The following is a 50,953-nucleotide window of genomic DNA, read 5'->3' on the forward strand; positions in this document are numbered from 1 at the left end:
AGATTTCAAATAGGACAAACTCTCTATCGCAGTTTATATGTTGTAAAGGTATATCAATTCAATCAAAGCCAAGCTACACAGAGCTTGGCTTTTTTCATTTCAAGCCTGAACTGAAATCAAAACAATGAATACATATTTGAAAACAAAGTAGAGGCGAACTAAGTATATCTTTGTCGTACAGGACTCACGAAGGCCAGGACATTGAAGTCTGGATTTTTGTGCTTTAGGGGGAAAAGGAATCGAAATGTCTAAAATGTTGCTTCTATGATTTTCCCCTCGGGCGTGCGAGGAAGATATTGCGTTCATACAAACAAAACTATTTATTTGGCTCGGCTAAATTTCAGACCGAGTGAATGTTTAAATAATTTACCAACACGCCAGCGACTTGGATCTTTTGGATAATCTTTAAAGATGCCAATATCCTTCAATGGACCATGATCATTTTCAATGCGACTCGTATTGATTCCATTTTTGTTTAAGCGTTCCTGAGCCTGCAGTTCAACTCCGCTTGTGGAGAATAGACTTTTAAATAAATTCAAAATTCAGTGGAATTCTCCGCCTTTAAAGAATCAAACAAGGACAAGCCTGAACTAAATTCTCGAGCTCGATTTGGTCCGGTCAAAAAAGTTAGGTGAAGTTTTTTCGGTATTTTGGGACTCATGGACTCCACTATAGGCGAAATTAAGAATCATGAAGGTCATTCGTTCAATCGAGATAGAGTGGGACTATTCTTTTGCTGAAAAGACATTTCAAAAATTCTACATTCGAACCGGTTTTTAACCGTCCTATAAAGGGAGGCTTGATTCTTTTGAATCGAAAAACAAGGTAAAGCATGAATCCTAAATTCTTCAAATACTTGTATTTCACGATCGGTGTTTGAAGTTGTTTCTTTAAAAAGCGTGGCTCATTCATTTTAGCAAATCGCCGAGTTTTGCATAAAAAAAATCTGAATCTCCATTCAATTCCTAAAAACTAAGGAAGAGCGTTCCGCTTTTATAAAGAAGTGAATTCAAAGAAGATGAATTAGAAAATCACATGACGGATTTAATAAGGTAGTTTTTTAGAAAATTATAATTGATTGTTTTTAGAACTCCAGTTTATCCAAGGCATTTACCTTGTAAGTCGTTCTTTTTTTATCATGTTTCTTTCTTACAAAGAAGAATTCACTTTTTCTGTTTTTCTCTCGAGAATGGTCAATTTTGATCGAGCACTCAAATTAAACGGAGATTTTCTATCGCTGATCTAAATACCATTTCGGCAAATCTCAAATTATTGATCTGATGCTATTCCAAAGTGCTCAATCGAAGGTAATTCGAGCTGGCAAATCTAGGAAAAGATATAAAGAATCATTCGCTAAGAAAATTTAAATGAGCAAACTGACACCGAAGGTTGGTTTCATCCGAGATCGCTATCGATCTTGGAAAATTATGGCGAACTCATTTCTACTTTAATAGATTTTCAATTTCCTCAGTTCATTGCGTTTTTTGTTTCAAAGTATAATTTGATGTCTTTGCATAGGAACGAATTTTGGTAGAATTGAACTTTTGGCCGAAGTTACGACCATTCTTTTTTTCAAAGCGAAATTCATCTTAGAAAAAAAAGTGCAAATTTTAACAGGAAACATCCTATACCTAAACTCGAAAGAACTGTTTTCAGTATGGGGAAATAAAAAAATCTAACTCCGTAAGTCACATTCGACCACTTTCCAACAATCGAGGAAGCAAAGAAACAGGGAAGAATTCCAAATCAAAGCGAGTTTCCACATCGGATCTTTTGATTCCAAAACGACATCTTAAATCTTTGCAAAGGAAAATTTTGAAGTTTGGTTCTCTAAAGAAATTTCTTCATTTTCTACTCCTAACGAATCGTTCAAAGTTTCGATCGCTCTGTATCATTCCAAAGAATGAAAAAACAATTTATCAAAGTATAAATCAGGACTTAGTGCGATTTTCGTTTCGACCTGATTCTGCCGATTGGGCGGAATTACGAGTTCTCGCAAGATATTATGGCCTTTCGATCTGCAATTTGTTCGTCATTCTCCTAGAGATTGGAGAGGAGGGATCGTCTTCAAGCGGGTCCCCTCCTTTTCTCCCCTACAAAGCCAAAAGTTTGGACAGTAAAAGAAATGAGATGACCTTGATTCAAAGGATTCTACCTGGAAGAAGGTATATTTCCTTTTCCCTTTTTCTTAGAGGGAATTTATCGAGAAAGTTTGCTTCTGATTCTTAATCCTCCTAAGACCGGGTGTTCGCAAATTTTGGCTGGTCTTCCGTCCCAAAAAAATCATAGAAGAATGGCCCTTAAAAAAATTGAAAAAGCACAATTTTTTTTCTGAAAATCGCTCTTCGTCGAAACTTCTCGGAACCGGAATCGGTATGAGGACAAAAAAAGAAAAGCAACCAGTCAGACATCTAAGGCTTCTAAAGCCGCACCGTTTAAGTAAAAATCTTTCCATCGAGAAAGATTTTACCGTTTCAAAATCCGGAGGCGATACGAAGAAAATCGGATCTCCTTCTGATTTAAATGTTCCGGAAGAATTGATTCCTTACCTGGAAAAAAGAATTCAAAAAGCGGGTTCGCTCCGGATTCTTCTGAACCAATGTCTTCGGAGAAAAACTTTCTTGGGATTGATTCAGTTTCATTTTCCAAGGAAGAAAATCGGGTATCAAAAGCAGAAACTCCAATTGGTGAGATTCTCCTTTCGACCCTTTGAGGAAGATTGGATAGAACTCAAAAGACTCTCTTTTTTTCATGGAATTTCTATGTGCCGGATGTTCGTAAAACTTTTGGAAATGGAATTTGTTCCCCCGAATTCCAACCGCCTTCGGCTTCCTGAATTCGCTGAGGAAAAAATTCCATCTCCCACAGTTCCCCTCATTTCCACTGATCAGCACATCCAAGCCGAAGACTTGAGCATTCTTCAAGAAGGAGAATTCATTCAAATAGCGAGTTGAGTTTTCGGGAAGGATAGAATAGTACGAAGTAAAGGCTGTCTTGAGTAGGCGGTGAAATCCCTCAGATACAGCATTTGATACCCCATGCTTGGACCATCGATCTTTAGCCCATTTGTAGCGAATGTCTTTTGAGCGAGCAGAATGGTTTACGGATCGATGGTTAGAGTAGATTCCCCAAAGCCAAGGATACCCTTCATCCGTCATGAGTGGCGTATGTAAAGGGAGGTGATCCTTGATGATTGGTCCTAAGGTGTTTGCCTTTTGATTTGGAACAGAATGAAAGAAGACAGAGACCTAAAAAACTTTCATAAAAGAGGAACTTCCTTGACCCTTCTTCAGATCTAAATTTGAGAATATAGTAAATATTTTCTTGAAACTGAAGATTCCGGTCTTAGAGTGTTCGAATCTTAGTCATTAAGAAAATTTTGGAGTGTAGGATGTTCCGAGAAATGAAAAGAATTTTTGCTTTAACTCTTATTTTTAGTTCGTTGTTTTTTTCTTCTTCTTTGTTTGCGGCGGGGACTTATTCGGAAGGTTGGGCGGTTGTAAAACTCATTCAATTTGAAAGTCGTGGTGTTGTATTCGATTCTCATGAAGGCCTTCTTGAATTTACCACTTTTGACAAAGCGGAAAAATGTGAAGCTTCGAAAGACGAATGTTTTGCACCGCTTAAAGAAAAGGTTGAATTTAGCGTTCGTCCGGAAAATGGCGAAGTTGTAAATTTTTTGAACAACAACTTGAATCAAGAAATTCTGGTTCATTATAGAATTCACCGATTTGAACCAATTGCACTTTCAACTGATTTTGAGGTGATTGGAGCGATGAAACAATTGCCATCCTTTCCGAAAGACGCGGTCGATAAGATCATAGTAGAAAAGTCCGGTGCGAAACGGAATTTCTCCGTTGCGGGAAGAATTCTAAAATTAGAATACCAAGGAACCATGATTGGAACCTATGAAGGTCTTTACTTAGATGAGGTCCGAGGGAAAGTTCATCCTTTTTCCATTACAAATGAAACAGTCGCAACCTTTGCTTGGGATACGATGAAGTTCGGGACGAAATACTTTCTCGGAGTCTCTGTCGCGTTTGCTACCGGTTGGAGAAAATCAGATTTTGATATTTTCGAGATCAATTACAAAGCTCCTGCTGGTGGTGCTTATCCTGAATTGAAGAAGTGATTTTGAAATAGAGATATTTTTCTTAAAAGAGGACGGAACTCCGCCTTCTTTTAAGAAAAAACGCTTCTGGAACGAAGGTAGAATGTAAGAATTATCCCTTCTCTTTCTCTATGTATTTTTCGAGATCGATCAGGTCCGTAAGCCAATCGGAAACATTTCCTGCCCTGTCCTTGATTCTTGCTTGGAGGAGGAGTCGCCTCTTGTATTTCCCGAAAACTTTCGGAATTTTTACAAGGATCATCTTTCGATCGGATTCAAATTCATAAGGATACGTTTCTCCATCCAATAAGATTTCCGCCCCACCTCCGTAGCCCGAACCAATGTCCGATACGGAATACATTCTTTCTATGATAGAATTTGGACGGATCTCCGTTTCAAATCTATGACGGGAGATCAAAAAGGGATGTTCAATCTTCGGTTTTGAACGGTCTTCCAGAACAGCGACGATTCCTATTTTGTTTAAAATGGCGTTCATTCCGTCAACCGAGGGCGTAGTTTTCAGAACTCCCCATCGTTTTGTCCCTTCTTCAAAAAGGTAAAGATTTTCTCCTTTTCCTAATCTTCGTCCTTTCCAGAGAAATTTCGCTTCTCCGGACCAACTTATACCGGTGGATTCGATTTCAATCAAATCACTCTTAAGAATCAATCCTTCCGGTAAGATGAAATCGGCCGGTCTTCCGACCTTTTCAAAGAGAATATTACCTTTCCCGAAAGTGTTTCCTTTCGGAGTAAGAAGAGAAAATCTTCTCTCGGGTGAAAAAAATTCGTTGGAAGTGGTTTTTTCAATTCTTCCTTTCGATCCCGTATTGAGAATTCGGAGTTTCAAAGAAGAGATATTGCCCTCTTTGTCCCCCGCAATGATTTCGAGAGGAATTTCTTCTCCCTCTCGAAAAAGTTTCAGGTCGATACTCGGTTTGAGCGTCGGAAAAAGATTGTAAACATAGACGGGTGGGTTGAGAGAAGAACGATTGGAATCGTAAATGGATTGGTGGTCTCTCGCCTCCGCATAACTCATTTTTTCAAATTTTCTTTCGTATAGAATCTGAAGTCCGGAAAGAAGTCTCGCGAAATAGACGTTATTTTTGTTCCTCGAATTCATCCTATCAAAGGCGCCTAACTTAATTCGAACTTCTCCTCCGACTTTGAGCGGTTCCGGATCGTTTGTCTCGTAAACCCCATTCTCTTTTTTTATCAGAGGAATTCGAAACTTCTCTCCGTCGGACGAATCAACGTACAAAACCAACATTTCGGGCGGAGTTCCGTCCCTATCCGTCATTCTTAAATAAGCGAGCGGATTGAAGATGTCCCCATTCCCATGGAGTTCAAAGTGTAGATGTGGAACACCGGTTCCGGATTCTCCAATCCTTGCGACTGCTTGACCTTGTTTTATCGAAAATCTCTGATCGGAAAATTTGACCGAAAAAATTCCGTCGCTCAGAAGATGAAGCGCCTGTCTGAGATTCTCCAATTCTTTCTTTGCACCTTCTAAATTGAATAGGTGGGCGAACTTTGCCCGCAACCCGGAAGGAGAACGGACCATCAGATTTAGGCCGTATCCGGTCGGTGATTCTGAAATCGATTCTACAAATCCGTCAAAGGGCGCGATGGCCGGAAGACCGTTCACATGAAAGGTTTTAAAGTCCGCTCCCATGTGCAAGTGGTGCACTCTGTATTCGGCAAAGGAACCGGAGATCGGAGTCTGAAACTCCATCGGAAACCGAAGTTTTCCCTGAAGTTCGGGAAATAAGAGAAGTTCTGGACGGTCCTCCGCGCTCAGCGCGCTCAGCGCACTCAGAGCAAGGAATAGGATTCCACAGAAGAAACCTTTAAAAAGAAAGAATCGATTCATCCTCCCAAGAAAATGGAATTGAATTCGGAATTTGTAAAGCCGAAAAGCACATCCGAAAAATCTCTTGCCCGGAGGTACGACCAAGAAAGATCCTTCTAACTATGTTCTTTGGCCGTCTGGCATTTTCGATCCTAACGATCCTCTTCCTTTTTTCCTGCACGTATTTTACGAGAGAACCGAGAAACCCTCCTAAGATCGACGGGGTTCCGATTCCCGACGATCAGAGAAGACTCTACGTTCAAAATTTCCGAAACAATTCTTATGGAATGGGAATACAAACTCTCCTTACCGAATTGGTTCGTTCGGAGATCGATTCGAGAGGAAGATTTATCCAAACGAGAGAGAAGTCACTCGCGGCCTATCGCCTCTACGGAGAAATCGTTCACTATCAGCTTGTTGGAAATCTCTTGGATCAAGGAGGGCAAGCGATCTCCCGAGAAATGTCCGTCATCGTCCGACTCGAACTCCAGAAAGCCGGGGGACAAAAAATTCCCTTGGAAAGAGAGGAGATTCAGGTTAGAATTATGTTTTCAGATCAAGTTGGATTTCGCGAGAGCGAGAGCCAAGCCCAGTCCCGTCTCCTAAAAATCATGGCAGTCCGAATCTCCGAAGAGATGGAAAGAGCCTGGTATTTTTCTATTGCCGGAAAGATTGATCCCTGATAATCTTGACCCGCCCCTTGAGTAATCTCTTATGAACCGAGAAAAACAAGAAGCCATCTTAAACAAAACAGAACCCGCCGTCCGCATGGAAATGCAGACGTTTTCAGAATACCTTCAGAAAGAAGGACTCAAGATCACCAGTCAGAGAATGTTAGTTGCGGAGAGAATTTTTTCTCTTCACAATCACTTCACTGCGGAAGGCCTCTTGGAAGAATTCAAGGACCAAAGAGATCAAATCTCTAAGGCAACGATTTATAGAATTCTTTCGATCATGGTCTCCGCAGGTCTTCTCCAAGAACATAACTTCGGAAAAGATTACAAATACTACGAACATATCATCGGACACAAACACCACGATCATATCATCTGCACAGTCTGCGGAAAAATTGTAGAATTTGTAGACGAAAGAATCGAACAGCTTCAAGAGCAAGCGGCGAAAGACAATGGATTCCGAATCACAGGTCACAGTTTAAACATCTACGGAACCTGTAGCGAACACACTTCCGGTAGATGATATTTAGAACTACTTCAGAAGATCCAAACACTCGAGCACGAACAGGAATCCTCGATCTCAACGGAGTGAAACTGAACACTCCCGTCTTTATGCCGGTCGGTACTCGAGGAGTTGTCAAAACCCTCGATACGGAAGATCTGGAAGAACTTGAGTATTCTCTAATATTAGGCAACACATATCACCTCTATCTTCGTCCGGGAACTTACGTCTTGGATCAGTTCGGCGGATTGAAGAAGTTCATGACTTGGAAAGGAGCTCTTCTCACGGACAGTGGAGGATATCAGGTCTTTAGTCTCAATTCTCTCTTTAAATATGAAACGGACGGCGTTCGCTTCCAATCTCATATCGACGGAAGTCGTCATTACTTTACACCGGGATCGGTGATCGACGTGCAGAGAAGTATCGGCTCTGATATCATGATGGTCTTGGATGATTGTGCACCTTTTGATTCGAGCCCGGAACGTCTGAGACAATCTCTGGAACGAACTCATCGTTGGGCAGAAATGTCCGTCGAACACTGGGAAAAGAAGAAGAATTCTCAGCATCTCTTCGGAATTTTTCAAGGAGGAATCGATCTGGATTCACGTCTTGAAAGTTTGAAAGCAATCGCATCATTGCCGTTTGACGGAATCGCGATCGGCGGACTCTCCGTCGGAGAACCAAGAAAGGATTTTATACGAATCTTGGACGGAATTTCTTCTCACACAGATCGAAGTCGGCCTCTTTACTTGATGGGAGTGGGAACTGTTCCCGATATTTTGGATGGAGTGAAGAATGGAGTCGACATGTTTGACTGCGTCCTTCCGACCAGAAACGCGAGAAACGGACAAGTCTTCACATCTTTAGGAAAGGTGAATCTCAGAAATGAGAAATGGAAGAACTCCGACGCGCCGATGGACCCGAATTGTCAGTGTAAGGTTTGCAAAAGATACAGCATTGGTTACATCAGACATCTTCATCACGTCGGAGAGATCACTGCATTTTCTCTTTCAACGTTTCATAATTTGTTTTTTATGAAAAACTTTCTCTCTGAGATTCAAAAATCCATTCAGGCTGGAGAATTTTTAGAAACGTATGCCAGATGGAAAAATTTGTACGAAAAGCCTGAATTTTCCGGTTGACTATTTAAAGAATCGCCTTTCCTTTAGTAGAGCTGGCCGGAAAGAGACAGAAAGGAGTTGCTGATTATTTATGGAAATAACCAGAAGAGAAAGCGGGAACATTGTGATTCTGGACATAAACGGAGAGATCGATCTCTACAATGCCCCAGAGATAAAAGATGTAATCGCTAAACTCATCGAGGAACAAAAATATTATACCATTATCAATTTGGAAAAAGTTTCCTATATTGACTCCTCTGGTATTGGTGCACTGATTTCCAGCCTTTCCAACCTGAAAAAGTATCAGGGCGGATTAAAAATTATCAATGTCTCCGGATCGGTAAGAAAGGTGTTCGAGCTCACAAAGCTAACTTCTTTCTTTGAGATTTTTGATAACGAAGCTGAGGCAGTGTCTGCCTTCAAGTAAGATCGGATTCTTAATTTATCCTACCTTTTCTGAACCTGGTGCCGCAATGAAATCAATCCAAAGAAAAATATCCTCCGCTTTTATAATTTTACTTACGGGCGTCCTAATTGCCTGTGGTGCTGAACTTCCGATTCAGGAGTTAAGTGACGCAAAGAATTCGATTACGAGAGCAAAATCTGCCGGTGCGGAAAAATACGCACCTGCGGAATTAGAAGAAGCTCGTAAGAGTCTATTGAACGCGCACCAGAAAGCTTCCGAAGAAGATTTGGCGGAAACAAAAAAGTCTGCCGAATATGCGAGAGCGAAAGCGTTAGACGCTTCCGAAAAATCCTTTCCTTCCGCTGTTGACGAAGCAAGAAAGGAATCTACTTCCTCGATCGATTCTGCGGACGAAGCGTATGCGGCTCAGTTGGCATCGGAACCTTATAATTCTGCGGTTCAGCTTCGTAAAGAAGGAGACACGCTTCGGGAAACTGCGGATAGAACCTTAGAATCGTATCCAAGAGAATCCGGAGATGATGCAAAGTTAAGAACTCGTCTGGCCGCCTTTGATCAGTATGAAGCATCACGTCAAAAATATGCCGATTCCAAAAAAGCCGCGGATGAATCGAAGGTGTTGGCTCTTTCTCAGAAACAACAACTCATCGATTCTCTTGCCGATATCGAAAAAAATCTAAACGACGCGGACAAGTATGCGGAAGGGAAAGATCCTGAAGTTTCGGAAACAAGAAATCGTCTCGATTCCGCTAAGACAAAGATTGAAGACGGAAAAATCAAAGACGGCTATGCCGATATTGATGAAATCCGTAAGAAGTCCGGAGAACTCGTAGCAAAAAATATCAAAGCGTATGCAGAAAAGCAAAAGGAACTCGCGAAACAAAGTATCGCATCCGCCACGACTAAATTAGCATCTTTTGATAAAACAAAAATCAACGCTTCCAGAGATTTCCAAGTATCTTACCAAAGAGCGGAAGAGAATCTAAAGGCCGCAGAAGAATCCAGAGTTTCCGCTGAAGATCTTTATTCATCTGAAAAATACGAAGATTCCATTGCAAGGTCCGAAGAAGCCATTCGTCTTTCCAGAATTGTGGTCGATCAGTCCGCCGAACTCGCTGAGAGAATGGAAAGAAAGACATCCAGTGATAAAGTTGCTAACCGCGATACGAAAACCGGAAAAGATGGAAAAACCGACAAAACGGAAACCACGGATGGAAAGAATTCTTCTCAAAAATGGGGAGAAGATGGTCTTCCGGAAGGTTGGAAACGTTATGTGGTTCGTAAAAAAGTTCCGGCGGATTGTCTCTGGAGAATCGCAAAGGACAAGAGACACTACGGAACTTCGAAACTTTGGAAGAGAATCTACGAGGCGAATCGTGGAAAGATCAGAAATCCAAATCTGATTTTCCCAAAACAAGTATTACTCATTCCTCCAGCAAAAGGACCGACGAAGTTTGATAAAACTAAGGCCCCTAGCAAGAAAAAACCGGCCGCGGCAGAAGAAGTAGAGGCTATTGAACAAAATCAAAAGCCGGCAACTACGGAAGAAGCAGAGCCTGAAACCGGCGGTGAAGATGCAGAGAGCAAAAAGAAGAATGAAGTGAAGGAACCGGAAACATCCGGGGACGAAGCTGGTTCGGAAGCGGCTCCTGAAGAAGAAAACGCCGAAGAGGAAAATCCGGAAAATCTACAGTAAGAATTTCGGTCTTCTGTTGGTGAAGGCTTGGTCTGCGACCAAGCCTTTTTTGTATCCGGAGTTCCGTCCACTTTTTCACGGCAATGTCCGCCTCGCGAAGGAAAGCCGTCCTTATTTTACAATTTCGAAAATTATGCCGATCAATATCGGAAGTCCGGCCAGGACGGCGGCTCCTACGTTGGTCCCACCTTGCTTTTTACATTCTTCCAATTTTTCCATCTCATTCAATTTCGAATCTTCTTCTATTTTTTGAGTTTTCTTCGAAATAAAATCCAAGTAAGTAAAATTCCCCATCAGACCAAAGACCAGACTTCCACCTCCAAAAGCGGAATTTGGAATTTCTTTTTCAAAGAAGTATGTCGCAACAATCGAAGCGCCTATAATCAGCGCGAAGTAAATGATCGAGATCAGATACATCTTCCGATAAGAATACCATATCGGACCTAAGAGGATGGCCGCCCAATTCCACGAATAGATTTTCATAGAAGATGAACTTTTTTTCATCTTTCCCCATTTCTTAAAATAGTATTCGGCTTGGTTTCCAATAAATTCGCGATTTTGATCTTTCTCAAAACTATTCAAAAGGCTCTCTAATCTTTCTTTTCCTTTACCTTTCACAAAAATCTCCTCTTTCCTTTTTTCGAATGATCGGCGTTATTCTTGCAACCGAGTTTTTCTTTTTTTTAAAATTCCTAAATTTCGCTCTTTTGTTTCGCGTTAGATCCACTCAAAGAGTGTTTCTAGGAGGAATCTCTTTCTCGAACGGAAGCCGGTTCTTAGAAGGATTCCTCGGAGAATTTTACGATCGACCTTTAAGAATTTTCCGGAAAATTGTTCTCCACGATCCCGCCTTTTTGTTTTCGGAATTCCTAGAGAGAATTTCCATTCTCCCTTTTGAAGAAAATTTTTGACATTCTCAGGCGAATTCTTAAAATTTTCGCTTCTTTGATTTCCGGAGACGGAGCGGTTCACCGAAGAACGGTTTCTTATTTTGTCATTCTCCTTGAAATTCACTTGATTGTGGCTTCTAAATTGGAAAACATTCTTTTATATTGAAATGAAGCGCGCTTATATTCATCCTATTTCCTCCGTTACCTATCAAGATTATGAAACCTTGGTTTCCCTCGCTTGGCAAGAAGACTGTCCCGATGAGGATATTACTTCCGTGTCCCTTTTTTCCCCGGAAAAAAGAGCGCGAGCGAGTCTCAACGCGAGAGAACCCGGAATTCTTTGCGGATCCGGTGTATTAGAAGTATTGAATGTTCTTTCCGGCGATTCAATCCGGTATGAATTCTTTAAAAAAGATTCGGAAGCGTTCGCAAAGGGTGATACGCTGTTAAAAATCGAGGGAAGTTTGATCGGAATTCTTCGCATCGAAAGGATTCTTTTGAATTTTCTCCAATATCTTTCCGGAATTTCTACGCGCACCGGAGAAGTTGTCTCCAAATACGGGAAAAACGGTCTTATGATTTTGGATACGCGCAAGACACTTCCGGGTTATAGAAAACTCGCTAAATACGCGGTCTTCTGTGGAGGCGGGAGCAATCACAGGCTCAATCTTTCGGAGATGGCAATGATCAAAGACAATCATCTCGCGATGTATTCTTCGGCGCATGAACCGGTAAATACGATTAAGACCAAATTTCCGGGAAGACTCGTAGAAGTGGAAATCGATTCTCTCTCGCAACTCGAAGATGCAATCACTTCGGGCGCGGACGTGATTCTACTGGATAACTTTTCCTTGGAAGATTCGAAGGCCGCATACACGGTTCTTAAACAAAAGGCTCCGAATCTTCAGATCGAATTCTCCGGAGGGATCACTCCCGAAAAGTTGGAAGCGCTTTCGGAATTTTCCGGCGCCGGTGTGAGCATGGGATATCTCACTCATACGACTCGTTTTCTAGATCTCGGTCTGGATATAGAACACGATTAAGAATGGGATTTGTGAAAGCACCGGCATCCAAAGAAATGCTCTTAGAAGGCGTCCGAGAAACTCTCGGCGACAACGCCTACGAATCCGTCTTAAAGGCGTATGACGTTTCAGAGAGGGCACACCAAGGACAATTTCGTCTTTCGGGTGAACCCTATATCGTTCATCCTCTCCAAGTCGGTTATCTTCTTTTTGAACTCGGTTTAGACGAGAAAGTGATCTGTGCAGGTCTTCTTCACGACGTGATCGAAGACACCGAATATTCGAGAGACGATATGATTCGAGATTTCGGAGAAGATATCACCGATCTCGTGGAAGGTGTCACGAAAATTTCGAAGATCAAAAGTCAGTCGAAAGAAACCGAGGCGGCGGAGAACATCCGTAAGATCATCGTCGCTACGATCAAAGACATCCGAGTCATTCTTATCAAGCTCGCTGACAAAACTCATAATATGAGAACCCTTTCGTTTCAACCGGCGGAAAAACAAAGAAGAATCGCACAAGAAACACTTTCCCTCTATGCCCCGATCGCGGGGAGACTCGGAATTTATAAAATCAAATCGGAACTCGAAGACCTCGCGTTCCAGATTCTCAATCCCGAAGAATATCAGGAAGTTAAGAAGAATATCAATTCCAAAAAATCCGAACGGGAAGGATTTATTGAAACTCTGAAAATCATTCTTCTTCAGAGACTTTCCGAAATTCAGATCGACGCGGACGTGGACGGAAGAGCGAAACATTTTTATTCCATCTATCGTAAGATGAAACTCAAAGAAAAAACCTTTCACGAGATCTTCGATCTCCGAGCGATTCGAATCATCGCAAACGAAGTGAAGGATTGTTACGGTGTATTAGGAATCGTGCATACTCTTTGGAACCCGGTTCCGGGTCGTTTTAAGGATTATATCGCAACTCCTAAGACGAACATGTATCAATCCCTTCACACGACTGTAATCGGGCCGGACGGAAAACCTCTCGAGGTTCAGATTCGAACCAGAGAGATGAACGATATCGCGGAATACGGGATCGCCGCACACTGGATGTACAAGGAAGGAAAACCTTCCGCGACCGGAAAAAGCGTCAAAGTGAAATGGCTGGAACTTTTGAGTTCTTGGCAGGATTCCGCTCTTGATCCAAAAGAATTCGTAGAAGAATTAAAATACGATCTTCACGAGGACGAAGTCTTCGTCTTTACTCCGAAAGGCGAGATTCTTCAGCTCCCGAAAGGTGCGACAATTTTAGACTTTGCGTTTCGGATTCATACCGATGTCGGTTTAAAAGCGAAGGGGGGAAGAATCAACGGAAGAATGCTTCCGCTTCGCACGGAGATTCGTTCCGGAGATCAGATCGAAATCATCACGGACAAAAGAACAAAACCTTCTCCGATTTGGCTTCGGATCGTAAGAACTCCTTCCGCGAGACAAAAACTCAGAGCATACTTTCGAAGACTCAGAGAAGAAACCAAAAAGGATCTTCAACAAGAGGCGGAGTTCGCCGCCGAGATTACGCTCAACGCGGACGTCCTCGAAGAACTGAAGAAAAAACCTTCTTCCAGGCCTACGAAACAAGTCGACTTGGCCGCGGGGAAGGTCGTAGTCGCGGGTCTTCGTGGAATCCCTGTTCGTTTATCGGGTTGTTGTTCTCCTCTTCCGGGTGACGAGATCATTGGCTTCGTTACGAGAGGTCGAGGGGTGAGCATTCATAAAAAAGGATGCACCACCGCAAAACAACAGGAACAAGAAGAATCCATGCGTGTCATCACGGTCGAATGGGATTACGGTCAGAGCGAATCCATTCCCGTTTTGATCGAGGTCAAGTCGAAGGATCGTCAAGGTATCTTTATGGAGATCGTAAAATCCATTTCCAATACACAGACGAACATTCGAGAATCCAAAGCCTCGACGGATCAGAGAGGAAATCTCGTTGCCAGCTTCGAAGTGGAAGTGGAACATTTGGATCAGCTCAAGGAAATTCTGAGCAATCTAAAACAAATCCCGGACGTTTATCAAGCTCATCGAATTAAAAATTAACACGAGGTGATTTTTTTGAAAAAGATTTATCAACTTTTTATTTATTGTTTTCTTCTATCTGTTTCCGCAGGTGTTTTCATTCAATGCGGAGAAAAAGAAGAAGCGGATACTTCCGCGGTCGTAGAAGAAGTTCCTTGGAAGGGAAGCCCGGATTCGATTCCGGTGGCGCTTCGAGTTCACAATCCGATCGTTTCTCTGGAAGCAAAAAAGGGCGGGACCTTCCGGATCTACAGTCATCAGTATCCGAAATCCTTGAACTACTATTTGGATCAATTCTCTACGACGGCTCACATTTTCGGTCTGATGTTCGAACCTCTTTTAGATTATCATCCGATCACGCTCGAACCGATTCCCCATCTTGCCTCTTCTTGGAAAATTTCCGCCGATAAGAAGAAGTTCACATTTACAATCGACGCGAACGCAACTTGGTCGGACGGAAAACCGGTTACGGCGCACGATGTTCTTTTTACGTATGAAACTCTGATGGACAAGAACAACAACACGGCGGTTTTTAGAATCGATCTTTCCCGATTTGAAAAACCTGTCGTTTTGAACGACCGAGAAATCGAATTCACTCAGAAAGAAATTCACTGGTCCAATTTTAACACGATTGCGAATTCTCTCTACATTCTTCCGGCGCATCACTTTCAAGGCAGAAACTTCGATAAGGAGAATTTCGACTTTCCCGTGGTTTCGGGCCCGTATTCGATGTTGTCCGCAAAAAAAGGTCGTTACGTAAAGATGAGAAGAAGGGGAGACTACTGGATGCGAGCCTATCCTTTTTACAAAGGATCGGATAACTTCGATACGATTCTATTTAAGGTCTACAACGAAGAGCCGATTGCGTTTCGAGCATTCAAAAAAGGTGATATAGATATCTATCCTACTTATACGGCTTCGTTTTGGGTCAAGGACGCGGTGGGAGAAAAGTTCGACGAAAACTATATCGTTAAGCAGAAAATTTACAATTCTAAACCGATCGGTTTTCAAGGATTGGTCTTTAATACACGAAGAGAAATTTTTTCGGATGTGAGAGTGAGAAAAGCGTTCGCGCACCTTGTGGATCGAAAACTTCTCATTGAAAAACTTGCCTACAACGAATATGAGGAGACGAACGCATTCTATCAAGACCTTTGGGCGAACGGTTCTCCCAATCCTCCGATCGATTTCGACGTAAAGAAGGCGAGAGAACTTCTCGCACAAGCCGGTTGGAAAACGAACTCCAAAGGAATTCTGGAAAAGGACGGAAAAGAATTTAAGTTCAGCATTTTGGAAAGAGATAAGAAGTCCGAAAAGTATCTGACTTTGATTCAAGAAAGAGCAAAGGAAGTCGGGATCGTGATCAGTCTCGAATCTACGGATCTCGCGGAATGGAGTTCTCGTATGGATAAGTATGATTTCGATATGACCTGGGCCGCTTGGGGCGGAGGAATCTTTAAAGATCCGGAAGCGATGTGGTATTCCAAATACGCCGATGAGAAAGGGCAACCGAATCTTGCAGGTTTTAAGAATCCGGAGGTAGATAAACTCATCGAACAACAAAGAGCGGAATTCTCCGTTCCTAAAAGAAACGAGATCCTAAAAAAAATAGACAAGATTCTTACATCACAAGTTCCTTATGTTCTTCTCTGGAACACGAGCGCGACAAGAATCATGTATTGGAATAAATTCAAGTCTCCGAAAAATCCTCTTGGAAAATACGGAAGCGAGAAAGAAGCCTCTTCTCTCTGGTGGTTGGATTCGGAACGTTCTTCCCAACTTGAGGAAGCTATTTTGAAAAAAACGAAGCTCGCGTCGATTCCTGAAAAAGTGTATTTTCAGTAAGTTTTCAACGTTATGGCGCAGAGAAATCGTTTCGGAGAGTTAGGCGGAGTTATACGCGATTTCTTGAGTTCGCCTAAGATTCCGAACTTTATCGAGCTCTTAGAAAAAGGGCTTGATAAAGAACTCTTCTACGATCCGGAAAAGGCAAAGCCTGAAATTCCGATCGAAGACCTTCCGGTCGATTTTCGTCTGAGGGAATCCGGCTTTGTAAGAAAGACATACGAAAGGTTATTTCCCGTTTCCCATCTGTTTCGCATAACGCACCGTTACGAAAGGGAATATCTGGACAACTTCATGCCGCTTTCGTCCGAAAAATATATCGGACGAGGTTCTTATAAATTCGTCTACGCGCTTCCTTGGAATCAAGTCGTTAAGATCGGAAAATCCAAACTTCCGTCGGATCCGATCTTCGGCTCCTTATACAAACACGTGAATAAGAATCTGGATCGTTATCTGAAACCGGAAGAAATTCATTTGATGGAGTTTTTGAAATCCGGAACGTGGGGCCGATCTGCGAAAGAAGACATTCAATTTAAGTTTTCCAGGCTTGGTTTGGAACGTCTTCATTATTGGAAATTGAAATCCTTGATTCCGGATTTGGTTCTTCCTACTCGTTACTTTATGGGTCTTCGTGCAAGGAGAACTCCGTTCGGAATTCCGATTCTTACTCTAACGCCATGCGACAATCAGAACCTTCTACCCGGAAAACATTTGAAGGAATTCATTCGTTTGAATGAGAAGATCCGACAGAACCCTCTTCAGGACGCTTTTTTTCCGAAGTGGAAATTGAATTTTGACACTCATAAGTTCGGTGTGATCAGTCGTTCGAAGCTCAAAAAAATCGCTCTGGATTTTCATAGAGTGATCGAAGTGACAAAACACCTCGCAGAAGAGGAAAAGTTGATCTTTGATATTCATTCGGAAAATATCATCATCACCTTCCCGGATTTTTCGTTGAAGATCTTCGATTACCACGTTTTTGACGAGCACCTCTATGAACCGAGTAAGGAGAATCCTTCTCCGGAGATCGATCATATCAATACGATTCGTGAATTCGTTCGCTCTTTCGAACTAGGGTGAGAGTGGACGGAAGACCATCCCTATTTTCGAAACGGTCTTTGAAAAAGGGGGATTTCACGGTTCTTCGATTTCGAATTCTTAAATAGAAACTTCCTCCGCAGAGTTTTCTTTGTTTTTTAAGAGGAGATTTCCTTTGATTCTTCGTTGAACCAAGGTTTTTCCGAGCAAAAGTGGACGGAACTCCGCTCACTTCTCTCTTCCACTGAGATTCAAATCTCTTTTTGTCGGTCCAATTTTTCTTTTTACAGAAAGGCCTTCTATAGAAGAGTGGATTTGAATCCATTCTTCTAAAAGGACCTTCCAGCAATGATCGATCGATATTCCAATCCTGCGATTTCCAAAATTTGGGAATTAGAAAACAAATTCGAAATCTGGAAAGAAATAGAAATTCTCGCCTGCGAGATTCGAATGAAACGTGGGGAAGTTCCTGCGGAAGATTTTCAAGAAATCAAAACAAAAGCAAAGTTCAAGGTGGATGAAATTCTCGAAATCGAAAGTAAGGTCCATCACGACGTCATCGCATTTTTAACCAATATGAATTCCTACATCGGACCTGCCGGCCGACATGTTCACTACGGTCTGACTTCCTCCGACATCGGGGACACGGCTCTTTGTGTTCAGATGGTACAAGCGATGGATCTTATCCTCAAAAAGACGGATGAGTTGATCGCGGCAGTAAAAGAAAAGGCGATTCAGTATAAGGATCTGCCTTGTATCGGGCGTTCCCACGGAATCCACGCGGAACCGATGACCCTCGGACTCAAGTTCGCATTATTTTTTGAAGAATTAAACCGAAATCGCAAAAGAATGGCGGACGCGCGCGAGGAGATCGCGGTTGGAAAACTTTCGGGAGCGGTTGGAACCTATTCCAATATCGATCCCGAAATCGAAGCGTATGTATGTGAAAAGATGGGACTCCGAGTGGATCCGATCGCAACACAAGTTGTCTCGAGGGATCGTCATGCATTCTATTTATCCGTCTTAGGAGTAACCGCTTCCTCTTTGGATCGAATGGCAACGGAGATTCGTCTTCTTCAGAAGACCGAAGGAAGAGAAGTGGAAGAACCGTTTTCAGCAGGACAAAAAGGATCTTCCGCGATGCCTCACAAAAGAAACCCGGTGATCTGTGAAAGAATCTCCGGTCTTTCCAGAGTCATTCGTGCAAACGTAAACGTAGGACTTCAGGACGTCGCGCTCTGGCACGAAAGAGATATCTCGCATTCTTCCGCGGAACGGGTCGTCTTACCTGACTCAACGATCGGATTGGAATACATCCTGGACAAGATGCTTTTTGTAATCAAAAATCTTCACGTCTATCCTGATGCTCTCGAAAGAACATTAGGCGTCACACGAGGCTTGATCTTTTCCCAAAAAGTTCTTCTTGCTCTCATCGAAAAGGGAAAGATCGTCCGAGAAGACGCTTATCTCATCGTTCAGGAACACGCGATGGCCGTCTGGGGAAATCAATCCGAAACCCTGAAAGGAAGACTGGAAAAAGATTCCAGAGTCAATCAAGTTCTCACTCAGAAAGATCTGGACGAGATTTTTAAAATCGAGCCATATCTCGAAAAAGTCGGACTGATCTACGAACGTCTGGGTCTGGGGTAGTGCGAAACGTTGCTGTCTTCGGATTGGGTTACGCGGGAAAGAGGATTTCGGAAAAACTCCAAACGTTTCCCGAACTTTCTTTCCGAAGTTTTTCCTCAAAAACGCGAATCGCGGGAACGGAGAATTATGATTTTACCGAACCCGATTCTCTAGCTTCCTTTTCAAAAAGGATTTCACCGAATGAAATCGATCTCTCGATCGTAACATTTCCGATTCAAAAACTGAACGATCCTTCTCTCTTTTTGGATGTTCTTTTTCTCTCCACTAAGAATTCGATTCTTCTTGGAACCACCAGCATTTATAGGAGAGATCCTGACATTGTAGAATCGACTCCGCTTGTGGCTGATCACGAACGATTCGCCATAGAAGAAGAATGGTTGCAAAGAGGAGGAAAAATTCTACGACTTTGCGGGATCTACGGACCGGGAAGAAATCCAGCGGATTGGGCGAGAAAGGGACTGGTAAAAAAGAATTCAAGACAACTCAATTTGATTCACGGCGACGATATCGCGCAGGCAGTCGTTCGATTAACGCAATACATACGGGAAAAAAGTTTTGAATCGATTCCGAATATTCTCAATCTTTCCGACAATCAATGGCATACTTGGAAAGAAATATTTTCCTTTCTCGAAGAACATGGTAAAATTCCGAAATCCGAAATCGTAGAATCGGAACGGGAAGATACTTTTGTCGACAGCGGACTCATCCGAAATTTGCTTCCTGATTTACAAACAAAAGACTTTTGGACAGAGTTGGAAAATCTGGAAGGAATCAGTGATCTCTGAAATAACGAATATTCTACATTTCTTTTCGATAGGAGGATTGATTTCTCTCCTCATTTTTTTTTCGCTCCGGTATTGGTATGATGTTCGCGGAAAAATCGCGGTCTTTTTTATTATTTCGATTCTTTCCTATTTGATACTCAATCTGGATGTAAATGTTCAGATTCCGCCGATGGTTCGAAATTTTCTCTTTCTTTCCGTTTTGGCTTTGCCTTTTTTTTATTGGCTCATCACGTTAGCCGCATTTGAAGATCATTTCGAAATCAAATATTGGTTTTGGGCGCTCCTCGCCGGGAAGCTCATTCTTTCCACGATCGCCACCTATCCCACGTTAGGCCAAATTTCTCTGCGGGGTCCGGTCGAATCCGAAAAAATCCTTTCAACGATCCTTCTACCTTCGATTCTTTCTCTCGGCTTCGTTCTGACAGCGATCATCCAGACGTATATCGGAAGAAAAGACGATCTCGTAGAATCGAGACGTACGCTCAGACAAATCCATATTCTCATTTCAGGAACCGTCATTGCGCTTAACATTTTCTCGCATCTTTTCCTAAGAGGGAAAGAATTATCCGAAATCTTAGATCTGATCAACGGAGTTCTCGCTTGGGGACTCATCTTGGCATTTCAATTCTTAATGTTCGAACTCAAAGATGGATTGATTCAGAAAAAAGTCGGGATTGTAGAGGAGGAAAAACCGCCTGCGGATCCGATTCTTCAAAAAAAGCTCATCGATTCATTCGAAAAAGATAAGATATATCGTTCCGAAGGATTGACCATCCGAAGCCTTGCAGAAGAACTCCAAGTGCACGAATATAAACTCAGGAGGCTTATCAACGGGAATCTCGGGTTTCGCAACTTCAATGATTTTCTCAATCGTTACCGAATTCAGGAAGCATGCGAAATCCTATTGGACCCGAGTAAGGACGAAATCCCCGTCATCCGTATCGCGATGGATTTAGGATATCAATCTCTCGGCCCTTTCAATCGAGCCTTTAAGGAACTTACCACTTTTACCCCGACCGAATATAGAAAAAATCGAGTGGATCCTAAAATAAACCCGAACGATTTTGAAAATAGTAAGACTAAATAAACTTTTCAGACAATAATAAATTGAAATCTACGAGTCAAATCTTGTAGAATCTGGAGAAAAGAAGAATGGCTGAATTGCTTTCAAAGGTCGGTTACACAGGATTTTTCGGAATCGTCTGGGGAACCTTGCTCTTACGTTATGTGCTCTTTGCCGGAGCCGCGTTTCTTGTCGTATGGGTGTTCTTAGGAAAAAAACTCGCGCACAAACTCATCCAAAGAAAAAAGCCCGAAGCGGAGAGGATCTGGCACGAGATAAAGTATTCTCTGAATACATTTTTTGTTTTCGCGCTTTCGGGAGTTTTTACCGCGTGGTCGCAGATCCACGGATACAACCTCATCTACGAGGACGTTTCCGATTACGGAACCGCATATCTTATTTTCAGCATCTTCGCGTTGATTCTTCTACACGATACCTACTTTTACTGGACGCATCGATTGATGCACCACAAACTATTATTCAAGAGTTTTCATCTCGTTCATCATAGATCTACGAATCCTTCTCCTTGGGCGGCGTTTTCTTTTCACCCTCTGGAGGCGATCGTGGAGGCAGGTATCATTCCGCTCGCTTCGGTCTTGTTTCCTCTACACCAAGGAGCAATGCTCGTCTTCTTCGTTTATATGACTTCGCTTAACGTTTTAGGGCATTTGTCATACGAATTATTTCCTTCTTGGTTCCTAAAAAGCAAATTTACGAACTGGCATAACACGACTACCCATCACAATATGCATCATAAGTATTTTAACTGCAATTATTCTCTTTATTTCAATTTTTGGGATAAGATTATGGGGACCAATCACGAGAAATATAAGGAAACCTTCGAAGAAGTCGCTTCACGAACTCCGAATTCTGTAGCGAACCAGCCGTCTTTTCAAAATGAGGAAACAAAAGAGTCCGTCGCGGTTTAAAAAATAGAACTTCTTTTATTTGAGCGGGAAAAAAACTTTAGTCGAGTGAAATCCGTTCGACGTTATTTCCTCCAAGTGACCCTTGAGTTGGTGGGTAAGTAGGGAAATCAACTCGGTTCCCAGAGAATCTTTTTTAGGCGTAGAATTCGGATCTTTGCCGGGGCCGTTATCGCTGACTTCAAGGCACGAAAGATTTTGTTCTCCTAAAGTGAAACTGACGGAGAGTTTTTTTATTCCGGTCACTTTTGGAAACGCGTGTTTCATCGAATTCGTAATGAGTTCGTTTAAAATCAGACCCAAGGGAATAAGAACCCCTTGGTTTAAAACGAGGGAATCGCAGTGAACCGTGGTTTGAAGTTCTTTCTGGTCATAGCCGAAAAATCGCATCAGATTGGAGATAAGTTTTCGAATATAATCCGGAAGAAAAATCTGACTCTCAACACTTTTTGAATATAACGTTTCGTGAATCATCGCCATAGACGCGATCCTGTTCTGGCTGTCCTCCAAAACCCTTTTTGTAGAAGGATCTTCGGAATATTCAGATTGAAGACCGATCAAACTTGATAAAACCTGCATATAATTCTTTACACGATGATGAATCTCTCTTAAGAGTAGTTCTTTTTCTTTAAGGGAATTGCTGATTAATTCTTCCGCTTGTTTCGGAAGAGAATAATCGATGATCACACCTTCCAAAGCTTGCAATTCCCCCTTTGAGTCGAAGACTCCGATTCCTTGTTCGAAACACCACTGAATCTTTCCGTCTTTTTTCCGAATCCGATAGGTCAATTGATACGGAATCCCTGCTTGTACCGATTCGGAAACTCCCGATTCGACAAGGGATCGATCTTCTTGTAGAATGATATCGCCAAAATCTAAGATCTTATCTTCCAAAAAATCATTCGACGCGTAACCTGTGAGTTGCTGACATCCTTCGCTGATATATTCCATCGTCCAGTGCGGCGGATCGTTCTTACAACGATATACGATTCCCGAAATATTGCTGATGATCGTCGAGATTTGTCTTTCGCTTTCCCGCAGTCTTTCCTCCACCATTTTTAAGGAAGTGATGTCAACGATCATCGCGAGTGCGCCGTCGTAGTTTCCGGAATCGTCGTAGAGCGGATTCGCGGATGCGATCGCGAATTTTTTTTCCCCGAGTCGGTTTACGAAATTGTATTCGGAAATTTCAGTTTTCCCTTTTTTTCTTTCTTCCAAACGATAAGCGACGGAGCTTCTCCGATCCGGTTCTACTACTTCTAATATATTCATACCCAACATTTCTTCAGGTTTGATTCCGTAGAGTTCTCCGATTTTCGGGTTTGCAAAGGTCGTTTTTCCCGTCTTGTCTAGGATCCAGATTCCTTCTTGTGACGTGTCTATGATCTTTTTGTAAAGTGAATCCAGTCTGAGTTCCGATTCCCTAGACCATTCAAAGTATATAAGAAGAATTGAAATCGCCGAAGCGAGCCGAAAAAGACCGCCTAACCAAAAACCTACGATTGCGAATTCCGGAATCGGTCTTAAAACGGGATAGTTTAAGGTAAGGATTCCCCAAAGAATAAAATTCCATCCCGCTAAATAATTTCCTCGATAGTAGGTGGAAGGAAGACGTAGGAATAGAATTCCAGAGTAGATATTAGCGCCGCCTACGATCATATAAATCGGAGCGGAAGCGAGGTCCGAGCCAGGGAAATAAATTTCTTCTAAGATGGACCACGAAAAGCCGATCGGGAAAACCCAAAAAATCGTTTTTGGAATCTCTTTTTTTAAAAAAAGAAAACAACCCGCGAGTAAAAAGAAAGCTCTGATCACGTCCGCAAAATGTGTTAGGATCGAAATCCATTCCTCCGAACCGATGGTCTCACGAAAAAGATTACCGATAAGGAAAACCAATTGGAAAAACCACGAAAGCAACCAAAAGAGAAGGAATTTATGTTTCTCCGTTAAAAATAAAAATAAATAAACGAGATTGAGAATGATGACTGCTGTGAGCGCAAAGAAGATGGAAGGGATAATCCAGGAAGACTGCATAGATGATTTGAAATCAATGCCAGAGTAAAACGTTCTTTCTCATTCCTGCAATTCATTTTCTCGGGAGATCGAATTTCGGTTCGATTCTTCTTTTTTTGAATCGATCTTATAGAAGACGTGATCGAGACAAGACAAGCGAACATCGTAAGGCGACATTGAATCGTTTTTGCGTAACGAAAGCTCCGCAAACTTTTGGAAACAATGGGCCACGAATCAATTCTTTCTCGTGCCCTTTCTAACTTGTGAATTTTACTGAATCGTGTATTCTCGCAAACAATAGTTTCCGGAAGGATGTTTGTATTCCTTCTTTAGAACCGTGTTTTTGCCGACCGCGGCCGCTCGAATTGCGAACTTATCCATCATTTCCTTTTGTCCACAACTCGGAGTGATCACAAGTGCGGAGGAGAATTCGTCCCAAGTTTTCCACTTGTGTCTGGAGTCGTTGCGATACTTTCCCTTTGCAAACGTTTTCATTCTCATCAAAAGATCGATTTCAGATGCGAGTAATCTTCCTTTTTTATCGAAGTTGAATTCTTCGTGAAACCCGTTGAAGACGATGTATTTTCCTTCCGGAGAAATTTTTGCGGTGAGATCCCTTGCAGGTTGAAAGAGGTCGGTTTGAAATCCTTTTAAACAGAAGTATTGCACCTTCTCGAAACTTCTCGTCAAAAGGCCGCCTTCTCTTACGTAAAGGCTCGCGCTCCAAAAAAATACGATCAAGCCGAATGCGATCGCCGCGATTCTTTCTTTTTTAATCGGACTTTCGATAAAACGAAATACCCAAAGAGAGAATATCGTGAACAGAGCGGGCAAAGGAGGAAATACGTGTCTGAGTTGTTTATTCCCGGTAGTCGCGTCTATGATGATATATTGCAAAAAAAGAATACTCGTAACGGCGACGAGGGGATCTCGAAACGTTTCCGAAAATGAGTTAAGAATCGATCCTTTCTTTTCCCGGATTCTACCATTGAAAAACCAGACGATCAGGGCGATCACGCCGAAAAAGAAAATCCGAAAGATCCAAGGTTCTTGAAACACGTGACTGACCGGGATCGTAGTGGTCGGAGAAGAAAAAAGAGCGAATACGAAACTCTTCACGAATTCGTTTACGATCATCTGAGCGTTGATGAGACTCATCACTCGATCGGGGTTTGCGAAAATCCACGCGAGGGAAGGAGCGATCGCGTAGAGATAGATCACTCTGATGGAAGAGGGAGCGATCTTTTTCCATTCTTCTTTTTGAAAGTAGAGAAAAAGATTGAAGTCTATAAAAAGGAGAACCGTACAGTAATAGATGATCAGTTTGAACTGTCTCTGATCCAGGTTTAGGTTTGTCACCACTCTCAAAATCGGAAGCGAAAGAACGAGCGCGACAACGAGGATGAGAAAAATTCTTCGGATTCCTTTGTAACGTTTTGTAAAAGAAAACTTTACGATTTCAGAATATTCTTTCGGTTTGGATACAACTTCGTAGACGACGATCGCTATGAACAAAAGAAGCCCGTACGGATATTTCGTAAAAAATAATCCGAAAAGTGAAAATACTACGGACAACTCTATTTTTTCGTTTTTGTCGAATTCTATTCGATAGGGATCTTCTTCCGTCTGTTTGTAGATTTTATAAAGAGTATAATAAGTCCATAATAGAAAAAACATCCCTTGTGTTTCCAGCATCGAAGAAAGGCTGTAGGAAGGTGCTTCCGTCGTATGAAGCGTGAGCGCAAGAGTAAGAATCGAAACCAATCCCGCTTTCCAAGCCGAACCGGTGATTTGATAAACGACATAGAGGATCGTCGGAAAACAAAGAACGTAGAATACGAGTCCTAAAAAGGAATCCTTCCAAGTGATCGGCATATCCCCGGGAGTCAGAAGGAGCAAAAGCGAAAGAAGGGACCGAAGAGGTGGCCAGGTCGGAGATTCCAGAAAGGGAAAAAAAGCCCTCCAAATACGGAATTCCTTAAAATCCTGATACTGATCGAGGACGACGTTGAGTCGGATGTTTTCATCCCAAGTCAGAAGATCCTTTAGGCTACAAGTCCGGATAAAAATTTCCCAGTTCGTATAACCCATGTAAAACGCAAGTCCCAGGGATAATAAACAAAGTAGAATACCCGGGATCAAAAATTTGTCTTTTTTCATCTTCGTCTCCGTGAAAGGGAGTTCACCACTTTCTATCGTTTCTTTGTCTGTTTTGCGTTTTTGGAGGAATACACGTCTTCGATCACATAGAGGGGTCTGTTTTTGGACTCGTCGTTAACACGACTTAAGTATTCCCCTATCATTCCAAGCGCGAGAAGCTGAGTTCCGCCTAAGATAAGTACGACGATCATCATCGAACTCCATCCCGTGATCGTCTCGGAAGTAAAAATCCGTAGATAAATGACGAATAACGCGTAGATCGCTCCGCCGAACGCGGTGAAAAAACCGAGATAAGAGGATAATTTTAGAGGAGCCGAAGAAAAGGAAGTGATTCCGTCTAACGCGAATTTGAGCATCTTTCCTACGGAGAATTTTGTGACGCCCTCGAACCGTTCCTCTCTTTCGTATTCGAGTCCGGTTTGTTTGAACCCGATCCAGGAAATGAGTCCCCTGATATAACGATGTTGTTCTCTCATGGAACAGAGGACGTTCGTGACTCTGCGACTCATGATTCTAAAATCGCCAGTGTCGATCGGAATATCGAACCTCGTGATCTTCTTTAGAATTCTGTAAAATACATGAGCGGTCAAAAGTTTGAACCAGGATTCTCCCGGTCTTTTTTTCCGCTTTGCATAAACGACATCGTATCCTTCGAGTAGTTTCCCGTAGAGATCGTCCACAAACTCCGGAGGGTCTTGCAAGTCGCCGTCCATCACAACGACCGCTTCTCCTCTTGCGGTATCGATGCCTGCTGTAATCGCCGTTTGATGACCGTAGTTACGAGAGAGGTTCACGAGATAAAAGCCGTTTGTCTGAGCGCAGAATTTTTTAAGGACGCCGAAACTATCGTCTCTGGATCCATCGTTGACAAAGAGAACTTCCAAATCGTCTTTTTTAAAGGATCGATTTCGAATCAAAAGGTCTTGGAGAATAAAAAGTCTTCTCGTGAGTTCGGGAATGGTTTTTTCTTCGTTGTAGATCGGGATGACAACGGAAAGGAGAGGAGGTCTTTCGGCCATAAGATGTACCCGTAAGGATTGCAGGAGTCGGCTTTTTGTCCAGAATTATTCCCCGGCTTTCGGCTTGAAGCTTCTTGCTCACTTCTTTGCCGGTATGTCTGCGAAATCGGGTTTTTGCCCTGATTTTTAGTGCTATGCTTAAAAATTCTCTTTACAAATTGCTAGGAAATTAAATTATACTTGCATCCAATATCCAAGTCAGGGTTATGAAAATTAAAGTCACCACGAAAAACGACGTCCACATCATCAAGATTGAAGGGCCGATCAAAGCAGGGAATGAGTTCGAGCTCGGACAAAAAATAGAAGAATACATTTCCAAAGGTGACGTTCCGAAATTTATCATCGATTTGAAAAAAGTTCCTTTTATCAACTCAGCAGGTCTTGGTATGTTTTTGAATATTTACAAACACATCGACGGCCTAAAAGGGAGAATGGTTTTTACAAACCTCAATTCCGATATCGAGAACTTAATGGAGATTACTAAGCTTGCCAGCATCTTTGAAATCTATAAGACTCTGGAAGAAGCTCTTGAATCTTTTGAATACTGATCCAATCAGAAGTCGTGGAAACTTTCAAACGTCATTTCCAACGCCATAAACGACTCTATTACATTCTCTTTAGTATATTATTTATTTACAAACTTGTATTCAACCGGTTCACCGGGCAATACGTTTTAAACAAGGCTCTTTCCGGTTCGATTCAGGGAACCGCGAGTTTTACTGTCACGAAGTTCTCACTTCTGTACGGGATCACGATGGAAGATGTGATCGTTCGATCCGATTCTTCCTTTGAAAACAAACCCGTATTCTCCTTAAATGAGCTCGATCTTTCCTACAATCTTCCTTGGATCTTTTTGGGACGGGCCAAACTTTCAAGGATTGCACTCGTTGGATTGAACGTCGATCTGAGACAAAAAAAAGGAGAATGGAATCTTTCCAAACTCTTTCCTCCTTCGGATCAGGTTCCGGAAAAGGAAAAAGCGTCCACTCCTCTCGAAGAGATCGCAACGTATCTTCCTGTAAGCGCGTATGTTCGGTTTGAACTCAAAGATCTTTTTGTTCACGTTACTTCGGAATCGGGTCTTTCCTCTTACAGAGCGGGTTTGGAGGGATTCAATCTTGGGTTGGAATTGGATACGGTTCGTTTTCGAAAAATCCCTTTGAATCTAAGAATTCTTCAATTGATCGATACGTTGCGTTTTCAGTTGAATCCTGAGAAAGCCGTTCAGATCTATTTCGAAGACAATTCTAAATCTCTCAATCAACCGTTTCGAATGAACCTTGAACTGACAAGAGACGACTCCGTCGCAGGCGGTCTTCTTGTTTCGAAAGCCGATATCGGTTCCGATTCGATTCCGATCCGAGTGCGAAATCAACTCTTGGCTCCTTTCGGTTTTGCGCTCCGTTATCAACTCGGTTATCTTGAAAGAGAAGACAAGCTCAAACTCGAAAGTTTAGAATGGAAGGTGAATCAAGACGTTTGGTTACAAGGTTCCGGTGAGATCACCGGAGTTTCTTCTAAGGAAAGAAACGTTCAATTTGCAATTCAGAAGTCTTCGATTCGTTTGAAACCTCTCTCCGATTTTTTATCCACGATCCCCGGAATTCCAAAGATGCAGTTGGATGGAGAATTGCGTCTCGCTCCGATCACGATCTCCGGAAAAGACACTCGTTTGAAAGTGTCCGCAGATATTTCCGCAAAGGATCTTCTCGTTTCGATTGCCGGGAAAAATCATAAGATCCCGTCGTTACGTTTGGTCGCCGATTCTATCTTACATCCTCTCACACAAGAATCTCCGAGCGCCTCGAAGCCGCTTCCGATTCTTGAAAATCTGGAATTGAAAGAATTGACCCTCACTTACAACGGAATCGGACTCGCGGCGACCGGAAGTATTCTTCGAGGAACGGACGTTGACTTGGATCTTGCCGTTCAAAATCTAAATCTTTCCGATTATGTAAAAACTCTCAACGGGATTCTCGGGTTAAAATTGAAGGTCGGTGGTTCATTCGAATTTTTGAATGTATTGGGAGGAGTTCAGATCGGAGGTTTTCGTTTCCCGATGGGAAGAGGGAAATCCTCTCCGATTCCGATCGGCCTCGATCTCAAGTCCCAGATTCGATTCGAAAAACCCTTTGTTCCGAGCGTAGTAAGGCTCGATTCACTTTCTCTTTTCACAAAGGGCGCGGAAGGTAAGGAATCTCTATCGATTTTTGCAAAAGGATTCCTTTCCTTAGAAAAAGGATTTCGAATGTCGCTTTCTTCCTTACAATTGAAAACGACGCTCGACCGCCTAACACCTACACTTCCACTTTCGCTGAGAGAAAGTCTGATTCCGGTGCGAACTAACTTAGGTAGTCAGATCAACCTCGATGGAAACGTGGATTATACACTTGTCGAAGGTGCTCAAACGATTTCCGGAAAACTTCTTTTTGATCTTCCCGGGATCCAAGTTCCGGATTTGAAATTGGATTTGGATGTAAAGATCGCAAAGGATTCTTCCATTACACTTCCGAAGTTTACTCTCAGTGCGTTCGATTCCAGGTTTAAGATGGAAGCGAGCGGGAATCTAAACAAAGCAACGAAGAACGCAGAAGGCGTGTTTGGCGATCTGATCCCGGACCTCAAGGGAAGTCTCGTTATGAAATCGGAAAAACCTGCCTATCTTTTCAAAGGGATTACTTTTGAAGGTTTGTTTTCGATCGACTTTCGTCTGAAAAATTCCATTGCAAGCGGGAGACTTCTTTCTAAAAATACGAACTTGGGTTATGCGAACGGATTTTGTCCGGGCGAGGATTGTAAACTCTATCAGGTGGAAGGAATGAATGCGGAATTTCCGTTTATCCACGATCTCGCGCTCAAAACGACCGCAAATCTTATAGACGGGAACAAAGAAAAGTTTATCAAAACCTACGGAAGAATTCAGGCGCCGAATTTTACGATCAGACAGATCGTAGGAACTCATCCTTCCATCAGCGGACTTCCTTTTGACTATGTTAAACCGAAAGCGGGACAACCGGGTCTTTCCGCAAGGATCGACTATTCCGAAAATTTTCTCAAATTGGAATATTTGAAAATTCTAACGTTAGACGGACTTGTAACCGGAAAGGATATTCTCGTGAACGTGGGCGAAGGAAAACCGGAGAAGATGGAATTCAGCGCCGTCGTTCAGATCAAGGACATCGATCTAAAACAGCTTCTTCCTCCGAAAAGCAGATCCAAGATCGACGACGGAAAGATCAAGGCCGATCTGAACGTTTCCGGTCGAAATCTCGCGGATCCGATCCCGAATATAAATCTTTTCTTTAGCGTCTTTCAGATCGGTCAGGACTTTGCTAAAAGCGCGGTAAACATATTCACTCCTTCTAATGTTTTTACGGATTTTATCTACAACAGTTACGCAGTGGATAAGATCGAAGTCGAACTTTCCAAGGGGCTCGTCTACGCTGTCATTCAATTCAAACGTTCTATTTTAAATACGATCATCAATTTGGAAAACAGTCAGATTTCACAACAGAGAATGCCTCTGGCAAATTTCTTAAAAAGAGCCAGATCCGAGATCGACACGTATCAATAGGAGAATTCAAAACATGAAACGACTCATTTTTAGTTCGCACGTTCGTATTCTATTCTTAGGATTTTTACTTTCGGATTGTATCATCAAGTCTCCTTTGATCACGTTTACACAAACGCAAACTTCCTCTGAGAAACAGATGATCGGAGAGGATCGGATTCTTGAAAAGGACGGATGGCTCATTTCTTCCATCAAGACTTCTTCCGCGGGTTCGGAAATCTGGAAGAAGGATTATTCCGGGGACACGTTTTCTCAAGGAGATAAGAATATTCTAATGTCCTTAAGGGCTCTTGCGTATCTCGCTCCGGAAATTAAGACCTGGAAAGAAGAAGGTTTTCTCGCCGAAGGAAGGGACGGCAAACTCAGAATCAATCCTTCGGCGGCGGAAGCCGGCATCAAAAACGAACTTTCGAAAAAGGAAATCAAATCCAGAATCGATTCCATCGTCGCACTCGCGAACGAACACAGGAACAAGGTGATTTCCGTCAAGATAGGAGCGGAAACCAAAACGGATTCGAAAGAATCTTCGACCGACGTCCGCTCTCATCTGGAACAAACCTGGTATCGTCTTGTCGAAAAAGGGGAATACTACGAAAAGTCTCCGGGTAAATGGGTGCGAAAGGAGTAGATTGAGATGATTCGTTTCTCCTGGCTTTTCGGTTTTATTTTTTTCTATCAGTGCGCGTTGCTGAAATCGAGCGCGAAGATCAAACCTCTTGAATTCAATTATTCTTCGATCGCGGTAAATTATTTTACTCCGGAAAACGAGAAGCCTTTTCCTCTGACGGTGCAAAGAGGAAATAACTTATACAATTCCGCAACAGCGGATGGAAGATATCTTTTCTATACGACGGGTCAAAAAGGGAATTACGATATTTGGTTTCGAGATCTCAAAAGTTCGATCACGGTTCCGGTTACGGAACATCCGGCTCCCGAGTTAAAACCCGCGATCAGTCCGGACGGGACAAAGTTGGTCTTCGTCTCGGAACAATATGATTCTTCCGGTGATATCGTTTTACTCGAGATGGATCCGTCCTATTGGGCGGAAAAAATTCTCCAAGGTAAAAGATTTCTAAATTCGGATTTTATTGTATTAACGAATTCTAATTATGATGTTCCCGGCAAAAAGGACGGATTTACGGATACGGATCCTTCCTTTTCCCCGGACAATCGACACGTCGTATTCTCCTCCGATCGCCTGAGTCCGGGAGTTCAGAATCTGATCGTGCTGGATACCGAAGAAAAGGAGCCGATGAAACTGCTCACTCAAAACGGAGGAACGTCCCCGGTTTGGTCCTCTGATGGAAAAAAGATCGTGTATCTTTCCTATGAATCGTCGAACTCAGGAGATATATTCGTTTTGGACGTGGCTTCCGGTAAGACGGAACGGATCACCTCGGATTCTTATTTGAATTTTTCACCCTCTCTCTCCACCGATCAACGTTATTTGTATTATACTTCGATTCGAAACGATACGAATGGAAACGGACGTTTGGACGAAAGGGATAACAGTCTAATCGTTAGAAAAGATCTGAAAACGGGAACGGTACGTCAGCTGACTTCCGGAAACGATTCCTTATTCGATTCCAAGTTTTCTTCGTTTAACGGAGGTTCGATTCTTTTTACGGCCGCATATTATAATACTCTAAATATCTATTTTATTCCCGCATCCGGGTCCGTTGCGAAGGAAAAGGATATCATTTCCCAATTCGAACTTGCGCTTCAGTATCGGGACAAACAGAGCTTTGAGGAATTTTTATTGGCCGTCGACGCGATCGAATTCTATTTTTCGGAAGATCCTATTTTTCCATTGATCCATTCTCGCGCGCTCCTTTTGAAATACAAAGAAGCACGGGATTCCGGAAGGACGAACTCCGCCGAAAACACAAAGAAGGAAATTGTAGCTTCTCGTCTTCATCCTTCGAAAGGACTTGCCTACGGTTTGTTTTTGGCGGAAGAGCGTAGGTCGAACGTCGGACAGGCGATTCAAGAATTAAAAAAGTATTATGAACAGATTCGTTCCGTTCCGTCCGTAAGTAAGGATATTTTAGCGTCGCTTTTGGAAGAGGAAGGCGATCTTTCTCAGAAGATCGGAGATTTTACAGCATCTTTAAGGATATATAATGAAATTAACTACTTTCCGGAATACTATCGTATCCGGGATATCTATAGAAAATCGGGAGATCTTCAGTTTAAAAACGCATCCGCACATTCTTATAAGATTCCGGATTCCTTTTACTCGATCGCTAACGATTCGAAAGCAGGGAAAGAAGATTTAAAGTTACTCTACGCCCAGATTGATCGGGAAGTTTTGGAAGGTAAGAATTTTTCCGAAAGGATCGGCGCCGCTGAAATCGGAATCACAACCAATTCGTTGGAAAAAAAATCCCTACGTTTGTTTCAGTATTTTTTGTATATCAAAGCGCTGGGTTTGAACGGGAAAGGATCCTTTGAAGAAAGTAATTCTTTGATGAATTCTTTTCTTTCCTCCGTTTCGGAAAACGATCCGCTTTTTTTAAAAGGACATCTTTTGAAATCGGATAACTTTAAAGGTCTTGGCGAAGTGCAGAAATCCTTTGATGAATTGAGAATCTATTTGGAAAAGTACGATCCGCTTTTGGGAGTGGATCTGGATGAAAAGGAAATCGAACGATCCTTTATTTACTTCGAGAACAAGGCGAGAGATCACGATCGAAGAGGCAACCTTCAGGACGCGGCGTTTCATTACTTCTACAATACGGAAAACATGTTCCTCGTAAAAAGTAGAAACTTATTTTTGGAAACCTTATATAAGGAATATGCGGTATATTATCAAAGGATGATGGTCGATTCCGTCTTTAAACTCGCGAGTTTTTTAAGCGAAGAAAAACAAAAGGCGCTTCTAAAACAGATCGACATCATCGACATAACGAGTGTCGATCCTCTCGCAGAAGAAGGACTTTCCTATATCAATCAGTATTATAAAATTGCCGTCCCGAGATCGCGTCCCGTTTTGGACCTGGCGACTCTCTACGGCTACGCCTATTACTTGGTCAATCGGAGCGTGATTCGCGAAACATATTACAACGCCGCCAATTCGATGACTTCCGCGAGAAAGGAAGAGATCCTTCGGGACTTTAAACAAGCCGAATACGAATTGAGATGGATCATATTCGCGGATCCGCGATATTACGAAGCGTATCAACTTTTGGGCTGGATGTATCAATACGTAGATATTCTAAAAGGGAGAAAATCCGGAGAGGATCAGCCGACGGACGAGGAAACGTATTCCGGCGTTTATAAAAAATATTTCCCCGAGAAAAATTTCGAAGAAAACATCGAACTCTATAGCCAGGTTCTCGAACTGTTAGGTGAGAATTTCGAAAACAAAAAAGCGCTTTCCGATCTAAGATTAAATCTCGGAAACAACTATTTCCTATTAAAAAATTATCCTAGAGCCAACGAACAATATTCGAAAGTTGATTCTCTTTCCAGTTACATCCTTTCCAAAACTCAATTCGAGAATTACCGCCAGAAGGCGATGTTCCTTTTTAATTCCGCGAGGTCGTCAATCTATGTGGCGGATTATAAGTCTGCCGTTGGAAAACTTAAATCGGCCGCGAGTCTTTATTTTGAAAACGAATCCAAGAAAACGCTTAACGGAAAGGATAGTCCTGAAAAATTACAACAGTATAAATTCAAACTAGCGCTTCTTTTTACGTTAACCGGTCTTTCTTATATGGAGTCCGGAGAATTTTCCAATGCGGTTTTGTTTTACAAGGATGCACTTTCTCTCAACGGAGACAAGGGTTGGATCGATCCGGTCAATCTTCACAACGGTCTTGCGCTCTGTTATCAAAAATTAGGAAAATTTAAACTATCCGAATCGCATCTACAAGAGGCGGAGAAAATTTCTTCCGGCAGGGGAGGAGCGGATTGGATTCCGAAAGGAGTCAAAATTACGTTTTGGGATTACTTCTGGGATTTTGTCTGGGACGTCGCGGTTCCCGACGGAGTCAGAATTTCCGGGGAAGGTAGGTTTCCTGAGGCCATTTCGCCTAAGTTTCAGCCTCTGATGACGAGCGGAATTCGAGTCAACAATCTCATACAATCCTACGAGATCGAAAAAGCGATCCAAGAAATCAACGCTCGTCTTTCCTACGTAAAAGCCAAAGGACTCGGTTCCACTCTAGCAGGGGCTCTCATTCGATCCAATTCGTTTAACGATTTGGGATATCTTCATTTCAAACGGGAAGAATTCAAAACTGCGACGGCTCTCTATGAAGACGCCGAAAAATTCGAAACCGATCAAGGGTTCATATCCAAGGCGAGGAGTTCGTTTCGAAGAGGGCTCTATTCTTTTTTTGCACATTTGGAGAATTCAAAGGAAGATCCCAAACTCGAGGCGGAAACCTTAAACACCGCCCTGGAAAGGTTGATCGGAGCCAAGTGGAGTTTCGTGGATCAATGTTTGGGTGATACTCGATTGATCGAAGAAATTATCCATTCGGAACGAAAGAAATGTCTGCTCCGTTTCTATGGAGCGAATCCGGATCATGACCCGACCCTTGCATTAGTATATTATTATTTAGGAGAGCAATACTTTCGTCTTTCCGATACGCGCACCGGCTTTGAAATGTTCGGATTGGCGGCCGGCCTTTTAGAAAACCCTTCCCAGGTTCCGAAGGAAATCATAGGACTACCTGCCGATCCCTACTCGAGACGGGAAAGGATATTTCATTCTTTGAGTCGCGCGGCACTTTACGTGAGACTCGGAGATGATGAAAAGGCGAAAACACTTTTGGATCTCGCCGCGGAATCCGCGAACGAATTTTATTATATTCAGGAATGGATAGAATGCCTCGTCGCTCAGGCGGAAATATTCAGAAACGAGAAGAGTTATACAAAGGCGAAGGAGAAGATCGACAAGGCATCCTCACTGTTGTTATCTCATCCGCATCTCATAGGGGAGCTTAAACTTTTTGTAATACGCAAACTTTTTAAAATACAATCCGAGATTCATTTTGAGTCCGGAAAGTTATCGGATGGATTCAAAAGTCTTGATCGGCTGAAAAGGATCAACCTTTATAGACAGTTTGTGAGGCTTCCTCACGAGTCGGATGACCCCGAATTCACGGCTGACGTAAATCAGCTCCAGAATCTTCTTAAAAAACAAAAACTTGCCTATGGCGCGATCCAGAGCGCCTTGGAAAAAAAGGAAAAGTCCGATTCCGTTCAAAAGGATTATCAAAGTTTCTCGAAGGATCTCGAAAAAATCCTTTCTGATATGAAGTCGAAAAATTCCAATTTGGAAGGCTACTTGGGAATTTTTGCCGAGGAACCTTCCGCGATCGGACTTCTTTCTAGCGGAGAAGGTTATCTAAGAATGGAATCATACGATTCTAAGGTAAGAATCTATTGGGCAAGTTCTACGACGGAAGAATATTTGAATTCGACCGGAAGACCGGAGGAGATTCTAAAGCAAATCGCAAATTCAGGAAAAATTTCCTTTGCGAGCCAAAAACTTTGGTTCGTTCAACTGGATGGAGGAATCGATTTTCAATCTGTGAAGGAATTTCTTCCGGTAAATCATTCATTGGTTTTTAGGACCTCTCACCTTCGAACACTTCAAGAAAAAGATCTTCGACCTCTTCGATCCGTAGCGCTTCTGGAAGGAGCGCCTAACAATGATTCTACGTTGACCGTGCAAAAAACGGAGCCAGGGAGAATTCTTTCCCGTCTATTGGATACGGATTTGATTGTCTCTCGATTTCCGAAGATTCAAGGAGACAACTCGTTCGGTGAAAGTTTGTCCGAGAAGGAATTGCCTCTCAAGGATCTTTTTCACAATCGAAACGAAATCTCTTCGGCTTTGTTTTACGACGATTCGTTTGCCGAAATCGGTAAGTTAGGCGAAATCTACGAACTCTTGAATGCTTCCGGAATTCGAAGTGTAGTTTTCTGTTTATTGAAAGAAACCTGCGCGAAAAGTCCACCCGAGACAGTATTCTTAAAACCTCTTTCCGGAACTTTCTTTTTAGGATCGAGTCTATTGAGGATCAAGGAAGAAAATCGGATCGGAAACAAATCCTACGAATCGGCGAGGGAACACGAGAGAAAGGATCGGATTCGTGATGCTTATTCGCACGCATATTCGTTTCGTTCCGTTAGAAAGGACACAAGTCTGCTCGTTTCCGGGGAATTGGATCTTCTAAGACTCAAATGGAAACTTTCTCCGAACAATTCTATCAAGGAAATCTACTCGGAGGTTTTAAAAAACCGAGAAGAAAAGAACACGATTCTTTTTTCCGCCTTACTCACCTGTTATTTGGATCGAAACCCGAAAGATTGCGATTCATATTCGTTCGAGGATGTGGAAGATTTAGGAAAAAAGAATATTTTAAAAGCGTTGTATTCTCTTGCGACCGGGATCCCGGTGCAATCTTCCTCGCTTCGAGTATCGCCGAAATGGATCGCCCCGTTTTACGATCCGTATCTGTATTATAAACAAATTCTAAAACTTTCCAGAAATCAATACGAGCTCGAAACGGGGGATTTCGCTTATAAAAATGCGATTGAGTTGGCATACGATTCCGAGGAAAGAAAAGAGGTCGAGGAAATCCAACAAGGATTGTTGGCTCAGAAATATTTTTTACAAGGAGCCAATCTTTCTAAAAATCAGATTTTTAGAAAGGAAACCTTGTATTTGATTCTTTCCGGAAATTGGGACGCGGCTTTCGAGGTATTGAAAAAGAAAGAAGCGGAAGAGGACACGGGAAGGTTTCGGGAAAGATTGTTCCAAAATTGGAAACGCGAAATGACCGGAGCCTGGTTTTCGCCTTATTCCTTGTATTCGGAAGTCCATGGAAATTCCTCCAAACTTTTTGAATCCTTGGATGTTGAGGAAAGAAGTCTCCTCTATCATCTGATTCTATACGTGGTCCCGTTCCAAGAAAATGAGGAAGTCGATCTACTGGCCAATTCGCTCGTTGAATACGAATGGGGTGTGGGGGCAAGATCAAGAGCGCTTCGGATGATATTGGGTTATTCTCAGGCGCTTTTATCCAGAGGAGAACTCGTTAAAAGTAAGGAATGGATCGAAACGATCGGTTCGAAATACAAGATCGGAGACGATTTCAAAGTTATATTCAAAGAAAAGAATGTCTTTTTAGCAAAGTTAAACTTACATAAGAATTTAAAACCTTCCGCAAGCTCGGAGGCCGAAGGTGGAGAATGGTTGTCCCTCTACGACAAGGCCGTTTCCAAAACTCCTGGGGAATTTGTAGAATTCTTAAATACAATCGTTCGCTCCAAAAAAGGAAAACCGTTTCACTCGAAGGAAAGAATCGAACTATTGGATCTGATTACGTTCTTGCAGAAGTTGTCCTTTCAGAAGAACAATTCAGAAGTGTTTTTCGATCTCGCATTGGCGAAGGATTTGGTTTCGCTCAATCGATCACTGATCTTAAACCGAAACTCCGATTACAAAGATATGCCCGTCTTTGCATCCGTTTCCGAAAAACTGAAAGAGAAACTTCCGAAGGATCAGGAATTTCTATCCGTGATGGATCTTGGTTTGGAATCGTTTTACATCCGTTTTACGAAAGGAAAATCAAAGGGAGATCTCGCGATCAAAGACAACCGCAAATTTAGAGCGGCTTTGTTTCAATATCTCGAAGAGGCATCCCGGGGCGGCTACGAGGTTTTACTTCGAGAGGAATTGGAAAACGAATACCGAAAGGGAATCAAACTTTCAAAGAACAAACTCACCTATCTTTATCTGAGTTCCTATCATTTTCGAGTTCCTTTGGTCCCTAGAACCGAAGATCGTTTTTATCTCGTGAACGATCCGGAATCTTTGATTGCAAATCCGATCTTTTCCACCAAGGAAGAATTCAATCCCGATTATCAGATTCAATTTTTAGCGAATACGAAATCCGAAGAGAGTTGGCAAAAAACTCTCAAAGAACTGCAATCCTTGGAAGTAGGTTCCGGGGACCTCGGTTCCGATCCGAAAAGCCGTCTGTATGTTCTTCAATATCCTCTGGAAATCGTAAATCAAGTGAGTCTCGCGATCGGAGGCAAGAATGTTTCGGATTCCTTGGGCCCTCAGAGAAAAGGAAATTGGATTTTTACTTCTTCTTATCTGGATGAAGAACGGTATGATATCGTAAACTATCGGGATACCTTTTATTGGCTCGCTCAGGGCTTTATCGGTCCGGGCGTTGTGTTTATCGGAGATCAAACGGATACGGCCCATATCGATTTTTTAAAGCGCCTAACAAAGAGAAGTCGCACGAGAGTTCCTCTTTATATTCGTTTTCAGGAATCCTTGGATGCGATCAAGGAAGCTTATCCCTTAGATCGTGTCTGGAACGGTTATCGTCTGTATACGAACAGTTTTATACTGGAAGAATGAGATTCAGAGATCTCCATACATCAAACCGATTCTTTCCTCACCTTTGGTCCAATGCCAGTCGTTTCTTGCGTTGAAATAAAGAAGCCATCGGTTAGATCCGGGATCGAATTTAACATCCAAGGCATAGACGTGACTTCGCATCCAACCAGTCGAAGGTGCAAGAATCGGTTTTGGAGAAAGAAAATTCCATTCGAGTCCATCGGAAGAAAAGAGTAGAAAGATCGCAGATCCGGAACTACCTTTTGCGTCCTGATAGATGCAGTTTTCAAAACCGATAAATCCGTCTTCGACTTTGAGAACTTTTAAAGCGCCGCTTGCCAAGTTTCGAAAGGAATGGTCCGGTGAAAGAATCGGATTCGGAAAACTCCAAAAAGGACCGAAGATTTCGTCCGCTTCCGCGATTCCGATATGGGTCGGTTCACAAAAACCGCAATCCGGAATCCAACTCAAGGACCCGCTATAGTAGAGTCGATATCGATCTTCGATTTTGATCAGGCAAGGATTGCCGACCGAATTCCCAAAATGTGGATTCCGATGCCAGGAGAATTCCGGTCTAAGAATCGTTTTTGGCTTCGACCAGATTTTTAAGTCGTTTGAAGTTCGTATTTCGATTCTTGAATTCCATTTCCAGAAGGGAAACCAGGAAAAAACGATCTGAAATGCCGTATAACGTTCATACAATAAATAGAATATATCATTTTCCTTATATATGAAAGGTCTCATTGCGTGTCGAAAAAGAAGCAGGCCTTTGTCCCAATGGATTCCGTCTCCCGATTCATAACGGTGGATTCCGAAAAGTGTATGGCAGAAAAGATAATATTTTCCGTCCGGGGATTCGGATGAAAGGAGAAGGGATGGATCCGCGATCAGAGGGGAAAATTTCGGACCCTTTAAGATCGGATTTCCGGAAAATAAACTCCAACGGATCTTTTTAAAATCGTCGATTTTCATATAGTTTCTCCTCTCAAAAAAAATAGGTACGATTTCCGTCGTGAATTTTCGAAGTGAGTCTTTGAATCCTAACGATCCGGCTATGGTTGGGAGGAAGTTTGCAGATACGTCTTTCTTTCCTCGTTGGAAAGATGGACGAGGGACTTCATCCTTTCGTGAAACTTGGAAAAGTTAAAATCGGCCTTTGCAAATTCCTTCCGAAAAAAATCGGAACCGGAATGGTAACGGAGATAACCGACGAAGTCCTCGTTGTTCCAATTCTTCTTTGAGAGTTTTTCCATAGAGAACGTTTTGTAATCTTCTTTTAAAGCGAAAAGAACGTCCTTGAATTCGTTGAGGATCCGTTCCTTCGTTTGTAATTTTTCGGAGTCATCCGCTTGAGAAGTATAGATGGTTTGGAGTTTCCCCGCGGTTTCTACCAAAAGTTTTTTGAACTTCTGCGATTCTTCCTTATGAAGAAGAATTTCCTTTTTGATCGGGCCTTCCTTTCCTTCCAGGGATTCCAAAAAACGAAACGTTCCTTCCTCTTCCACGAAGCTCGCATAACTCTCGTTAAAGACGGAGTCTCCCGGAAAATAGACGGTCGCGTGCGCCATCTCGTGAAACACCAAAGAAGCCACTTCGTAAGGCTTACCGTCCAACTGGGAGGAGAAGATCGGATCCTCGAACCAGCCGAGGGTGGAGTAGCCTGCGGTGATCCGAATTCTTGTATCGAAACCTTTTTCTTTGAGTTCTTTTTCTTCCTCTCTGGCTTTTTCCAAACTAAAATAACCTTTGTAAGGAACGGTTCCTGCGATTGGGAACCACCAAGTATAAGATTCCAATTTGAGAGGATAACAGGCCGCGACGTGCCAACCTAATTCTTCTCTTTCGAGTTGAACGAAGGATTTAAAACCAGCGGCTGGTTCTAAGGCCAATTCTTCGATTCCGAATTCCCGAAAGCGTTCGACTTCTTGGAGTTTTCGTTTTAATTCTTCTTGTGTGTTCGGATCTTTGAGAGCTTCTTCGATCGGTCTTCTTTTGAGAAGAATATCGAGTTGTCCGGTCCCCAAATGCCAGAGATAACCCACGCAGTTTTGAAAACTCAAGACGCAGAAAAGAAGAATTAGGATTTTTATAAGATACAATGGGTATTTCGAATTCCGGTTGTTCTGAAAATCGCCAGGAGAGAATTTAGGTCCTAACATGGAACTATTACGAACACTTCCAAGGATCGTCGTTATAAACGGAATTCTTCTTGCCGTTCTCATTCTGATTCTGATTTTTCCGAAGGATTGCGCTCTGTCTTCTCTTTTCTCCGGCAAAAGACCGATCTCTCCCGGAGAACAGAAGTCCGCGATCGAAATTCAAAATTCGTTTCGAAACGTCTATCATCTCGTGAAGGATTCGGTCGTTTCGATTCGGACCAAAAAGAGCGAATCGATTTCCAATCCTTATCACTACTTCGATTTTAGAAACGAAAGACTTGCTTCGTTCGGGAGCGGATTTTTCGTTCATGAGAAAGGATATATCGTTACCAACTATCACGTCATCGAAGGCGCGGAAAGTATCGAGGTGATCACTTCGAACGGAGGAATCCATTCCGCAAAATACGTGGGAAGTCACGAGAGAGCGGATATCGCGCTCTTAAAAATCCGGGAAGGTTCGGGACTGACCCCGATCGTTTTTGGCGATTCGGATCAGATCGAAGTCGGAGATTGGGCGATCGCGATCGGTTCCCCTTTCGGTCTCGAACGTTCTTTCAGCGTCGGGGTGGTATCCGCAAAATATCGGGAAGATTTGGACGAAACGGGTCAGACGCATATCCAGACCGACAGCATGATCAATCCCGGGAGTAGCGGAGGTCCGCTCTTAAATATCTACGGAGAAGTCATCGGAATCAATCGTCTGATCCGAAGTGAGACTGGACGGAACTCCGGAATCGGATTTGCGATTCCGAGCAACTACGCGCTCAAGATCATACGAATGATCGAAGCCAATCAAGGAAGGCATATACGACCGGCGATCTTGGGAGTGATGGCGACTGTGCCACTTCCGGATCATAGAACGGCTTTGGGAATTCCGGATTCCTGGACGGGGGTTTTGGTTTACGATATGGATCCGCAGTCTTCGGCGGAAGTCGGAGGAATCAAACGTTATGATTTTATTCTCGAGGCGAACGGAGCTCCGATCAAAAATATTAATGATCTGCGCGAACAGGTTGGAATAGTGGGACTTGGGGGCAAGATCAAGCTCCGAATCTACCGGGACAAAACGATGTTGGAACTCCCGGTAAAATTGATACAAAAATAAAAACCGTGGGTTTGTAAGAAGAAGTTTCGGGCGATTCGCTCGCAAAAATTTTTTCAAAAGAAGGCTCGCGACCGCGCTTTTCGCTACAATTCCTAAAGGAATTTCCGCTACAATCGCTATCGCAGTTTTAAAACTCACATGCTGAATTGATAATATATAAAAGAGGGCAGGACGGGATGAGAAGGAACATCGTTCACAGCGGAGCCGATGCTCTGATCTATGAAATCAGACAGATCGTAGCCGTCGCAAAAAAACTGGAGGCATTGGGTCTTCAGATCACTTACGAGAACATAGGAGATCCGATTCAGAAAGGGGAGACTGTCCCCGCTTGGATGAAGGAGATCGTTTCCAATCTGGTTCTCAAAGACAAATCCTGGGCCTATACGGCCACGCAAGGTTACGAACCGACTCGAAAGTTCTTAGCCGAAAAAGTGAACGAAAGAGGTGGGGCCCAGATCACAGCGGACGACCTTTTATTCTTCAACGGTTTGGGAGACGCGGTCGCGAAGATTTTCGGATTTATGAGAAGGGAAGCGCGCGTTCTCGGACCAAGTCCTGCGTATTCGACGATCTCCTCCGCGGAAGCCGCACATAGCGGATACGAACATCTCACATACAATCTTCTTCCGGAAAACAACTGGATGCCTGATTTGGAAGATATAGAAAACAAGGTTCGTTACAACGATTCGATCACCGGAATTCTTCTTATCAACCCGGACAATCCGACCGGCGCGGTCTATGATAAAATTCTAATGAAGAAAATCGTGACGATCTGCGAAAAATACGATCTCATGTTGATCTGCGATGAAACCTACGCGCACGTAAATTATTCCGACGCAGGACCGCTTCATCTTTCGGAGGTGATCGGAGATAAGGTTCCCGGAATGGCGCTTCGTTCCATTTCGAAGGAATTTCCTTGGCCGGGAGGACGTTGCGGATGGCTCGAGATCTTTAACAAGGATAAGGATCCGGTCTTTAGTCGTTACGTAAAATCGTTGTTAGACGCAAAGATGTTGGAGGTGTGTTCGACAACGCTTCCGCAGATGTCGATTCCGGAAGTTTATTCTCACCCCGAATTCATTCCCCATCTCAAAAGACGAAATGAGAAGTTTAAAAAGAGGGCGCGTCTTGCGACCGAGGCTTTCGCAGGACTCAAAGGTGTCAAGGTGGTGGAGCCGAAAGGCGCGTTCTATCTTACCGTCGCATTTGAGGACGGGGTTCTGAATTCTTCCATGAAGTTAAAGGTGGAAAATCAGAAGGCGGCCGATTTTATTCAGCCGCTTCTTGCACAGGCCGCGAACGATCGAAGATTTGTGTATTATCTTCTCGCGTCCACCGGAATCTGCGTGGTTCCTTTGTCGGCGTTTTGCACCCAGATGGACGGGTTTCGAGTCACCTTACTCGAGGAAGACGAAGAAAAGTTCAACTGGATCTACAAGACACTTCGAGAAAAGATCGGCGAGTATATCGCTTCCGCCTAACGTCAAACTTCGTCTAAAGAATGGAGTCTCCAAATTGAAAGAGCCGCTCAAGATCGGGTTGATGGATTCCGGGATGGGCGGACTTTCCGTGCTCAAGGAAATTCTCAAATACGAGACCGAACTGGAAGTGATCTACTTTGGAGATTTGAAAAACAGTCCATACGGCGAAAAAAACGCCTCCACGATTTTAGAACTTACGAGAGACGTTTGCAAACGTCTGGTCCAAGAGGACGTGAAAGCGATTCTTCTCGCTTGTAATACAGCCACTTCTGCGGCGGCGGAAACGTTGAGAAAGGAATTTTCCATACCTATCTTCGGAATGGAACCCGCGATCAAGCCTGCAATCTTACAAAACCCCGGAAAGAGGGTCGCACTTTTAGCGACTCCCGTTACTCAGAAAGAAGAAAAACTACAAAAACTAAAAAAAGATCTGAAAGCGGACGATCTTCTTCTTCCGGTTTCCTGCCCCGGACTTGCTGGACTTGTGGATCGGGGGGACTTTGTCGGTGCGGAGGAATATCTGAAACCGATTTTAAAAGAACTGAGGGAAGAAGGTGTTGAGATCGTGGTGCTCGGATGTACACATTATGTTTTTCTAAAGGAGATTCTTTTGAAGAATATTCCTGAACTCAAGTTGTATGACGGAAACTCGGGAACGATCAAACACCTTCTGAATTCTCTCGGAAAAAAGAATCCGAATTTAGGATCGACGGAAGGAGAGGGGATCAATTATAAACTTCTTCTCAATAGCGAAGAAAATTTTCATTTCGAATTGGCAGATCGACTTTTAAATTCAAAAAGCGGAGTTTGAGTCGATGACAGATGCCGATTCTAATTCCCCCGGAAATAAAACTCAAGAAGCGATTCGGCTTATTTACGGGATTTCGAAAAAAGATCCTCGAGCTCTCGAAAAATTCTACGATCTCTTCGGAAATCTCATCTATTCGATCATTCATAAAATTCTAATGCAGAAAGAGGAGAGTGAGGAAATCCTTCAGGAAGTATTCACGATTCTCTGGAACAAAGCGGAACAATTTGATTCAGGGCGTTCTTCTCCTCTGACTTGGGTTACTACGATAGCGCGTAACGCGGCCATTTCGAAAGTCAGATCCAAGGATTTCAAAAATAGAATTCGAACGTCTGAATTTCAAGAAGCCCAATCGCCAAGTGCTTCCGTTCAGGACACCGCTTTTCAGGAGGTCTTCGATTCTTCTTTGAGAATCAGGATTCAAGAAGGGATTGCGAAACTTTCTCCGGAGATTGCGATTCTTCTTCGAGAAGCGTATTGGAGCGGACTCAGCCAGAGTGAGCTTGCCGAAAAATTCCAGCTTCCTTTGGGGACCGTGAAGTCTCGAATTCGAACCGGTTTGACCCAACTTCGTGACGAACTCAAAGGTTGGAATCTTTAAGATGAAAAATCAAGTCCAACTTCAAAGAAGGTTTGGTTTTGAGGATTCGTTTCTTTTTCCTGTGACAGATAACGTTGGAAAGAATGGTTTTCGGAATTTCGAAATGGAAACCCGGAAAGGATCGGGAAGAAGATTTTTCCAAGTTAAGGTGTCCTCCTTTTCTCAGGTAAGGTCTTTGTCGGAACACCTACAATTTTACCGTAAAAGTCTCGGCCCCCACCCAAATCGGGTGGAGGAGGTGGGCTCGCGGGAGGAAGCGCCGTGGTCTTCTCTATCAGAGAAAAAGCGTTTTTGCAAGGAGAATTCTTCTTCGCAAACTTTGTCGGAGTTCCTAGAATGAATTCGAATTTGAATTGCGGGAATTCTCTTCCGAAACCTTTGGAGATTTCGAATCCCCGAACGATGCGAAAGAAAAATCCGAAACGATATCGGAAAATAAACGATCCGGACCTACGTTGGAAGCGTAAGAATTTAAGAAACAAACAAGGACGTATTCTTCTTTACCAAGGAATTCAAAGATGAACGAAGAAAGATCTAGGGACATAACGGAAACTTGGGAAACGATCGTCTTTCCAAAAGAAGTCTTCGAACGTTCTCCTTTGAAAGTTTCCCTGGAGGATATCTTTCATGGTTTTGGAATCGCTTCCCTTTCCGAAGTAAAACCGGATTCTTCCCTTAAGAAAAGAATTCTCTCCAAAGTTTTGAATAAGGAAAACGAAGACGCGGACTTTCTTTTTATTCGCAAATCCGATTCTCCTTGGAAGAAGTCCGCCTTTCCCGGAGTGGATTATAAAATTCTAAACAAAGATAATCATAGAAACACGATTACGCTTCTCATTCGTATGGAAGCCGGCGCGGTTTTTCCCGGACACTCCCACGGAAGTGCGGAGGATTGTCTCTTGATTTCGGGCGACCTCCGTATCGCAGGTACTGTTTTGAAAGCCGGCGATTTTCATCGTGCAAACGCAGGTTCTCTACATAAAAAATTCTCAACCTCAGCGGGGGCTGAATTTTTGATCGTCTCCGGAACTTCCGACTTTGCGGAATCTGAGAAATATTTTTCCTAAATTTAGAATGCCATTTCTTTGGAAAGAAATTTCCTAAGTCCGTTTAAAAAATTTTGAAATAAATTTCCTAAACGTTTCCTAAAATTTAGATCCGTTTTTTTCGAATTCGTGTATAATACGAAAACTCCTCTTTAGAGGATTCATTCGGAGTGTATCATGATCCGTTTAGGAACCGCGCTCGCGGTTTTATTTTTTTTGAATGTCTGCAAACCTAAGATCGCCGAAAGCTCGGACGCAGTCGTCACCTTTCTCAAAGGAAAGGCTTCCATCGTAGAATCCGGGAAGGAAATTTCCCCTCTTACGAACGTCTCCGAACGACAAACCGTAAGGACCGAAACCGATGCCGTATTGGATCTGACTTCCAAACTCGGAAGCTTTCGGCTTTTAGGCGGAAGTGTCGCGAAGGTTGCAACCTTAAATGCGGAGACGGTTTCCTTTCAGGTTTCGGATGGAAACGTCTTGATCAAAACTTCGAAACTCACGAAAGGTCAGAGTTTGACCGTTGATACTCCGACCGTTGTCGCCGCTGTTCGTGGCACACAATTCTGGGGAAGAGTGAACGGAAAAGACGAGTCCGGAACCTTTGCGGTAAGAGAGGGCTCCGTAGAAATCACTCGTAAATCGGATAATGCAAGGGTTTTGATCGAAGCCGGTCAAGCGGTGGATCTAAAACCGGGCGATAAAGAATTGAAAACGAGAGTTGCCGCCAAAGAAGAACTCTCCGCGATGGAGCAGATCGACCAGATGAAATGATTTCCTGAATTCCCGAATCTTCGTCCTTAAGTGCCGGATTTCCCGTATGGATCCGGTTTTTTTTTGTGTGCAGGGATTTAATCTTTTCCAAGCTATTCTAAAAAGAGCCGGGATCTTAAGAATGGAAGAGAAGATTACATATAAAAGCGCGGGTGTGGATACGGAAAAAGGAAGAGAGTTTGTTCAAAAGATCAAACGTAACGTGGAATCCACTCACGGCCCAAGAGTTCTCGGCGGACTCGGCGGTTTTGCCGGTGCTTTCGACGTAAGCTTTCTTAAAAAATACAATCAACCCATTCTTCTCTCCGGAACCGATGGAGTCGGAACCAAAATAGAACTCGCGAGGCTTCTCAATACGTTCAACACGGTTGGAATCGATCTCGTCGCGATGTGTGTGAACGATATCCTTGTCTGCGGCGGTGAACCTTTATTCTTCTTGGATTATATCGCCTGCGGTAAGCTGGATCCCGAAAAGATGGATCAGATCGTTGCCGGAATCGTTCAAGGTTGTAAGCTCTCGAACACAGCCCTTCTCGGCGGAGAAACCGCTGAACATCCCGGAACAATGAAAGAAGATGAATTCGATCTCGCGGGCTTTGTGGTTGGAGCGGTTGAAAAAGATCTTATGATCGACGGAAATTCCGTTCGACCGGGAGATCAGATTCTCGGGTTAGAATCGAGCGGTCCTCACAGCAACGGCTTTTCTTTGATTCGAAAGTTGCTCTTAAAGGAAGGAAAACACCTTCCTTCCGATCCTGAACAAGTAAGTTTCTTAAAAGACTACGCGCTCAAGCCGACTCGAATCTATGTGGAAAGTATATTAAAACTTCTGCAAAAGGTTCCGGTAAAAGGAATGGTTCACATCACGGGGGGAGGATATCAGGAGAATGTTCCGAGAGTTCTTCCGCAAGGATCCAAAGCGAAATTTTACAAAGAAAAGATTCCTTCCGGATACTTTTTTGAAAAGATCAAGAAGGATCAAAAACTCGAAGAGTTGGAACTGTTCGCCACTTTCAATATGGGGATCGGTTATATGGTAATCGTTTCGGAGGAGAATGTGGATTCCGCAAAACGATTTTTAGAATCCTCCGGAGAATCCGTCCATTGGATCGGAGAAATCGTTTCCGGTAATAAAGAAGAAGTTCAGTTCGTCTAACAGCGAAGATATGATCAATCTCGCGAATCTCTTGCGATCCCCGCTTCTGGTTCTTTCCAGAAAAAATCCTTTTATGCTTTCCAGGCTTACGTTTTTTTACGTGATTTTAGGAGTTGTAGGAGGATTGTTTTCAGCCGCGTTCTGGATGCTCATCGAATACCTGACTCATTGGGCTTCGAATATAAGCGGAATACTAACGATTCCTTTTATGACTGTTTCCGGACTTCTGATCGGGTTGATCATTCACTTTCTCGGAGAACCGGGAGAAATTTCATTAGTAATCGATAATATACGATTTAGGGGAGGAAAGTTGGAGGCGAGTCAGAACCCTTCAATGGCGCTTTCTTCGCTCCTCAGTATTTCTTCCGGCGGTAGCGCGGGCCCGGAAGCGCCTCTGGTTCAGATCACTGGTTCTTTTGGAAACTGGTTTGCGGAAAAGTTAGGACTTACCGGAGAAGAATACCGTTCTATGACGATCGCCGGGATGGCCGCAGGTTTTACTTCTCTTTTCGGTTCTCCCCTGGGTGGTGCGTTATTTGCGCTTGAGATTCTTCAGCACAGACACGTAGTCGAGTATTACAAGGCGCTTTTACCGGCGTTTTTATCCAGCACGTCCGCTTTTTTTGTCTTTCTTTGGATGACCCACGCCGGTCTTCAGCCTACTTGGCAATTTCCCCAATACGTTCCCGGCGATATTCAAGATTTCTTATATGCTCTTTTGTTAGGTGCCGTGGGTGCGGGAATCGGTTGGATGTTCCACGGTTTATTTTTGACCAACCGTTGGCTTTATTCTAAGATTCCGGGACGGATTTATTGGAAGACTACCGTGGGCGGACTTGTTCTGGGAATCATCGCCTGGCAGATTCCTCTGACACGATTTTTCGGTCACGATCAGCTCAATCAAATCGTAGAAGGACGGTTTACTCTCGTCTTTTTAGCGGGTTTGATTTTTTGGAAGACCTTTGCGATTACGACCACCGTCACGACCGGATGGAGAGGAGGGGTGATCATTCCTCTTTTTTTTCTGGGGGCGTGCGCGGGAAAATTTCTTTTTGGAATTCTTCCAACCGAAAACGAATCCTTTCTTATGATCTGTTTGATGGCGGCTGTGAATTCGTCCGTAACCAAAACTCCTATTTCTACCACGATCCTTTTGTCCGAGTTGACCGGATTGTACAGCTTTACTCCGGTTTTGATTGCGAGCCTCAGCGGATATTTTCTTTCACCGAAAGAACCTTTCATTGCAACCCAGGGAAAAGAAGGTTAGAATTTTTTTGAATCGCCGAGGGATCCACGCCCTTTTTTGAAAAAAACATTTCACCGGAGTTCCGTCCACCTCGGTAAAGAGTCCGCTCCTGAAATTGCCGAGGAGATAAAACCTTTTTCTCAATCCGATCTAAACATCGAGCACAATAAAAGAGAGATCACAAATACGACAAAATGTGGGAACTCCCATAAAATGGACGAACTACGATCGATTCGAATTTTTCCGAACCGTTTCGCGAACGGAATCTGTGCCAACGTTCGCGCCTATGATTCCGAGCTTTTCCGACAGTCTTGTCTGATTTCTTTTTCAGATTGAAGGAATCGCTGAATCTTTTGATCGTGGGCTCGACGTAAAATCGATTTTACGGATTCTGGAAATTTCCTTATAAAAAAAAACGAACCACTTCCAATCCGATCCATGAGAATCCGAAAGATTGCCTTTCCGATCTCGGTTACCATTTTCGATTCTTCTTTTTGAATTCTAAGTTTATATTTAAACCTAGATCGTTCGGAATCAATAAGATCGGATTATAAGCGGACTAAACTTCGAAAATGAGTGAACCTGTTTCTCCCTTTCGTTTTCGATTCGTAAAGGGCCTTGTCCGCTTCGTTTATCAAATCCTTTGTGCTTTTATTTTTGTCTGAGATGATTCCTAACGTGGCAATTCCGATGCTGATCGTAATGGATCGTTTATCCCAGCGATGATCTTGAATCGTCCTTCTCAATGTTTCAGCGGTGAGAATCGATTGTTCTTCGTTATCCGTAAGGACGACGATAAATTCTTCTCCTCCGTAACGAGCCAAGATATCGTTTTTCTTTAAGGTTTTGGAAAGAAGACTCGCAATTTCGATTAGAATTTGATCTCCCTCGATATGACCGAATTGATCGTTGTAAGATTTAAAATGGTCCACGTCGATCATCAGAACGGAGAGTGTTTCCTTTTTATGTTGTAGGGAATGAATGAGTCTGTCGAATTCTTCGTCAAAGGCTCTTCTGTTCTTGAGTTGAGTCAGTGGATCCGTAGACGCCTGTTCGAATAATTTGCAGTTCGCGGTCTTGAGTTCTACGGCGAGTTGATTGATCTTTTGATTGGCCTCGATCGATTCAGAAATGTCTCTTGCGATGGCATAGATTAAACCTTCCTCTAGATCGGGAAACGCGGTCCAAGAAAAATGTTTGTATGTTCCATCGGCGCAAAGATATCGATTCTGAAAAGAAATGAGAGGTTTTCCTCGTTTCAGATCCTCCACAACTCGGTTTGTGGATTCAAAATGTTCCGGATGCAAAAACGTATACACTCCGAATCCCATCAATTTCTCGGAAGACCACCCGAATGCGCGCTGAAACGTAGGGTTGATCCTAAGGACGAAGCCATCCAGTCTCGCGATGCATAACATATCCAAAGAGAGATCGAAAAATTTATCCAGGCTGTAGTTGCCTTCTGAAATTTCACCGAAACGTTTTGTTTCTTTTTTAAAAAATCGATTTAAAAAGCGGAAGATGAAATATTTTTTACGGAGCATATAAACTATCAAAAGTCCCGTAGATAAAAAAAGTGTGTCCGGGTCGCGGTTAAGAATTTCATTTCGATCGTTCGCATCCGGAATTCATCTGTAAGCTGTGAGTTGCTTTGTCTCTTCCTTTTACTTTCGAATGATACAACGCTTGGTCGGCGGCCTCGATTAAAAGAAGAGCGCAATCCTGATTCTTGAATGTCGAAGAAGAATCGAATGGAAACGTTGAAATTCCGATGCTGATCGTGATCTTTCGTTTCTCCCAGGGAAACTCTCGAA

Annotated in this window: 37 protein-coding genes and 2 pseudogenes; 28 read left to right on the forward strand and 11 right to left on the reverse strand. The window is 43.0% G+C overall.

Translation table 11 applies throughout. The annotated features are described in order from the left end of the window. Positions 1–320: 320 nt before the first annotated feature. Complete coding sequence (locus DLM75_RS23260) at positions 321–539, reverse strand: hypothetical protein (RefSeq protein ID WP_118970906.1); 219 nt, start codon at positions 537–539, stop codon at positions 321–323. Between the two features lie 1,153 nt (positions 540–1,692). Between DLM75_RS23260 and DLM75_RS23270 the strand changes: the two genes are divergently transcribed. Next, a complete protein-coding gene (locus tag DLM75_RS23270) occupies positions 1,693–2,229 on the forward strand; it encodes a DUF1564 family protein (protein WP_277738628.1) in 537 nt (178 codons plus the stop codon). Positions 2,230–2,375: 146 nt separating this feature from the next. Next, positions 2,376–2,954, forward strand: a complete 579-nt coding sequence (locus tag DLM75_RS24770) for a DUF1564 family protein (RefSeq protein WP_147456696.1) — start codon at positions 2,376–2,378, stop codon at positions 2,952–2,954. On the opposite strand, the pseudogene DLM75_RS25100 reads toward DLM75_RS24770, so the two are convergent. After that, positions 2,870–3,242: pseudogene (locus tag DLM75_RS25100) on the reverse strand (transposase); the annotation flags it as partial. The gene DLM75_RS24770 and the pseudogene DLM75_RS25100 overlap by 85 nt on opposite strands. A 149-nt stretch (positions 3,243–3,391) precedes the next feature. Between DLM75_RS25100 and lsa26 the strand changes: the two are divergent. Then, the gene (lsa26, locus tag DLM75_RS23285) at positions 3,392–4,132 is read left to right on the forward strand and encodes a surface adhesion protein Lsa26 (protein WP_118970910.1); all 741 of its coding nucleotides are present in this window, start codon (positions 3,392–3,394) and stop codon (positions 4,130–4,132) included. Between the two features lie 91 nt (positions 4,133–4,223). On the opposite strand, the gene DLM75_RS23290 is transcribed toward lsa26, so the two are convergent. Then, positions 4,224–5,981 (reverse strand): M23 family metallopeptidase, encoded by a 1,758-nt coding sequence (locus tag DLM75_RS23290; protein ID WP_429945611.1) that lies wholly within the window; start codon positions 5,979–5,981, stop codon positions 4,224–4,226. 101 nt (positions 5,982–6,082) lie between these two features. On the opposite strand from DLM75_RS23290, the gene lptE reads away from it, so the two are divergent. The 5 genes from lptE to DLM75_RS23315 all read left to right on the forward strand — a co-directional run bounded on the left by lptE (position 6,083) and on the right by DLM75_RS23315 (position 10,377). Continuing rightward, the gene (gene lptE, locus DLM75_RS23295; RefSeq protein ID WP_118970912.1) at positions 6,083–6,643 is read left to right on the forward strand and encodes an LPS assembly lipoprotein LptE; all 561 of its coding nucleotides are present in this window, start codon (positions 6,083–6,085) and stop codon (positions 6,641–6,643) included. Between the two features lie 31 nt (positions 6,644–6,674). Continuing rightward, a complete protein-coding gene (locus tag DLM75_RS23300) occupies positions 6,675–7,157 on the forward strand; it encodes a Fur family transcriptional regulator (protein WP_118970913.1) in 483 nt (160 codons plus the stop codon). After that, positions 7,154–8,278 (forward strand): tRNA guanosine(34) transglycosylase Tgt, encoded by a 1,125-nt coding sequence (tgt, locus tag DLM75_RS23305; RefSeq protein ID WP_118970914.1) that lies wholly within the window; start codon positions 7,154–7,156, stop codon positions 8,276–8,278. The genes DLM75_RS23300 and tgt overlap by 4 nt, the downstream gene beginning before the upstream one ends. 70 nt (positions 8,279–8,348) lie before the next feature. Next, complete coding sequence (locus DLM75_RS23310; RefSeq protein WP_002745051.1) at positions 8,349–8,684, forward strand: STAS domain-containing protein; 336 nt, start codon at positions 8,349–8,351, stop codon at positions 8,682–8,684. 46 nt (positions 8,685–8,730) lie between these two features. After that, positions 8,731–10,377 (forward strand): lipoprotein LipL71, encoded by a 1,647-nt coding sequence (locus DLM75_RS23315; RefSeq protein WP_118970915.1) that lies wholly within the window; start codon positions 8,731–8,733, stop codon positions 10,375–10,377. Between the two features lie 111 nt (positions 10,378–10,488). On the opposite strand, the gene DLM75_RS23320 is transcribed toward DLM75_RS23315, so the two are convergent. Then, positions 10,489–10,881 (reverse strand): DUF2628 domain-containing protein, encoded by a 393-nt coding sequence (locus DLM75_RS23320; protein ID WP_277738629.1) that lies wholly within the window; start codon positions 10,879–10,881, stop codon positions 10,489–10,491. Positions 10,882–11,395: 514 nt separating this feature from the next. Between DLM75_RS23320 and nadC the strand changes: the two genes are divergently transcribed. The 8 genes from nadC to DLM75_RS23370 all read left to right on the forward strand — a co-directional run bounded on the left by nadC (position 11,396) and on the right by DLM75_RS23370 (position 21,626). Next, positions 11,396–12,310 carry a carboxylating nicotinate-nucleotide diphosphorylase gene (nadC, locus tag DLM75_RS23330; RefSeq protein WP_118970918.1) on the forward strand — a complete coding sequence of 305 codons (915 nt, stop codon included), beginning with the start codon at positions 11,396–11,398 and terminating at the stop codon, positions 12,308–12,310. A 2-nt stretch (positions 12,311–12,312) separates the two neighbouring features. Further along, a complete protein-coding gene (locus tag DLM75_RS23335; protein ID WP_118970919.1) occupies positions 12,313–14,337 on the forward strand; it encodes a RelA/SpoT family protein in 2,025 nt (674 codons plus the stop codon). Positions 14,338–14,352: 15 nt separating this feature from the next. Continuing rightward, positions 14,353–16,161, forward strand: a complete 1,809-nt coding sequence (locus DLM75_RS23340) for an extracellular solute-binding protein (protein ID WP_429945616.1) — start codon at positions 14,353–14,355, stop codon at positions 16,159–16,161. 12 nt (positions 16,162–16,173) lie between these two features. Continuing rightward, positions 16,174–17,241 (forward strand): hypothetical protein, encoded by a 1,068-nt coding sequence (locus tag DLM75_RS23345; protein WP_118970920.1) that lies wholly within the window; start codon positions 16,174–16,176, stop codon positions 17,239–17,241. Positions 17,242–17,547: 306 nt separating this feature from the next. Continuing rightward, on the forward strand, positions 17,548–18,849 hold the full coding sequence (gene purB / locus DLM75_RS23355) for an adenylosuccinate lyase (protein ID WP_118970922.1): 1,302 nt from the start codon (positions 17,548–17,550) through the stop codon (positions 18,847–18,849). Next, complete coding sequence (locus DLM75_RS23360) at positions 18,849–19,634, forward strand: Rossmann-fold NAD(P)-binding domain-containing protein (protein WP_118970923.1); 786 nt, start codon at positions 18,849–18,851, stop codon at positions 19,632–19,634. The genes purB and DLM75_RS23360 overlap by 1 nt, the downstream gene beginning before the upstream one ends. Further along, complete coding sequence (locus DLM75_RS23365; protein ID WP_118970924.1) at positions 19,624–20,721, forward strand: AraC family transcriptional regulator; 1,098 nt, start codon at positions 19,624–19,626, stop codon at positions 20,719–20,721. The genes DLM75_RS23360 and DLM75_RS23365 overlap by 11 nt, the downstream gene beginning before the upstream one ends. 65 nt (positions 20,722–20,786) lie before the next feature. Further along, positions 20,787–21,626 carry a sterol desaturase family protein gene (locus DLM75_RS23370; protein WP_118970925.1) on the forward strand — a complete coding sequence of 280 codons (840 nt, stop codon included), beginning with the start codon at positions 20,787–20,789 and terminating at the stop codon, positions 21,624–21,626. A gap of 15 nt (positions 21,627–21,641) precedes the next feature. Here the strand turns inward: DLM75_RS23370 and DLM75_RS23375 are convergent, their stop codons facing one another. From DLM75_RS23375 to DLM75_RS23385, 3 genes are all read right to left on the reverse strand, one after another. Beyond that, positions 21,642–23,657 (reverse strand): PAS domain S-box protein, encoded by a 2,016-nt coding sequence (locus DLM75_RS23375; protein WP_118970926.1) that lies wholly within the window; start codon positions 23,655–23,657, stop codon positions 21,642–21,644. A gap of 249 nt (positions 23,658–23,906) precedes the next feature. Then, entirely contained in the window at positions 23,907–25,796 is a 1,890-nt protein-coding gene (locus tag DLM75_RS23380; protein WP_118970927.1) for a hypothetical protein, read from the reverse strand. Between the two features lie 32 nt (positions 25,797–25,828). After that, a complete protein-coding gene (locus DLM75_RS23385; protein ID WP_118970928.1) occupies positions 25,829–26,815 on the reverse strand; it encodes a glycosyltransferase family 2 protein in 987 nt (328 codons plus the stop codon). Between the two features lie 206 nt (positions 26,816–27,021). Between DLM75_RS23385 and DLM75_RS23390 the strand changes: the two genes are divergently transcribed. From DLM75_RS23390 to DLM75_RS23405, 4 genes are read left to right on the forward strand one after another with little or no spacing between them, the layout of a single operon-like run. Next, positions 27,022–27,363, forward strand: coding sequence for an STAS domain-containing protein (locus tag DLM75_RS23390; RefSeq protein ID WP_000695903.1), 342 nt, complete (start codon positions 27,022–27,024; stop codon positions 27,361–27,363). Positions 27,364–27,377: 14 nt separating this feature from the next. Then, positions 27,378–30,389 carry an LIC_11026 family protein gene (locus DLM75_RS23395; RefSeq protein ID WP_118970929.1) on the forward strand — a complete coding sequence of 1,004 codons (3,012 nt, stop codon included), beginning with the start codon at positions 27,378–27,380 and terminating at the stop codon, positions 30,387–30,389. A gap of 13 nt (positions 30,390–30,402) precedes the next feature. Further along, entirely contained in the window at positions 30,403–31,014 is a 612-nt protein-coding gene (locus DLM75_RS23400) for a DUF1318 domain-containing protein (protein ID WP_118970930.1), read from the forward strand. Positions 31,015–31,020: 6 nt separating this feature from the next. Then, entirely contained in the window at positions 31,021–38,784 is a 7,764-nt protein-coding gene (locus DLM75_RS23405) for a PD40 domain-containing protein (protein ID WP_118970931.1), read from the forward strand. 3 nt (positions 38,785–38,787) lie between these two features. Here the strand turns inward: DLM75_RS23405 and DLM75_RS23410 are convergent, their stop codons facing one another. Both DLM75_RS23410 and DLM75_RS23415 read right to left on the reverse strand, forming a co-directional pair. Continuing rightward, the gene (locus DLM75_RS23410) at positions 38,788–39,735 is read right to left on the reverse strand and encodes a glycoside hydrolase family protein (protein ID WP_118970932.1); all 948 of its coding nucleotides are present in this window, start codon (positions 39,733–39,735) and stop codon (positions 38,788–38,790) included. A gap of 80 nt (positions 39,736–39,815) precedes the next feature. Continuing rightward, a complete protein-coding gene (locus DLM75_RS23415) occupies positions 39,816–40,922 on the reverse strand; it encodes an aminopeptidase (RefSeq protein ID WP_118970933.1) in 1,107 nt (368 codons plus the stop codon). Here DLM75_RS23415 and DLM75_RS23420 point away from each other — a divergent pair. From DLM75_RS23420 to DLM75_RS23465, 8 genes are all read left to right on the forward strand, one after another. Further along, positions 40,921–42,027: a S1C family serine protease gene (locus tag DLM75_RS23420; RefSeq protein ID WP_118970934.1), complete on the forward strand. Its 1,107-nt coding sequence runs from the start codon at positions 40,921–40,923 to the stop codon at positions 42,025–42,027. The two genes, DLM75_RS23415 and DLM75_RS23420, sit on opposite strands and share 2 nt — an antisense overlap. 176 nt (positions 42,028–42,203) lie before the next feature. Beyond that, positions 42,204–43,508: a pyridoxal phosphate-dependent aminotransferase gene (locus DLM75_RS23425; protein WP_118970935.1), complete on the forward strand. Its 1,305-nt coding sequence runs from the start codon at positions 42,204–42,206 to the stop codon at positions 43,506–43,508. A 34-nt stretch (positions 43,509–43,542) separates the two neighbouring features. Next, complete coding sequence (murI, locus tag DLM75_RS23430) at positions 43,543–44,319, forward strand: glutamate racemase (RefSeq protein WP_118970936.1); 777 nt, start codon at positions 43,543–43,545, stop codon at positions 44,317–44,319. A gap of 4 nt (positions 44,320–44,323) precedes the next feature. After that, complete coding sequence (locus DLM75_RS23435) at positions 44,324–44,917, forward strand: RNA polymerase sigma factor (RefSeq protein WP_118970937.1); 594 nt, start codon at positions 44,324–44,326, stop codon at positions 44,915–44,917. Between the two features lie 518 nt (positions 44,918–45,435). After that, on the forward strand, positions 45,436–45,984 hold the full coding sequence (locus DLM75_RS23450) for a cupin domain-containing protein (RefSeq protein ID WP_118970940.1): 549 nt from the start codon (positions 45,436–45,438) through the stop codon (positions 45,982–45,984). Positions 45,985–46,140: 156 nt separating this feature from the next. Further along, positions 46,141–46,737: an adhesin Lsa19 gene (gene lsa19 / locus DLM75_RS23455; protein WP_118970941.1), complete on the forward strand. Its 597-nt coding sequence runs from the start codon at positions 46,141–46,143 to the stop codon at positions 46,735–46,737. A 46-nt stretch (positions 46,738–46,783) separates the two neighbouring features. After that, positions 46,784–47,893, forward strand: a complete 1,110-nt coding sequence (gene purM / locus DLM75_RS23460; protein WP_118970942.1) for a phosphoribosylformylglycinamidine cyclo-ligase — start codon at positions 46,784–46,786, stop codon at positions 47,891–47,893. 73 nt (positions 47,894–47,966) lie between these two features. After that, positions 47,967–49,160: a chloride channel protein gene (locus DLM75_RS23465; RefSeq protein WP_429945622.1), complete on the forward strand. Its 1,194-nt coding sequence runs from the start codon at positions 47,967–47,969 to the stop codon at positions 49,158–49,160. 527 nt (positions 49,161–49,687) lie between these two features. Here DLM75_RS23465 and DLM75_RS23475 read toward each other — a convergent pair. Beyond that, entirely contained in the window at positions 49,688–50,683 is a 996-nt protein-coding gene (locus tag DLM75_RS23475) for a sensor domain-containing diguanylate cyclase (RefSeq protein ID WP_118970945.1), read from the reverse strand. A gap of 58 nt (positions 50,684–50,741) precedes the next feature. Then, positions 50,742–50,953: pseudogene (locus DLM75_RS24355) on the reverse strand (hypothetical protein); the annotation flags it as partial.

Source organism: Leptospira stimsonii (genome assembly GCF_003545885.1).
Lineage (GTDB): Bacteria > Spirochaetota > Leptospiria > Leptospirales > Leptospiraceae > Leptospira > Leptospira stimsonii.

Bases quoted from the DNA above. Each gene is read 5' to 3' on its own strand.
- DLM75_RS24770 (WP_147456696.1), top strand. From the start codon at position 2,376: ATGAGGACAAAAAAAGAAAAGCAACCAGTCAGACATCTAAGGCTTCTA.
- lsa26 (WP_118970910.1), top strand. From the start codon at position 3,392: ATGTTCCGAGAAATGAAAAGAATTTTTGCTTTAACTCTTATTTTTAGT.
- DLM75_RS23290 (WP_429945611.1), bottom strand. From the start codon at position 5,981: ATGAATCGATTCTTTCTTTTTAAAGGTTTCTTCTGTGGAATCCTATTC.
- lptE (WP_118970912.1), top strand. From the start codon at position 6,083: ATGTTCTTTGGCCGTCTGGCATTTTCGATCCTAACGATCCTCTTCCTT.
- DLM75_RS23300 (WP_118970913.1), top strand. From the start codon at position 6,675: ATGAACCGAGAAAAACAAGAAGCCATCTTAAACAAAACAGAACCCGCC.
- tgt (WP_118970914.1), top strand. From the start codon at position 7,154: ATGATATTTAGAACTACTTCAGAAGATCCAAACACTCGAGCACGAACA.
- DLM75_RS23310 (WP_002745051.1), top strand. From the start codon at position 8,349: ATGGAAATAACCAGAAGAGAAAGCGGGAACATTGTGATTCTGGACATA.
- DLM75_RS23315 (WP_118970915.1), top strand. From the start codon at position 8,731: ATGAAATCAATCCAAAGAAAAATATCCTCCGCTTTTATAATTTTACTT.
- DLM75_RS23320 (WP_277738629.1), bottom strand. From the start codon at position 10,881: ATGAAAAAAAGTTCATCTTCTATGAAAATCTATTCGTGGAATTGGGCG.
- DLM75_RS23335 (WP_118970919.1), top strand. From the start codon at position 12,313: ATGGGATTTGTGAAAGCACCGGCATCCAAAGAAATGCTCTTAGAAGGC.
- DLM75_RS23345 (WP_118970920.1), top strand. From the start codon at position 16,174: ATGGCGCAGAGAAATCGTTTCGGAGAGTTAGGCGGAGTTATACGCGAT.
- purB (WP_118970922.1), top strand. From the start codon at position 17,548: ATGATCGATCGATATTCCAATCCTGCGATTTCCAAAATTTGGGAATTA.
- DLM75_RS23370 (WP_118970925.1), top strand. From the start codon at position 20,787: ATGGCTGAATTGCTTTCAAAGGTCGGTTACACAGGATTTTTCGGAATC.
- DLM75_RS23375 (WP_118970926.1), bottom strand. From the start codon at position 23,657: ATGCAGTCTTCCTGGATTATCCCTTCCATCTTCTTTGCGCTCACAGCA.
- DLM75_RS23380 (WP_118970927.1), bottom strand. From the start codon at position 25,796: ATGAAAAAAGACAAATTTTTGATCCCGGGTATTCTACTTTGTTTATTA.
- DLM75_RS23385 (WP_118970928.1), bottom strand. From the start codon at position 26,815: ATGGCCGAAAGACCTCCTCTCCTTTCCGTTGTCATCCCGATCTACAAC.
- DLM75_RS23390 (WP_000695903.1), top strand. From the start codon at position 27,022: ATGAAAATTAAAGTCACCACGAAAAACGACGTCCACATCATCAAGATT.
- DLM75_RS23400 (WP_118970930.1), top strand. From the start codon at position 30,403: ATGAAACGACTCATTTTTAGTTCGCACGTTCGTATTCTATTCTTAGGA.
- DLM75_RS23405 (WP_118970931.1), top strand. From the start codon at position 31,021: ATGATTCGTTTCTCCTGGCTTTTCGGTTTTATTTTTTTCTATCAGTGC.
- DLM75_RS23410 (WP_118970932.1), bottom strand. From the start codon at position 39,735: ATGAAAATCGACGATTTTAAAAAGATCCGTTGGAGTTTATTTTCCGGA.
- DLM75_RS23420 (WP_118970934.1), top strand. From the start codon at position 40,921: ATGGAACTATTACGAACACTTCCAAGGATCGTCGTTATAAACGGAATT.
- DLM75_RS23415 (WP_118970933.1), bottom strand. From the start codon at position 40,922: ATGTTAGGACCTAAATTCTCTCCTGGCGATTTTCAGAACAACCGGAAT.
- DLM75_RS23425 (WP_118970935.1), top strand. From the start codon at position 42,204: ATGAGAAGGAACATCGTTCACAGCGGAGCCGATGCTCTGATCTATGAA.
- DLM75_RS23435 (WP_118970937.1), top strand. From the start codon at position 44,324: ATGACAGATGCCGATTCTAATTCCCCCGGAAATAAAACTCAAGAAGCG.
- DLM75_RS23450 (WP_118970940.1), top strand. From the start codon at position 45,436: ATGAACGAAGAAAGATCTAGGGACATAACGGAAACTTGGGAAACGATC.
- lsa19 (WP_118970941.1), top strand. From the start codon at position 46,141: ATGATCCGTTTAGGAACCGCGCTCGCGGTTTTATTTTTTTTGAATGTC.
- purM (WP_118970942.1), top strand. From the start codon at position 46,784: ATGGATCCGGTTTTTTTTTGTGTGCAGGGATTTAATCTTTTCCAAGCT.
- DLM75_RS23465 (WP_429945622.1), top strand. From the start codon at position 47,967: ATGCTTTCCAGGCTTACGTTTTTTTACGTGATTTTAGGAGTTGTAGGA.
- DLM75_RS23475 (WP_118970945.1), bottom strand. From the start codon at position 50,683: ATGCTCCGTAAAAAATATTTCATCTTCCGCTTTTTAAATCGATTTTTT.